The organism is Scytonema hofmannii PCC 7110 (assembly GCF_000346485.2).
GTDB lineage: Bacteria > Cyanobacteriota > Cyanobacteriia > Cyanobacteriales > Nostocaceae > Scytonema > Scytonema hofmannii.
Map to the genome: position 1 here is coordinate 8213835 of NZ_KQ976354.1, position 57671 is coordinate 8271505.

The 57671-nt window shown below is 41.5% G+C and carries 60 protein-coding genes and 3 pseudogenes (1 of these 63 only partly in view); 30 read left to right on the top strand and 33 right to left on the bottom strand.

All coding sequences use genetic code 11. The features are described 5' to 3' along the window. Positions 1 to 78: 78 nt before the first annotated feature. Positions 79 to 438, top strand: a complete 360-nt coding sequence (locus tag WA1_RS34735; RefSeq protein WP_017750197.1) for a four helix bundle protein — start codon at positions 79 to 81, stop codon at positions 436 to 438. 741 nt (positions 439 to 1179) lie between these two features. Here WA1_RS34735 and WA1_RS34740 read toward each other — a convergent pair. From WA1_RS34740 to nifH, 5 genes and pseudogenes are all read right to left on the bottom strand, one after another. Next, positions 1180 to 1461 carry a hypothetical protein gene (locus WA1_RS34740; protein WP_017743431.1) on the bottom strand — a complete coding sequence of 94 codons (282 nt, stop codon included), beginning with the start codon at positions 1459 to 1461 and terminating at the stop codon, positions 1180 to 1182. 103 nt (positions 1462 to 1564) lie between these two features. Beyond that, positions 1565 to 1825 (bottom strand): hypothetical protein, encoded by a 261-nt coding sequence (locus WA1_RS34745; RefSeq protein ID WP_017743430.1) that lies wholly within the window; start codon positions 1823 to 1825, stop codon positions 1565 to 1567. Positions 1826 to 1837: 12 nt separating this feature from the next. Next, complete coding sequence (locus WA1_RS34750; RefSeq protein ID WP_017743429.1) at positions 1838 to 2422, bottom strand: hypothetical protein; 585 nt, start codon at positions 2420 to 2422, stop codon at positions 1838 to 1840. A gap of 178 nt (positions 2423 to 2600) precedes the next feature. Then, positions 2601 to 4031: a nitrogenase molybdenum-iron protein alpha chain gene (nifD, locus tag WA1_RS34755; protein ID WP_017743428.1), complete on the bottom strand. Its 1431-nt coding sequence runs from the start codon at positions 4029 to 4031 to the stop codon at positions 2601 to 2603. A 117-nt stretch (positions 4032 to 4148) separates the two neighbouring features. Beyond that, positions 4149 to 4898 (bottom strand): annotated as a pseudogene (gene nifH / locus WA1_RS34760) (nitrogenase reductase); the annotation flags it as partial. Between the two features lie 39 nt (positions 4899 to 4937). On the opposite strand from nifH, the gene xisF reads away from it, so the two are divergent. Then, complete coding sequence (gene xisF, locus WA1_RS34765) at positions 4938 to 6308, top strand: fdxN element excision recombinase XisF (protein ID WP_017743426.1); 1371 nt, start codon at positions 4938 to 4940, stop codon at positions 6306 to 6308. On the opposite strand, the gene WA1_RS57465 is transcribed toward xisF, so the two are convergent. The 4 genes from WA1_RS57465 to WA1_RS34780 form a co-directional block, all read right to left on the bottom strand. Further along, positions 6292 to 6447, bottom strand: coding sequence for a hypothetical protein (locus WA1_RS57465; RefSeq protein WP_158516727.1), 156 nt, complete (start codon positions 6445 to 6447; stop codon positions 6292 to 6294). The two genes, xisF and WA1_RS57465, sit on opposite strands and share 17 nt — an antisense overlap. A 259-nt stretch (positions 6448 to 6706) precedes the next feature. Then, positions 6707 to 7021: a calcium-binding protein gene (locus tag WA1_RS34770; protein ID WP_272819301.1), complete on the bottom strand. Its 315-nt coding sequence runs from the start codon at positions 7019 to 7021 to the stop codon at positions 6707 to 6709. After that, a complete protein-coding gene (locus WA1_RS34775) occupies positions 6993 to 7613 on the bottom strand; it encodes a Uma2 family endonuclease (protein WP_017743423.1) in 621 nt (206 codons plus the stop codon). Before WA1_RS34775 ends, WA1_RS34770 begins: the two co-directional genes overlap by 29 nt. A 90-nt stretch (positions 7614 to 7703) precedes the next feature. Next, a complete protein-coding gene (locus WA1_RS34780; protein WP_017743422.1) occupies positions 7704 to 8183 on the bottom strand; it encodes a hypothetical protein in 480 nt (159 codons plus the stop codon). Between the two features lie 291 nt (positions 8184 to 8474). On the opposite strand from WA1_RS34780, the gene WA1_RS57470 reads away from it, so the two are divergent. The 3 genes from WA1_RS57470 (at position 8475) to WA1_RS34795 (ending at position 10690) form a co-directional block, all read left to right on the top strand. Beyond that, positions 8475 to 8702 carry a hypothetical protein gene (locus WA1_RS57470; RefSeq protein ID WP_158516728.1) on the top strand — a complete coding sequence of 76 codons (228 nt, stop codon included), beginning with the start codon at positions 8475 to 8477 and terminating at the stop codon, positions 8700 to 8702. Between the two features lie 206 nt (positions 8703 to 8908). Further along, the gene (locus WA1_RS34790) at positions 8909 to 9514 is read left to right on the top strand and encodes a flavodoxin family protein (RefSeq protein WP_026134649.1); all 606 of its coding nucleotides are present in this window, start codon (positions 8909 to 8911) and stop codon (positions 9512 to 9514) included. A 42-nt stretch (positions 9515 to 9556) separates the two neighbouring features. Then, the gene (locus tag WA1_RS34795) at positions 9557 to 10690 is read left to right on the top strand and encodes a Gfo/Idh/MocA family protein (protein WP_017743419.1); all 1134 of its coding nucleotides are present in this window, start codon (positions 9557 to 9559) and stop codon (positions 10688 to 10690) included. 227 nt (positions 10691 to 10917) lie between these two features. Here the strand turns inward: WA1_RS34795 and WA1_RS34800 are convergent. Continuing rightward, positions 10918 to 11061 (bottom strand): annotated as a pseudogene (locus WA1_RS34800) (ArsA-related P-loop ATPase); the annotation flags it as partial. Between the two features lie 150 nt (positions 11062 to 11211). On the opposite strand from WA1_RS34800, the gene WA1_RS55815 reads away from it, so the two are divergent. Next, on the top strand, positions 11212 to 11394 hold the full coding sequence (locus WA1_RS55815) for a hypothetical protein (protein ID WP_148662829.1): 183 nt from the start codon (positions 11212 to 11214) through the stop codon (positions 11392 to 11394). A 3-nt stretch (positions 11395 to 11397) separates the two neighbouring features. On the opposite strand, the gene WA1_RS34805 is transcribed toward WA1_RS55815, so the two are convergent. The 6 genes from WA1_RS34805 to WA1_RS55820 all read right to left on the bottom strand — a co-directional run bounded on the left by WA1_RS34805 (position 11398) and on the right by WA1_RS55820 (position 17076). Next, positions 11398 to 11754, bottom strand: a complete 357-nt coding sequence (locus WA1_RS34805) for a group I truncated hemoglobin (RefSeq protein WP_017743417.1) — start codon at positions 11752 to 11754, stop codon at positions 11398 to 11400. A gap of 158 nt (positions 11755 to 11912) precedes the next feature. Continuing rightward, on the bottom strand, positions 11913 to 12815 hold the full coding sequence (gene nifU / locus WA1_RS34810; protein WP_017743416.1) for a Fe-S cluster assembly protein NifU: 903 nt from the start codon (positions 12813 to 12815) through the stop codon (positions 11913 to 11915). Positions 12816 to 12941: 126 nt separating this feature from the next. Further along, entirely contained in the window at positions 12942 to 14150 is a 1209-nt protein-coding gene (nifS, locus tag WA1_RS34815) for a cysteine desulfurase NifS (RefSeq protein ID WP_017743415.1), read from the bottom strand. Between the two features lie 97 nt (positions 14151 to 14247). Next, complete coding sequence (locus WA1_RS34820; protein ID WP_026134648.1) at positions 14248 to 14583, bottom strand: 4Fe-4S binding protein; 336 nt, start codon at positions 14581 to 14583, stop codon at positions 14248 to 14250. A gap of 103 nt (positions 14584 to 14686) precedes the next feature. Further along, on the bottom strand, positions 14687 to 16138 hold the full coding sequence (nifB, locus tag WA1_RS34825; protein WP_017743413.1) for a nitrogenase cofactor biosynthesis protein NifB: 1452 nt from the start codon (positions 16136 to 16138) through the stop codon (positions 14687 to 14689). Positions 16139 to 16761: 623 nt separating this feature from the next. Next, entirely contained in the window at positions 16762 to 17076 is a 315-nt protein-coding gene (locus WA1_RS55820; RefSeq protein ID WP_148662830.1) for a hypothetical protein, read from the bottom strand. A 699-nt stretch (positions 17077 to 17775) separates the two neighbouring features. Here WA1_RS55820 and WA1_RS34830 point away from each other — a divergent pair. From WA1_RS34830 to WA1_RS34840, 3 genes are all read left to right on the top strand, one after another. Beyond that, on the top strand, positions 17776 to 18414 hold the full coding sequence (locus tag WA1_RS34830; RefSeq protein ID WP_017743412.1) for a DUF4760 domain-containing protein: 639 nt from the start codon (positions 17776 to 17778) through the stop codon (positions 18412 to 18414). Between the two features lie 727 nt (positions 18415 to 19141). Then, positions 19142 to 22627 carry a WD40 domain-containing protein gene (locus WA1_RS34835; protein WP_017743411.1) on the top strand — a complete coding sequence of 1162 codons (3486 nt, stop codon included), beginning with the start codon at positions 19142 to 19144 and terminating at the stop codon, positions 22625 to 22627. Between the two features lie 152 nt (positions 22628 to 22779). Further along, entirely contained in the window at positions 22780 to 23826 is a 1047-nt protein-coding gene (locus tag WA1_RS34840) for a CsgG/HfaB family protein (protein WP_017743410.1), read from the top strand. A 137-nt stretch (positions 23827 to 23963) separates the two neighbouring features. Here the strand turns inward: WA1_RS34840 and WA1_RS60590 are convergent, their stop codons facing one another. Continuing rightward, positions 23964 to 24113 carry a helix-turn-helix transcriptional regulator gene (locus tag WA1_RS60590; protein WP_017743409.1) on the bottom strand — a complete coding sequence of 50 codons (150 nt, stop codon included), beginning with the start codon at positions 24111 to 24113 and terminating at the stop codon, positions 23964 to 23966. Positions 24114 to 24254: 141 nt separating this feature from the next. Between WA1_RS60590 and WA1_RS34845 the strand changes: the two genes are divergently transcribed. Both WA1_RS34845 and WA1_RS34850 read left to right on the top strand, forming a co-directional pair. After that, the gene (locus WA1_RS34845; RefSeq protein ID WP_017743408.1) at positions 24255 to 25946 is read left to right on the top strand and encodes an AAA-like domain-containing protein; all 1692 of its coding nucleotides are present in this window, start codon (positions 24255 to 24257) and stop codon (positions 25944 to 25946) included. A gap of 69 nt (positions 25947 to 26015) precedes the next feature. Then, positions 26016 to 28718 (top strand): AAA-like domain-containing protein, encoded by a 2703-nt coding sequence (locus WA1_RS34850; RefSeq protein ID WP_017743407.1) that lies wholly within the window; start codon positions 26016 to 26018, stop codon positions 28716 to 28718. Here WA1_RS34850 and WA1_RS34855 read toward each other — a convergent pair. Next, on the bottom strand, positions 28686 to 29264 hold the full coding sequence (locus WA1_RS34855) for a COP23 domain-containing protein (protein WP_017743406.1): 579 nt from the start codon (positions 29262 to 29264) through the stop codon (positions 28686 to 28688). The genes WA1_RS34850 and WA1_RS34855 overlap by 33 nt on opposite strands. Before the next feature lie 209 nt (positions 29265 to 29473). Here WA1_RS34855 and WA1_RS57475 point away from each other — a divergent pair, with 209 nt between their 5' ends. After that, on the top strand, positions 29474 to 29623 hold the full coding sequence (locus tag WA1_RS57475; protein WP_158516729.1) for a hypothetical protein: 150 nt from the start codon (positions 29474 to 29476) through the stop codon (positions 29621 to 29623). A gap of 203 nt (positions 29624 to 29826) precedes the next feature. On the opposite strand, the gene WA1_RS34860 is transcribed toward WA1_RS57475, so the two are convergent. After that, positions 29827 to 30096: a type II toxin-antitoxin system RelE family toxin gene (locus WA1_RS34860; protein ID WP_017743404.1), complete on the bottom strand. Its 270-nt coding sequence runs from the start codon at positions 30094 to 30096 to the stop codon at positions 29827 to 29829. After that, positions 30093 to 30311 (bottom strand): hypothetical protein, encoded by a 219-nt coding sequence (locus tag WA1_RS34865; RefSeq protein WP_017743403.1) that lies wholly within the window; start codon positions 30309 to 30311, stop codon positions 30093 to 30095. Before WA1_RS34865 ends, WA1_RS34860 begins: the two co-directional genes overlap by 4 nt. Positions 30312 to 30584: 273 nt before the next feature. Here WA1_RS34865 and WA1_RS34870 point away from each other — a divergent pair, with 273 nt between their 5' ends. Beyond that, positions 30585 to 30908, top strand: a complete 324-nt coding sequence (locus WA1_RS34870) for a XisI protein (RefSeq protein ID WP_017743402.1) — start codon at positions 30585 to 30587, stop codon at positions 30906 to 30908. Between the two features lie 10 nt (positions 30909 to 30918). Here WA1_RS34870 and WA1_RS34875 read toward each other — a convergent pair. Beyond that, positions 30919 to 31185: pseudogene (locus WA1_RS34875) on the bottom strand (Uma2 family endonuclease); the annotation flags it as partial. 319 nt (positions 31186 to 31504) lie between these two features. Here WA1_RS34875 and WA1_RS34880 point away from each other — a divergent pair. The 6 genes from WA1_RS34880 (at position 31505) to WA1_RS34905 (ending at position 34588) form a co-directional block, all read left to right on the top strand. Next, the gene (locus WA1_RS34880) at positions 31505 to 31750 is read left to right on the top strand and encodes a ribbon-helix-helix domain-containing protein (protein ID WP_017743400.1); all 246 of its coding nucleotides are present in this window, start codon (positions 31505 to 31507) and stop codon (positions 31748 to 31750) included. After that, positions 31743 to 32036 carry a type II toxin-antitoxin system RelE/ParE family toxin gene (locus WA1_RS34885; RefSeq protein WP_017743399.1) on the top strand — a complete coding sequence of 98 codons (294 nt, stop codon included), beginning with the start codon at positions 31743 to 31745 and terminating at the stop codon, positions 32034 to 32036. Before WA1_RS34880 ends, WA1_RS34885 begins: the two co-directional genes overlap by 8 nt. A gap of 12 nt (positions 32037 to 32048) precedes the next feature. Next, positions 32049 to 32240, top strand: a complete 192-nt coding sequence (locus tag WA1_RS34890) for a WD40 repeat domain-containing protein (RefSeq protein WP_017743398.1) — start codon at positions 32049 to 32051, stop codon at positions 32238 to 32240. Positions 32241 to 32294: 54 nt separating this feature from the next. Further along, entirely contained in the window at positions 32295 to 33248 is a 954-nt protein-coding gene (locus WA1_RS34895; RefSeq protein ID WP_272819302.1) for a nucleotidyl transferase AbiEii/AbiGii toxin family protein, read from the top strand. 384 nt (positions 33249 to 33632) lie between these two features. After that, on the top strand, positions 33633 to 33926 hold the full coding sequence (locus WA1_RS34900) for a hypothetical protein (RefSeq protein WP_017743396.1): 294 nt from the start codon (positions 33633 to 33635) through the stop codon (positions 33924 to 33926). A gap of 35 nt (positions 33927 to 33961) precedes the next feature. After that, complete coding sequence (locus WA1_RS34905; protein ID WP_017743395.1) at positions 33962 to 34588, top strand: type I restriction enzyme HsdR N-terminal domain-containing protein; 627 nt, start codon at positions 33962 to 33964, stop codon at positions 34586 to 34588. A 292-nt stretch (positions 34589 to 34880) separates the two neighbouring features. Here the strand turns inward: WA1_RS34905 and WA1_RS34910 are convergent, their stop codons facing one another. Then, positions 34881 to 35342, bottom strand: a complete 462-nt coding sequence (locus WA1_RS34910) for a hypothetical protein (protein WP_017743394.1) — start codon at positions 35340 to 35342, stop codon at positions 34881 to 34883. A 319-nt stretch (positions 35343 to 35661) separates the two neighbouring features. Between WA1_RS34910 and WA1_RS34915 the strand changes: the two genes are divergently transcribed. Next, complete coding sequence (locus WA1_RS34915; RefSeq protein ID WP_017743393.1) at positions 35662 to 36609, top strand: NAD(P)-dependent alcohol dehydrogenase; 948 nt, start codon at positions 35662 to 35664, stop codon at positions 36607 to 36609. Between the two features lie 206 nt (positions 36610 to 36815). Here WA1_RS34915 and WA1_RS34920 read toward each other — a convergent pair whose 3' ends face one another. The 4 genes from WA1_RS34920 to WA1_RS34935 all read right to left on the bottom strand — a co-directional run bounded on the left by WA1_RS34920 (position 36816) and on the right by WA1_RS34935 (position 42479). Next, on the bottom strand, positions 36816 to 38138 hold the full coding sequence (locus WA1_RS34920) for a CO2 hydration protein (protein ID WP_017743392.1): 1323 nt from the start codon (positions 38136 to 38138) through the stop codon (positions 36816 to 36818). 173 nt (positions 38139 to 38311) lie between these two features. Then, positions 38312 to 39826 carry an NADH-quinone oxidoreductase subunit M gene (locus WA1_RS34925; protein WP_017743391.1) on the bottom strand — a complete coding sequence of 505 codons (1515 nt, stop codon included), beginning with the start codon at positions 39824 to 39826 and terminating at the stop codon, positions 38312 to 38314. 73 nt (positions 39827 to 39899) lie between these two features. Next, positions 39900 to 40598, bottom strand: a complete 699-nt coding sequence (locus tag WA1_RS34930; protein ID WP_017743390.1) for a carbonic anhydrase — start codon at positions 40596 to 40598, stop codon at positions 39900 to 39902. Positions 40599 to 40616: 18 nt separating this feature from the next. After that, the gene (locus WA1_RS34935; protein WP_017743389.1) at positions 40617 to 42479 is read right to left on the bottom strand and encodes an NAD(P)H-quinone oxidoreductase subunit F; all 1863 of its coding nucleotides are present in this window, start codon (positions 42477 to 42479) and stop codon (positions 40617 to 40619) included. 814 nt (positions 42480 to 43293) lie between these two features. Here WA1_RS34935 and cysE point away from each other — a divergent pair. The 6 genes from cysE (at position 43294) to nifT (ending at position 46686) form a co-directional block, all read left to right on the top strand. Next, on the top strand, positions 43294 to 44061 hold the full coding sequence (cysE, locus tag WA1_RS34945) for a serine O-acetyltransferase (RefSeq protein ID WP_017743387.1): 768 nt from the start codon (positions 43294 to 43296) through the stop codon (positions 44059 to 44061). A gap of 2 nt (positions 44062 to 44063) precedes the next feature. Continuing rightward, positions 44064 to 44309: an Asr1405/Asl0597 family protein gene (locus tag WA1_RS34950; protein WP_017743386.1), complete on the top strand. Its 246-nt coding sequence runs from the start codon at positions 44064 to 44066 to the stop codon at positions 44307 to 44309. A 123-nt stretch (positions 44310 to 44432) separates the two neighbouring features. Next, on the top strand, positions 44433 to 44639 hold the full coding sequence (locus tag WA1_RS60595; RefSeq protein ID WP_081403001.1) for a DUF2949 domain-containing protein: 207 nt from the start codon (positions 44433 to 44435) through the stop codon (positions 44637 to 44639). 372 nt (positions 44640 to 45011) lie between these two features. Next, complete coding sequence (gene nifV / locus WA1_RS34955; RefSeq protein WP_017743384.1) at positions 45012 to 46148, top strand: homocitrate synthase; 1137 nt, start codon at positions 45012 to 45014, stop codon at positions 46146 to 46148. Then, positions 46135 to 46428: a nitrogen fixation protein NifZ gene (locus WA1_RS34960; RefSeq protein ID WP_017743383.1), complete on the top strand. Its 294-nt coding sequence runs from the start codon at positions 46135 to 46137 to the stop codon at positions 46426 to 46428. Before nifV ends, WA1_RS34960 begins: the two co-directional genes overlap by 14 nt. 54 nt (positions 46429 to 46482) lie before the next feature. Further along, the gene (gene nifT / locus WA1_RS34965) at positions 46483 to 46686 is read left to right on the top strand and encodes a putative nitrogen fixation protein NifT (protein ID WP_017743382.1); all 204 of its coding nucleotides are present in this window, start codon (positions 46483 to 46485) and stop codon (positions 46684 to 46686) included. Between the two features lie 214 nt (positions 46687 to 46900). On the opposite strand, the gene WA1_RS34970 is transcribed toward nifT, so the two are convergent. Continuing rightward, on the bottom strand, positions 46901 to 47353 hold the full coding sequence (locus WA1_RS34970) for a retroviral-like aspartic protease family protein (protein ID WP_017743381.1): 453 nt from the start codon (positions 47351 to 47353) through the stop codon (positions 46901 to 46903). 271 nt (positions 47354 to 47624) lie between these two features. Between WA1_RS34970 and dps the strand changes: the two genes are divergently transcribed. Beyond that, positions 47625 to 48197, top strand: a complete 573-nt coding sequence (gene dps, locus WA1_RS34975; protein WP_017743380.1) for a DNA starvation/stationary phase protection protein Dps — start codon at positions 47625 to 47627, stop codon at positions 48195 to 48197. Between the two features lie 373 nt (positions 48198 to 48570). After that, the gene (locus WA1_RS34980) at positions 48571 to 49287 is read left to right on the top strand and encodes a pirin family protein (RefSeq protein ID WP_017743379.1); all 717 of its coding nucleotides are present in this window, start codon (positions 48571 to 48573) and stop codon (positions 49285 to 49287) included. Positions 49288 to 49421: 134 nt separating this feature from the next. On the opposite strand, the gene WA1_RS60600 is transcribed toward WA1_RS34980, so the two are convergent. Beyond that, complete coding sequence (locus WA1_RS60600) at positions 49422 to 49556, bottom strand: hypothetical protein (protein WP_017743378.1); 135 nt, start codon at positions 49554 to 49556, stop codon at positions 49422 to 49424. Positions 49557 to 49712: 156 nt separating this feature from the next. Beyond that, positions 49713 to 51491, bottom strand: a complete 1779-nt coding sequence (locus WA1_RS34985; RefSeq protein WP_017743376.1) for a serine hydrolase — start codon at positions 51489 to 51491, stop codon at positions 49713 to 49715. Positions 51492 to 51705: 214 nt separating this feature from the next. Here WA1_RS34985 and WA1_RS34990 point away from each other — a divergent pair, with 214 nt between their 5' ends. Beyond that, positions 51706 to 52824 (top strand): sensor histidine kinase, encoded by a 1119-nt coding sequence (locus WA1_RS34990; RefSeq protein ID WP_066613115.1) that lies wholly within the window; start codon positions 51706 to 51708, stop codon positions 52822 to 52824. Between the two features lie 66 nt (positions 52825 to 52890). Here WA1_RS34990 and WA1_RS34995 read toward each other — a convergent pair whose 3' ends face one another. Beyond that, entirely contained in the window at positions 52891 to 54366 is a 1476-nt protein-coding gene (locus WA1_RS34995; RefSeq protein ID WP_026135401.1) for an IS5 family transposase, read from the bottom strand. Positions 54367 to 54556: 190 nt separating this feature from the next. Between WA1_RS34995 and WA1_RS35000 the strand changes: the two genes are divergently transcribed. Further along, complete coding sequence (locus WA1_RS35000) at positions 54557 to 54910, top strand: sensor histidine kinase (protein ID WP_272819458.1); 354 nt, start codon at positions 54557 to 54559, stop codon at positions 54908 to 54910. On the opposite strand, the gene WA1_RS35005 is transcribed toward WA1_RS35000, so the two are convergent. The 3 genes from WA1_RS35005 to WA1_RS35015 form a co-directional block, all read right to left on the bottom strand. Continuing rightward, positions 54890 to 55558: a response regulator gene (locus tag WA1_RS35005; protein WP_033336838.1), complete on the bottom strand. Its 669-nt coding sequence runs from the start codon at positions 55556 to 55558 to the stop codon at positions 54890 to 54892. The two genes, WA1_RS35000 and WA1_RS35005, sit on opposite strands and share 21 nt — an antisense overlap. Before the next feature lie 161 nt (positions 55559 to 55719). Next, positions 55720 to 56529, bottom strand: a complete 810-nt coding sequence (gene murI, locus WA1_RS35010) for a glutamate racemase (protein ID WP_201789139.1) — start codon at positions 56527 to 56529, stop codon at positions 55720 to 55722. Between the two features lie 345 nt (positions 56530 to 56874). Then, positions 56875 to 57671 carry the 3' portion of an NAD(P)H-dependent glycerol-3-phosphate dehydrogenase gene (locus tag WA1_RS35015; protein WP_017750174.1) on the bottom strand. Its footprint extends 301 nt past the window's final position, so the window shows 797 of its 1098 coding nt (coding positions 302–1098); the start codon falls outside the window, past its right edge; the stop codon is at positions 56875 to 56877.

Consider the following 57671-nt stretch of genomic DNA (forward strand, 5'->3'; position numbering starts at 1 on the left):
ATCATCTCGGTGCCTATTAACTTGGCATTTCAATTGCTAACTAAACATTGATGAATTTTGATAATCTTGAGGGTTTTCATGGCAGAGATTAATGATTTTAAAGACTTAAAAATCTGGCAAAAAGGTATGGATATAGCCGAAAAGTGCTATTTTTTGACTAAACCTTTTCCCAAAGACGAGTTATATGGCATGGTACAACAAATTAGGAAATCCGCTGTCTCTATTCCAGCCAATATAGCCGAGGGATATGGAAGAAGATCGACACTTGAATACATTAGATTTCTGAATATTGCTCAAGGCTCGGTTAATGAATTAGAAACACACGTTATTCTATCGCATCGGGTAGGTCTATCTAAACAAGAAGATATAGAACCAATTATTTCTTTGCTACGAGAAGAGAGTCGAATGATTATTGCCCTCATTAAGAAGCTAGAATAACGCTCTCTTCCCTTTTTTCCTTTTTCCTTTTTCCTTTCTTCACTGTTCCCTGTTCCCTGTTCCCTGTTCCCTCTTCAGTACTTGTTATTTTAGCATAACAAGTACTGAAGAACCAAAAATGCTAGAAGCACCATGAGGTTTACGCGGTGTTGTCAGTATTATTAATACATTACTAATTCTGGAAAAAACTACTTCGCTCTAATGGACTAATCTCTAAGTTAGATATTAACATTATTGCCATTGATATTTGTACTCTCTGATTCTCGCTCTGTATAAAGTAGAGCATTTTTTCTGGCGCAACGAAAACACCACGCTCTGCGATACGGTTTGATCCGTTAAGCCTTTGGTTGATCGCCAATCCTAAGTACAGTTAGTCCGTGGGCTGTAAGTAAGCTACCCTCTCAGAAAATTAGAGTATTAATAATCACACAAAAGCTTCATATTATATATGCCTAATGGTCGTATAAAATTTATCGTCACTAAGTAAAACTGGGATAAAGCTCGTAATCTAAATTCAATTTCAGCCCTGCACCTGCACCTATTTTTGACCGCGTACCTCTTGTTGTAGGGCTTTTTTTTGTTTAATGTTATCAAAACAGATTGTAGTACGCTTCAAGGAGCACCCAACACTTGATTTAGAATCACTTCTTTACGCAATGCAAAATATTAAGTTTAAGTGTCGCCTCCTATACAATTATTAGCTTCTTACCATCGCTTTGCGTTCTCTCGTTCTGCCGTAAATCATTCGACTGTACGCACCATAGGAGCATTACCGAAGGTGACAGCGACATCGTAACCGATTCGCATGGTAAATAATCTGGCGTTGGGGTTTTTCTGTTTCAACTTTAATCCCGACTCCACACCAATTTTATCGATCGCATATTCGCCGGTTTCGGCATCGATGACAATCATCTTGCCAATATTATCTCCATGTTCGACAGAGGAACGGATGCCATTTTCGTAAAAATCTCTGGCTCTGCGGGCAACTTCCTCGACAGTCCAAAAAAGTGCTTCCGTATTCATAACACCTCACTTTGCCCTAACTATTTTTGCCTATTCTCATTATAGGCGCGTAATTATTGAATAATCCTTCTAAAAGAGCTACAGCCTTGTTATTAGGAAATTCTTACTCCTCTCCTAAAGTTTCTTGAATATGGTTTTCCAACCATTTTTCATACTCTTCAAGTTCAGCTACCTCCTTCATTAATTGTTGTCGGCGCTCTTTAATTTCTGCTAGATGCTTAAGTAAATTGCTACCATCTAGTACAGACTGTACTAGTGAAATAAATTCTTGTTGGGAAATTTCTCGACCAGCAAAAGCTGTAGCTTCTAATTCATCTAGTTTTGCCCAACGTTGGAGTTGTTCGGGAGTGGGATAATGAGTCATTGGTGTTTCTGGCTAATCAAGTGGTTGTAGTTGACGGCGCTGTTTTATTTCTGACAAAACTGTATTGGCTGTATACTCGGTTACTATTAACTCTCTTGAATAATCGGTTTCTCTGAATCCAATATTTTGATAGAACTCCTTGGCTCTTTCAATTGTAAGTACTTTTACAATACCACCAAACCCTCTTGATTGACTTTCTCCTATGATACCTTCGATTAGCGAGGTAGCAGCGCCTTTGTGCTTGTAGATGATATCTTGACCTGGTTGTTCAATTACATTCCAGGGAGCGTTAGTCAGGCTTTCAATTATAATACCTTGTTTTAATTCTGCTTCAATTTCGATTTGTTCAATTGATACGATCGCTGCAGCTTGTAATATACCTGAATTATCAGTAACTCCTCGATAACTACTACTATTGACTCCAGAAAAAGCTAGTGCTTCCACTTTGGCAACACAATCTCCAAATCTTGTTCCAAATATTCTATGTATGTCTCCACCATAAAAAGTATTAATGTATTCTCTACATTTATTGTTCCATCTAATTAACTGGATACGAAAGTCTGTTGATGTGCCAATGATATAATTAAAAATATTCATGTTTAGTCTAATAAAGTAGCAGTTGAAAAAGTTTTGAATTTTACAGTTTTTCTTTAATATAAATTTAATTGACTCCTAGAAAGTGGATGAAAGCAGCATTTTATCTGACTGATTATCCAAAAAATACTATCATCAAACTACTGAAAAAGTTCAATTTAGGCTAAAGTTAGGCTGAATTTTATTCTTCCTTCAAAACATATTGTCCCATCTGACTTTGAGGTGCGATCGCAAAATCGGAGTAATCCCAGGAGTGCATTTGACGGAAAGGCAGACCCATCTTCTGGAATACGTACTTCTCTTTAATACCAGAAGCAATTAAATCGGGCTTCATGTGCTTGACGAACTCTTCAAACTCGAAAGCTGTTACGTCATCATAAATGATAGTCGCGCCATCAATGTAGTCGGTGGTACGCTTGTAGTCGTCGTTGTGAGCGAACTCGTAGCCAGTACCGACAACTTTGATGCCAAGATCTTCAAACGCGGGAACAACGTGACGGGGACGCAAGCCACCAACGTAAAGCATCACTGTCTTGCCTTCGAGGCGAGGACGATACTTATCGAGCACGGCATTCATCACCGGAGTATACTTAGCGATGACTTTCTCAGCGTTTTCTTGGATCTTCTCATCAAAGCGAGCTGCGATTTCGCGTATAGATGCAGCAATCTTGTTAGGACCGAAGAAGTTAAATTCCATCCAAGGCATACCGTATGTTTCTTCCAAACTACGGCAGATGTAGTTCATCGAGCGGTAGCAGTGGATAAGTACTAACTTGGACGCAGGACCGTTAACCAACTCGTTAACAGTACCATCACCAGACCACTGAGCAACAACGCGCAAACCCATTTCTTCAAGGATCATGCGGCTAGCCCAAGCATCACCACCGATGTTGTAGTCACCGATAAGTGCTACATCATAAGGACCGGGTTCGATAGACAGAGTATTTTCTTTCTTAGCCTTATCGAATCTGGGGAACATATGGTCGCGGAGAGCATCGTTAGCGATGTGGTGTCCGAGAGATTGAGAAACACCCCGGAAACCTTCGCAACGAACAGGTACGACTGGCTTGTTAATTTGTTTAGCAGCTTTCTTAGAAACAGCTTCGATGTCATCTCCGATCAGACCGATGGGACATTCAGACTGAACCGAGATACCACGATTGAGGGGGAAGAGTACTTCAATTTCCTCAATGATTTTGGTAAGCTTTTTGTCACCACCGAACACGATGTCACGCTCTTGGAAGTCGGAGGTGAAGTGCATGGTACCGAAGGAATCGACACCAGTTTTACCAATATAGTAGTTACGACGACCAGACCAAGACCAGTAACCGCAACCAACTGGACCGTGGCTAATGTGGATCATGTCCTTAATAGGACCCCAAACCACACCTTTAGAACCTGCATAAGCACATCCACGAGCAGTCATTACACCAGGAACTGATTTGATGTTAGACTTAACACCGCAATCAGACTTACCGTCTTCGTGAACGTTCAGGTGCTTTTCGCGCTTTTTGCGAGATTTTTCTGGGTAAGCAGAAAGAACTTCTTTAATCAGCTCTTTATGTTCTTCTACCTTATTTTCTGCGTTATTTTTGTCTTCTGTGTATGTCATGGTGTTCCCTGTGGCTTAGTAACTGGTAAGACGCGGTATTCAGTGGGTCGTGTGAAAGGATCGGGTGGGCAAATAAATGCCCACCGAGCAAGCATTCTCTACTTCTTTTGTAGTCGCTTATGCAGGAACTTCGGAAGCTGGCTTGCCAACAATGTTTGCGTGCTTGGTATCGTCGTCGAGGATACCGAACTCTACGAGTAGAGCTTCTAGCTCGTCCATTTCCAAAGGTGTGGGGATTGTTAGTTTGTCGTTCTTAATGATCTTCTGAGCTAATGCGCGGTATTCATTGCTTTGGTTGCTGTCGGGTGCGTACTCGTTAACAGTCATCCGGCGCAATTCAGCGTGCTGAACGATGTTGTCGCGAGGTACGAAGTGAATCATTTGGGTGTTCAAACGTTCTGCCAAGGTTTCGATGAGTTCGATTTCCCGGTCAACTTTACGGCTGTTACAAATCAGACCACCCAAACGTACACCACCAGAGTGAGCGTACTTGAGAATACCACGAGCGATGTTGTTAGCAGCGTACATCGCCATCATTTCACCAGAGGTAACGATGTAAATTTCTTGAGCTTTGCCTTCACGAATGGGCATTGCGAAACCACCACAGACAACGTCACCCAATACGTCGTAGGAGACGAAATCTAGGTTTTGGTAAGCACCGTTTTCTTCCAAGAAGTTGATGGCAGTGATAATACCACGTCCAGCACAACCTACTCCAGGCTCAGGACCACCAGATTCTACGCAACGAACACCACGGAAGCCAGTGAGCATTACTTCTTCAATTTCTAAATCTTCTACTGCGCCGCGCTCAGCAGCAAGGTGTAATACGGTGGTTTGAGCTTTGCTGTGTAGCATCAAACGGGTGGTGTATGATTAACAAAGAAAACAGTTTATTGACGATCGTTTATGCGAGTAGGTTACGTCCGAGTTAGTACGAGAGAACAGGATGAGGGAAATGCTCTGGAACAACAGACAGCCCGTGTTGAGAAGTCAGGTGCTGTTTTAATATTTTCAGATATTGAGAGTGGACGGTCAGACAAGCGTAAGGAATTTAACAAAATGCTTGCTATGTGCAAGCAAGGAAAAATAAGTGAGGTTGTTATCACTCGTATTGACAGATTGGCAAGAAGCGTAATTACCATTCATCGAACGCTTGTAACCCTTGAAGAGTATAAAGTTAAATTGGTTGTCTTGGATGCTCCAGTTGACCCAACATCGCCTTTTGGGTGGTTCAGTGTTAATCAAATGGCAGGTTTGGCAGAATTTGAATCGAGGTTACTTTCGGATCGAATTAGGCACGGGTTGAACTATTTCCGCGAACAAAAGAAAGCAGCCCCGCGTCCCCCTTTTGGGTATAAGCGGGTTGACGAAAAATATGCACCAGACATGACGCTGCATGAGTCTGGTAAAACTAACTGGGCGATCGCATCTGAGATCGTTAACTATTTTTTATCTGGCAACGCCACATTAAGAAGTACCGCACAATATGTACTAGAAACTTACGGAATTTCATGGACAGCAGCGGGGTTGAGGTATTGGATAACTAGTCCAGTGTTACGAGGACATACTGCTTACAATATGCGAGGCAATCTCAGCAACCCTGAAAAGTGGGAGGTACATCAAGATACTCATGAGCCGCTACTTTCTAACGATAAATTTAAATTTATACAGAAAAAATTGGAAGACAATCGACACAAGTATAGTTATGGCAACAATAAAAATAGTAATCAAGAGCCACTACCCTTGGTAGGGCAAATTATTTGTGATGACTGCGGATATAAATGTTATTGCTTGAAGCGTAAATGGAAAACTTACAGAATTCGGTGTAAAAAACATGATAATCTAGGAAATGCTTTCTGTAGCAACAACATTAGTACCTACCTGCCAGATATTATTTCAGCCGTAGACGCTACACTAGCGGCAAGGTATGAAGAAATCAAAAAATATACAGTAGCAAATTTATCATCAAAGGAAGAGGAGAATCCAGAGACGATCGCTAGGCAAGAGCAATTAAAAGCGCTGAAGCTATTGCCACAAAATCCAATTATTCAAAATGCAATTGAACAAACTTTGCTAGAGATACAAGTACTGAAGCAAAAAGAGGTTACAGCAAAGCAGGTAAGCATTGAATTGGTAAAAACGCTAACTACCTGCTTTGAAAACATTGGCTATTGGAACGAATTATCTTGGGTAGATAAACAACCAATCTACAAAGAATTAGTTGATTGCGTAAAAATTTTCAATGGCAAGATACTAGAAATCAAGCTACTGGTTTAGCTAACTTCTCAAATTCGGCTTCAAACTCTTCTTTCGTCATCGCCATAAGTCGTTTTCTTGTGGCTGAGTCTAAGTGGCGAATTGTGTACCATCTTTGAGCAGTGCGGAGTAATATCTGTGCTGCTGTTTCTTGCTGCATAATCATGAAGCGTTTATATTTGTCTTTAGTTTCTGCTTGGAACAGCCCAGGTGGATTGTAGTAGTTTGTTTATGTTATCCTATTAACTAAGTTTCCTATGCCATAAACTTCACCGAACCTTACTTTGAGAATAGCAAAGACTAAAGAATTGTTTGTTCATCGCAAGCCAACTGTGTGTATTAACGCGATCGCTATATAATCATCATTCGTCTAGTGAAGCGATCGCACATCCTCTCAAACTAGAACTGGTTTCTGCTTCTTATAAGGTATTCACTGAAGCGAAACTTACCTGGGTTCCTAAAGCAGAAAATGTTGTTTTTTCGAGAATAATTTTGTCATCAGCGGCATTAAAATCAAGAATGGTGTCCAATCCAATCACAGAATCAAAGGGTTTGCCAATACCAAAAATAAACTGGTCTTTTCCTAACCCACCTTCCAGATAACCATTACCCTGTAACCCGGTAATAACGTCATCACTTTGGCCACCCCTGATAATATCATCCAATGAAGAACCCAGCAGATTGTTACTGTTATTGTTAGAACCTTTAATGCAGGCGTGAGTCCCCAGATGCAAAGACTTGTTGTGCTGTTAGTTGCAAATTAGGAAAGATTGAGGAAATTAGTTTATCGTTGTTTTGAAACAACTGTTTTTGATACTCATCTCCTACTAATGTACAAATTGTCACAGTTGGTTGTTTGGACTTGCCAATGTATTCTCTACCACCAATTCCCAAATAATCTACAATCCAATATTCAGGAATACCTAACAGGGCGTAATCTTCAACCTTTCGAGCATAGTCATTCTGCCAGTTTGTACTGACGATTTCAGCAATTAATTTAACTGAGTTGCCTGATGTAATCACGGGTTCTTGTTGCCATAATGGCTCATTGCTCAAGCGAGTTCGATCTAACACAATCACATCGGGACGAAAAGCTGTTTCTGTGCCTAACAGCTTAAACAGACATCGATGGGGAATAAAGTAGGGTAGATCCTGACGATCAATTTCCACATTCAATTTTCGCCCAATAAAAGCCAACACTTGCTCGTGTGGACCAGTCGGTTCCATGTCAATTAATTCTCCATCAATGAGTTCATAGCGATCGCTGTCACCGTAGTGATTAATAAATTCATCAACAGTTAGAAGTTTTGGGGCTGATTGAACCATTGTGATTGTTCCTCCTACCGCTTTTCTCTATCTACGCTCATCGTCTTGCCTACATCCTCGCTTTCACCGTTCACACTCTTTGTCCTTACGCTACTGCATTAGCTGCATGATAGCAATAGGATTTGACACTCCGCAGCCAGCAACGGTTACTGTATCAATTCCCGTTGGAATTGCACCAACTAGTAATAATCTCATTCCGCACAATGCTACAGACTCCAATAGGGTCTTCTGCTTTCGATTTTGTACAGTTGATTGCTCATTCTCCTCCCACCAAGCTTGATGGATTTTCCTCACTGCTTGCTGTCGCGTTGATTGCCATTCTTCGTCAGTTAACACTGGTTCTAACAACGGTTCTAAAATTGTTGTCACTTGGTAATTAGCTGGCTGGTTGAGGTGAGTGGTGGCAGATTCAACTAAGCTAAGGCTACTGAACTTGCCCAAGACTGTCAATTCGTTGGTGGTAGAAATTGCCCGCACAATCTCCTCTCTCACGGGCAAACGAAACACACTCAACCGTGCAAGAAATTTTTGTTCTTCCAGTTCCAAAGCATCGAGCAGGGTTTGTGCCAATATATTCTCTCCTCAATATTAACTGTGGGGATGTTTTGCTCAAAGTCATCCAGCAAGCAGAGGATTGGTTAGCAAGGGTTTTGGAAATAGCGCAAATACAGTCTCACTCAATTACTGTATAAATCATCAATTGAAGAGGCAAGACGCAAGAGGCAGCTGTACGGTGTATCCAATGATGATTTGCTAGCACCGCACCAGACAAAGGCATTGCAAGATCACCAAAAATTATGCGAAATCTTGAGCACTTGCTTTGGGATTACGCTATCACTTGACGATTTTATAATTGGGGACGTGGCAGAGGAAGAGGGGCTTGGCTCGATATTCCCACTACAAGCTGTCACGATCAAAGACAATACGAAACTGATGGTGATTACCTGTGCGTATATGCTGCTCCACGATCGGGATGAAGCAAAAAAGCTGCAGTTTACGATCGCTCCCGACAGCGTTGCGTTCCACCTCATAGAGGCGGATACCGATCGTTCGTTAAAATCGCTCGCTAGAATAACCCCTATTTGTTGAATTTTAATCACACTCTGGCGTAACAATAAATGTGCCATGCATTTAAGAATGAATCTTTCATGAGTAAGAGGAAAGAAATAATCTTGCTGGTTAAAGTAGGTTTGAATCCGTGGTCATGCTCATTTTTGTCTTGCTCATGTTGTTTATTTTAGGGTCAAATCTATGCATAAAAACGTTACTAAATGGCAATTAGTAAGGGGATTTTTATGAAGGCATTAGTCCTCAACTGTACGCTAAAACCCTCACCACAAGAATCCAATACCGAAGCTCTGGCACGAGTCATGATAGCAGCGTTAAAAAAATACGGAGTCGATACGGAACTGATCCGGGTGCTAGATTACAACGTCAAACCAGGAGTCTCTTCGGATGAAGGAGACGGAGATGAGTGGTCAGTCATTCGAGCGAAAATTGTCGCTTCTGAGATCTTGATTATGGCAAGTCCGACTTGGTTAGGGCAGATGTCGAGTGTTGCAAAGCGAGTGCTGGAACGGATGGACGCAATGCTGTCTGAAAAAGATGAGCAGGGACAATGGGTGGCGTACAACCGCGTCGCTGGATTTGTAGTGACGGGTAATGAGGACGGTGCTCATCACGTGATTAATGAAATGTCCGGCGCACTGTTAGATATCGGATTTACGATTCCTGGACAGGCGTGGACATATTGGAACAAAGGTCCAGGTCCGGGAGAGTCATATTTGCAAACCGATTACAAGCACGACTGGTCACAAAAAACAGGAGAAGTTGCTGCTGCCAATCTCGTTGCGGTTGCCTCAGCACTGTGCGATCGCCCGATTCCTGTTCAATCCAGTTAAATTCGTCATCGCTGTTAACCCTTTAGTTTTGGAGCTAATTCTATGACTACTACTCAAGCCTCAAATGGTCAACGTAAGATTCGTTATGCCGTTGTTGGACTCGGTTGGTTTGCTCAATCAACTGCCTTGCCAGCTTTTGCTCATGCGGAAAATTCTGAACTAGTTGCGTTGGTTTCCGACGATCCAACGAAGTTAGCGGAAATTAGCCAGCAATACAGTGGTGTGCAACGCACCTTTTCCTATGCTGAATATGATGATTGCTTGAGGAGCGGTCTCATTGATGCCGTTTATATTGCATTGCCCAACCATTTGCACTGTGACTACACGGTACGAGCAGCCAATGCCAAAGTGCATGTGCTGTGTGAAAAACCGATGGCAGTTACTGAAGATGAATGTCAACAGATGATCGAAGCGTGCGATCGCAATCAGGTAAAACTCATGATTGCCTACCGATTGCACTTAGAAGCAGCCAATTTGCAAGCAGTGGAAATTCTAAAATCTGGGCAGATTGGTGAACCACGTATTTTCAACTCTGTGTTTACTCAACAAGTAGAGGAAGGTAACATCCGCGTTGAGAAAGAAGTGGGTGGTGGTACTCTAGATGACATCGGTATCTACTGCATTAACGCTGCTCGTTATTTGTTTCAAGATGAGCCGATTGAAGTCTTTGCTACTAGTGCCAGCAAAAATCAACCTCGCTTTCGTGAAGTGGCAGAAATGACCAGTGCAATTCTGCGCTTTTCCAACGATCGACTAGCAGCATTTACATTGAGCTTTGGTGCTGCAAAAGTCTCTACCTATCAAGTGGTGGGAACGAAAGGCGATTTGCGAGTCAATCCTGCTTACGCTGGAGACGGTGAAATTAAGCATTATTTGACGATTAACGGTAAAACCCAGGAGCAATCATTTGCCGGACGAGATCAGCTTGCGGCTGAGTTTGTTTACTTTTCAAATTGCATTTTGCAGAACAAACAGCCGGAACCATCAGGTCAAGAAGGCTTGATTGATGTTCGCATTATTCAAGCGCTGTATAAGTCAATCGAGACTGGTGGCTTTGTGAAACTTCAACCTATTCAGCGCGATCGACGCCCTGATATGAATCAGTCTATCAAACGTCCACCTGTTGAACAAGAGCCAGAACTAATTCACGCTGCCGATCCATCAGGCAAGTCTTGATAAGTAGAGCGGGTAAGATTTGAGGGTTTTTTCTTAAAACTGCAGGACTTACGCAAAAATTGCCAGAAACCCTAATTTATTGAACCGCCAAGACGCCAAGACGCCAAGAGCGCCAAGATTTCGTAGAGCGTGCGTAAGTCCTAAACTGTTGTAAATAAATGTTATTGATGTCGGGCGATCTGAAGCATGGGCATTCACAATTATGTGTTTTTTTTGTAAAAACTACAGGAGTCAGCTTTGGGGTCACAACCTACAATCATAATGCGCTGACCCATTTCTGCCATAGCGGCAAGGGTATTTTGAGAAGTTGTAGACTTACCGATACCGCCTTTTCCGTAGAATGCTATTTGTCTAATTTTTTCGTCAGACATGATGAGTTTTCTCCTGCAATTGATTGATTGGTTGGTTGTTGGGTGGGTCTGTTTTGATTGAGGGATTGGGGATTAGGGACTTGGGATTGGGAATCAAAGATGAGAAATGGGTATATTCCTAGTCCCCAATCGCCAGTCCCTAGTTTCCCTATGAATAGAACGTCACCGGAGGCGATCGCCCTACCACTAAAACCATTGAAAGCATCATCTATTCCTCACTTCTTTTCTAAATTCTTTCAAACTCAAGTACTTTACAAATACACCATAATGTGCATTCGCCTGAAACACCAAGTAGGGCTTGACATAACTATGCGTCAAAAATCAATGCGTTAGACATTACTTGTTCAAGATAGCGCCTTGTAACTTGGAGACGCGATCGAGAGCAGCGTTAGTGTCTTCTGCGGAAGCTCCACAAGCAGTTAATGAATCACGAAGATGCTTTGAAACAGCATCAAAGTGTTGGGACTGTAGATTCATACCCTTGTGGGTTTGGTCCATTGAACGACCGTTGTAGACTTTAGGACCGTCAAAGATTTGAGCAAAGTAAGCAACTTGTTGAGCGTGTTGCTTAGCCATGTCTGTGTTAGCAAAGAAGTGATTGAGGGTGCTGTCAGCCATGACGCGCTTGTAAAATTCAGTAACTACCTTCTCAACACCTTGCTGTCCACCGAGTTTGTCGAATAATGCGCTCATATTCTTGTCCTTTGAAGCGAGTTGGATACCGAAATTTACACTCTTCTGATTCTTGGATCGCAGCGCTTTAGAGGTAACTGTTCACCATTTACGGACTCAATAGGATTGCGTGCATTGATTCCTACTTGATGTTTCAGGCGAATGCAAATTACTGAGTTCTAAATCAATGGGTCAACTGCCTCTACTACAAGATCTTTGCTAACCCGATCACGCAATCTAGCTTCAATCGCAATCTTTAAAGTTGCCGTACTGCTAGAACACGAACCGCAAGCACCTTGAAGCAGAACCTTCACGCGATCGCCTTCTACGTCATACAGTTCTACATCTCCCCCGTCGGCGATCAAAACGGGTCGAACTTCTTCATCCAGGACTTTTTGAATGAGTGCAATCTTTTGCACCGAAGTCAGTGGCTTTTGGGCTAACTGACTTGCAGTCCTTGGTTGTAGGAAATTATTTACAGGGGATGCGGTTTCCTTATGTACTAATGAAATTATATCATCAATCGCTGCCAAACAAGATCCGCATCCGCCACCAGCTTTTACATAATTTGTTACCTGTTCGGCTGTTGTTAAATTATTCTCTACAATAACCCGCCGAATTTTTGTATCACTGATGCCAAAGCAAGTGCAAATTAGAGTTCCTTCATCATCATCGTCATGGGCTGTGAGGGGGATACCTCGATAATTATAGATAGCAGCTTCTAGCGCTTCTTGTCCCATAACCGAACAATGCATTTTTGCTTCTGGCAATCCACCAAGATAGCTAGCAATTTCTTTATTACTAATGTTAAGTGCTTCGTCTAAAGTTTTTCCTTGAACCAGGTCAACCAAAGCCTCAGAAGAAGCAATAGCACTAGTACAACCAAATGTTTGATAACGAGCTTCGAGAATTTTTTCGGTTTCTTCCTCTATTTTTAGATGCAATCTGAGAGCATCTCCACAAGCAATACTGCCTACTTCACCAACGGTCACTTTAACACCAGGCTCACCAGTTTCTTCTAAAATCCCTTGATTTTTAGGGTTGTAGAAGAGATCCATTACTTTATCCGTGTAGTCCCACATAGCCGATTTTAGATTTTAGATTTTGGATTTTGGATTCTGTGGATTAAGGAGTGGTAAGTATTCAATAGGAGAGTTAATTTTCTTCTTACCCCTACTCCCTACTCCCTATTCCCTACTCCCTATTAATTAGCGATGAGCCAAACTTTTTTCTTGTTCTTGCAGCCAACTTGCATTGTCACTCTTGAAAGGCGAAAGTGTACGCAGATGTTCCACAATACCGGGCATTACTGCCAGAACTGCATCAATTTCAGCTTCTGTGGTGTAGCGGCAAAGACTAAAGCGAATGGAACCGTGCAAAATTGTGTAGGGTAAACCCATTGCTCGCAAAACGTGGGAGGGTTCCAAAGAGCCAGAACTACAAGCAGAACCAGATGAGGCACAAATACCGTATTTGTTTAGAGAGAGCAGAATCGCTTCACCTTCGATAAACTTGAAGCCAATATTGGTTGTGTTTGGCAATCTTTGGCTCGTATCGCCATTGACTTCACAATCTGGAATTTGAGCGAGAAGAGTTTGTTCGAGGCGATCGCGCAACCGCTTTTCTCTAGTTGTTGCTTCTTCTAGATGTAATAATTCTAGTTCAGCTGCTTTGCCTAATGCAACAACTCCTGGAACATTTTCCGTTCCTCCCCGTCTTCCGCGCTGCTGTCCTCCACCGACAATCATGGGACGGAATCTAACTCCACGACGCACATACAAAGCGCCAATGCCCTTGGGTGCGTGAATTTTATGACCCGACATAGTCAATATATCAATGGTGCTAGTCTTCATATTCAGGGGAATTTTGCCCACAGCTTGCACCGCATCCACATGGAACAGAGCACCGTACTCCTTCGCCCGCAGCCCAATTTGTTCAATTGGGAAAATCGTGCCCGTTTCATTATTAGCATACATGATTGTCACGAGAGCAGTGTTTCCTGTAAGCGAAGCTTCCAGTTCATTTAAATCCAACTGTCCCTGACGATTAACTGACAAATAAGTAACCGAGTAACCTTGAGATTCTAGTTGTTTGCAGACATTCAGTATTGCAGGATGTTCTACTTGCGTTGTGATAATGTGTCGCTTGTCAGGTTGCGCCAACAATGCAGCACGGATAGCAGCATTATCACCCTCAGTACCGCCACTGGTAAAGACAATCTCAGATTCATCAGCACCTAACAGAGCAGCAACTTGTTCGCGTCCTTGTTTAACTGCTTTACCAACCTGCCCACCAAAAGAGTGCATACTAGAAGGATTACCGTAATAATCAGTCAAGTAAGGCAACATCGCCTCTACAACTTCTGGATCTACTTTTGTGGTGGCATTATTATCCAGATAAATACAATCTTTTAGCATTTCTTCCAACTTTGTAAGATAAGGAATTATTGATGGTTAGTTGTTGGTTGTTAGTTGTTAGTTGTTAGTTGAACAATTAACCACTAACCACTAACCACTAACAACTAACATTTTTTTCTAATTGTCTGGAAAACTGTTGTGAATAATAGTCAAACCAGTTTTCCCAATAATCTTGTTTTTTTGTTAATTTTGCGAGGAGTTTATTGTAAGTAGCAAACCAGCACTCCCAGTAATCTAATGGTTCTTTAACACAACCATCACAGGTTGGACAACCTGCCACACACTGAGGAACAGTATATGCAGTATCAACACAATTAGTGCAGAGATTGGGATCGATCCAGTGCTGACCATCAATTATCTTGATTGCATTCATGGGACACGCAGATATACACAGTTTGCAGGAAATGCACTTGCTGGTTATCTTGTAAGACATAACTTTTCTCCGTATAGGGGCATTGAGCATTGGGCATTGGGTATTGGGCATTGGGTATTGGAGATTAGGAATTACCTAATCCCTAACCCCTACCCCCTACTCCCTACTCCCTACTCCCTACTCCCTCCAAATATTGTTTGTAAAACTCTAGAGCAGCGACTTCAATGGAGTCGTAAGCTTCGTAAACTTGAACTCCGAGGTTTTGCAACTTTTCTTTAGGACCGTCACCAATTTTGGAAACCATGACTGCTTTGCAATCAGCGATGGATTGGATGATATTTTCCAGAGTGGCTTTCTCTCCGTAACCGCCTTGGCAGTAGTGGTCAACTTTGCGATGTCCTACATAGCGAACTGCATGACCATCAACTTCGTAAACCTGGAATTCTTTGGCATGACCGAAGTGTTGGTTAACTAATCCACCACCCTTAGTTGCAACAGCCACGAGGATTTTTGGATTGTTTTGCGGCAAAGAAGCGCTATCGATTGTCTCGACCTTGGCTTTCGCTGCTTTCAGTTTTGATTTAAACTTGTCAATACCTGCAAGAACTTCTTGGCGCTTTTGTGGATCGTATTCAGGAGTCATCTCCATGAATTTATCCTTGGTAAATTCCAGACTGCGGTCTTCACCTAATAGACCCACTGCATCTGCACGGCACTGACGGCAATGACGCATCATTTTCATATTACCAGCACAATTATCTTGCACTGCTTTTAATTCTTTGGGTGTAGGACCGCGCTGACCTGTTAAACCAAAGTGAGTGCCGTGTTCTGGTGCAGAAATCAACGGCATAATATTGTGCAGAAATGCACCTTTTTCACGAATAACTTTATTAACTTCTAATAGGTGCTCATCATTAATACCCGGAATCATCACCGAGTTAACTTTACACAAAATATCAGCTTCTTTGAGGGCTTGCAGACCTTCCATCTGCTTTTCGTGTAAAATTTTGACCCCTTCGATGCCTCTATAACGCTTACGCTTGTAGTGAACCCAAGGATAAATTTTTGCTCCAATTTCAGGGTCCACCATATTAATGGTGATAGTAACGTGGTCTACATTTAATTGTTTGATACGGTCAATATATTCAGGAAGCATCAAACCATTGGTTGACAGACAAAGCTTAATTTCTGGTGCTTTCTCTGCAATCAACTCAAAGGTACGGAACGTTTTTTCTGGATTTGCAAGTGGATCGCCAGGACCTGCAATTCCCAGCACGGTCAATTGAGGAATCTTACCTGCAATGACCAGAACTTTGTGTGCTGCTTCCTCTGGGGTGAGTAGTTCGCTCACAACACCGGGGCGGCTTTCGTTTGCACAATCATATTTGCGATTGCAGTAGTTGCACTGAATGTTGCAACCTGGAGCAACTGCAACGTGCATTCTTGCATAATGGTGATGAGCTTCCTCGCTGTAACAAGGATGGGTTTCGATCCGTTGTTTGAGCTTTTCATCTATTTCCGGAGTTGCGCTGGTACTACCGCATCCACTACTACAACTACTGGATTTAGATTGCTGCTGTGTAATGGGGGTAACGAGTCCTGTTGACTGTGTCATTGAATTTCGCAATCTTTCACGTAAAGTCAGGAGTCAAAAGTCAAAAGTCAAAAGTCAAAAGGCAGCCTTTTTACTTTTCATTTTTAACTTTTAACAGTGTTGCCTGTGGCAGATGTTGTCACAACCTATGTGTTAAGGAATGGAAGCCGCGTATTGGACTTGCGCCACAAACCCTTGTTTCTTAGCTGGTGTATGTCAGAAGCTCTGAGACTTGGGTAAATTGCGGGTCAATCCGCGACTTCGGTTCACAGGGGCATGGTGCTATCTCATCCCTCCACTCACTCTGATACGCTGTTGTTAGCGCATTAAGTGTTGGCGATACTTGATTTATATCAGTCGTTCTCAAGAGGGGAGTGAGTGTACCTCGGATAGAATTTATTGGATTGATTGGTTTTGTACTCAAAACTGGAAACCCAGATCAACACAGCATTTCGGGGTTCAACAAAATTTTTTTCGAGTAGGGGTACTAGAATTTTGGTGTAGGGGTTCTAGTATTTATGGAAATGGGGACAAGTATTTCTGTACTCACCCAAAGTCCATTCCCAGCAAACCTTTCAGGGAAATTATAACTTTTTTAGAGCTACTTTATCTTGTACTCAAAGGCTGATGCGATCGCGTAAGCGCTAACGGCTAAAGCCGTACCGCGAAAGCAAAAGCCGTACCCGGCTTATCGCACTAGGAGCATCGCCAAAGGGTAGATTCAGAGCTTGGAAATCTGGAGCAACGTGGATGTGTTTACTCCAGAGATTTGCGAAATTCAATTCTGTATCTAACCTATCATTTTTTTCCCTATAAAAATGCCGTTCATATTTTTTTAATCCTCGTAAATTTTTGTATCCTCTTAAAAAACAGGGGAGTGGGGAGTGGGGGAAAGAGCGTTTCTTCCGTGCATGACAAGTTAGAACCACTGCTTGTGGAAAGCTCTTATCAAATAGCATCCTTTCTTAGAGAATTTAGATTTAGCAAAGGCTTCCAACTCTTACTAGATTTTGGTTTTACCTCGATCGCTGTCTATTACTATTGAGATTTTATCCTAATTAACCAGTTTTGAAAAGTGAAAAAATGCTTTTGGACACAGACTCGCATACAACAGCAACAACAGAAATAATAGGAGCATCTCAATTTTGTAAAAATACTTAGCGAATAGAATTCGCGGCTATACAAACGAAGTCCGCAAAGCAAGGACTAATTACACAGCCTGCATAGTGTCTTATTTGCTGTCTTCTTGCACTATCCTTAAATCTAGAGAATTATGTGATTGAAATCACTTGCCTTCCAAGTAAAACGTTTGTATAATCTTAGCTACAATTACAACTAATACTGTTTATTACACTCTCACTCATCAGGGCATCAACAAATATCTGTAATTGTAAAGATTAGTTACAAATAGATATTGAGAAGTGAGCAGACTAAGTATGAACAAAGCTTGTCTTTAAGTACGTAGGTTTTTATCTGAGACGCAAGCAGTTAATATGTGAGTTTGTAAACTCAGTCATCATCAGTAAAATGATGTATGTATAGGGTGTTTAATCTCACTAGCCTGAATACCTATAAAATTTGATAACAATTATAATCATGATTGGGTTATCATTCTGCTGCAATTATACTTTGCAGAAATGTTGTCATTTAATATAAAGATGAAGCATCAAAGTGATTCTGATAAAATCGGTCAATTCAATATCAGTATTCCTATCAGAGTAGGATTTTTATCAGCAATTCTTGCGGGGTTACTAACATTTTTGTTCTATTTTGCCAAGCAAATAGATAAAAATGGTCACTATAAGGAAACTCTCAATTTTTTTGTCACTGCACTTACCGCAAGCGCAGGAGTGACTAGCGCATTTTATGCTTTTAAAAGCATAGAGCAAAGTAAGGAATCTCAGAAAATAGAAAGCACATCAGTATACATCAGTCGTTGGAATGATGTGCAATACTTACCTGTGAGAAAAACAACAACTGACATCATTAATTTAATTAAAGAACAGCCAGATAATCAAAGAGAAAAACTTTTACTTGAATACTTAGAAACTCATCCAGACAAGAGACAAGATATTACCAATGTATTAAATTTTTTAGAAGAAATGGCTCTTTGTATTGAAAAAGGAATTATTAAAGAAGAAATATTATATGATTTTTACAGATTTATAGTGATTGAATACTGTGAAATATTTGGAGTTCATATAGCACAAAGACGTCGGGAAAGGAAAAACGAAAGAATATTTAGAGCTTTAACAGATTTATGTGATAGATGGCACAAAAGATGGAAGACTTTTTAAAAGTATTTATTGCATAAAAAATAAGCAATAAAAATATCTATTATTCCAATACTACTCTCCTAAGCGGAAATTAGAACCCCGGTTTCTTTAAGAAACCGGGGTTCTGACACCTCAATTATCGTATCCCTTGCAGTACTGAATTCTCTTCATATATGTCTTCCTGATACCTCAAAATTCTACTGAAAAGAGACAGTAAAGGGGCAAAACTCTACAATAGTCAATATGGCTCTGACCATTGTGGGTTTTACCCGTTTACATGACAGAACTTCACATTACTGTAAGGATGATAACGCTATGATGAACAAGATGACAACCAGCAAAAAGTATTCATGTTATGAAGGCGATACAGGGTTCTAAATCTGAACATCAAGCCTAAGATTTAGAATTTATGCACAAAAGCGCCTACTGTTAACAGGACGAAAGGGTGTATCTCCCTTCAGACAGTGATACTTTTTATGCCAGTCAAATTTAAACAACATTAACTCTACCTATTGTAATAGTTAATAAATATATAGGAATCCTAAATGATTTATGAAAAACTTTAAGTACCGTAGGTAGGGCTAAAGCCCACCGCAAGCTTTAGTTGGTGGGGTAGTCAAATTTCACGGTAATGAGGTGATGCCATTATGTGACTTATATAAACAGTATTTTTGCGATCGCTTAGGACTCAAAACCTAATCCCAAAATCCCTTAATCCAAAATCCAAAATCTAAAATCCAAAATTGGTATGACACAATACCAGTATCAAGTGGGAGGAAGCCTTCCTCAAGACGCATCCACCTATGTGACTCGCCAAGCAGATCGAGAGATTTACGAAAGTTTAAAGGCGGGAGAGTTTTGTTACGTACTCAACTCGCGACAAATGGGCAAATCCAGCTTGCGAGTCCGGGTGATGGATCGATTGCAAAAAGAAGGTATTGCCTGTGCTGCTATTGATATGAGTGTTGTGGATGCAACACCAGAGCAATGGTATGCAGGAGTGATTGATAGTATTGCGAGCAGTTTTTATTTATCCGAATTTGATATAGATGATTGGTGGGAGAGTTATCACTTACTCCCCCTACCGCAACGCTTCAGTAAGTTTCTTCAAGAAATATTATTAGAATCGATTGATACAAGTATTGTTATATTTATTGATGAAATTGACAGTATCCTGAGTTTAGAGTTTAATACCGATGACTTCTTTGCCATCATTCGTGAATGTTACAATCGACGAGCAGACCAACATGACTATCGCCGCCTTACGTTTGCAATCTTAGGTGTGACAACACCAAGAGATTTGATAAAAGATAGACAGCGAACTCCCTTCAACATCGGACGAGCAATTGATTTAACGGGATTTCAACCACAAGAAGCAGAACCCCTAGCACGAAGACTAGCTACAGTAGGCGATCCTCAAGCGTTGATGCAGTCAATACTCGATTGGACAGGCGGACAGCCCTTCCTCACCCAAAAGGTTTGTAGACTGGTAGTGCAATCTGTCCCTCACTCCCTACTCCCTACTCCCCACTCCCTACTCCCCCAATACATAGAACAACTTGTACGAAAGCACATCATTGAGAATTGGGAAGCACAGGATGAACCGGAACACCTGAAAACAATTCGCGATCGCTTGCTGCGGGCTGGAGAAAAACGCAGTGGAAGATTGCTAGGGCTGTGTCAACAAATTTTACAGCATCAAGAAGTCGTAGCCGATGATAGCCCAGAACAAACAGAACTGCGGTTAACAGGATTGGTGGTGAAACGTGATGGAAAACTGCGAATTTATAACCGCATTTATCAACAGGTGTTTAACCAAGAATGGAGCGAACAGCAATTAGAAAAACTGCGCCCCTATGCTGAAGCCCTCAACGCCTGGGTTGCATCCGAAAAGCAAAATGAATCGCGCCTCTTGCGGGGACAAACTCTGCGAGATGCCCAAAAATGGGCAACTGGTAAAAGCTTGAGTGATGTAGATTATCAATTTTTAGCTGCGAGTCAGGAGTTAGAACAGCGAGATGTGCAGAAGCGCTTGGAAGTAGAAGCACAGGCAAAAAAAGTTTTAGCAGAAGCTAACCGCAAAGCATATCAACGAATTCGGATTGGTTCGATAGTACTGGGATTAACTATAGTAGGAGTAGCCGGCTCTTTATGGTTTGCTCGATATCAATTGCAGCAAGCACAAAATATTACTCAATTAGAACGTGAAGGAACTAATGCATTAAGACAGTTTTCTGAATCGAGAGAAATCGATGCTTTGTTGTTAGCAATGCAGACTACTCAAAAGTTGAACAGTTTAGTTAAAAAAGAGAATAAAGTGTTTTTAGCAGAATATCCCACTTCTATTCCTTTATTTAGTTTACAAAGTATTCTACTCAAGATGCGAGAACGAAATCGGTTTGAAGGTCATAGCGGATGGATCAGGTGTGTCAGTTTTAGTCTGGATGGTAAAACTTTAGCGTCTGCTAGTGATGACAAAACCATCAAACTATGGGAATCTACTACAGGTAAAGAAATTACAACCCTCAGAGGGCATACTGAAAGAGTCAGGAGTATCAGTTTCAGCCCAGATGGCAAAACTTTAGCGTCTGCGAGTGATGACAAAACTATTAAACTGTGGAATTTGACTACAAACCAAGAAATCACCACCCTCCGTAGACATACTACAGAGGTTAGGAGTATCAGTTTCAGTCCGGATGGTAAAACTTTAGCTTCTGCGAGTGCTGACAAAACCATCAAATTATGGGATCTGGCTACAAACCAAGAGATCGCTACCCTTACTGGTCATAGTAATTCTGTCAAAAGTATTACTTTTAGTCCGGATGGCAACACTTTAGCTTCTGCGAGTGCTGACAAAACTATCAAACTCTGGAATTTGATTACAAACAAAGCGATCGCTACCCTCAGTAGTCATACAGGGGAAGTTAGGAGTATCAGTTTCAGTCCGGATGGTAAAACTTTAGCTTCCGCTAGTGATGACAAAACTATTAAACTGTGGAATTTGACTACAAACAAAGCGATCGCTATCCTTCGTGGACACAGTGATTTTGTCAAAAGTGTGAGTTTCAGTCCAGATGGCAAAACTTTAGCTTCCGCCAGTGCTGACAGAACTGTCAAACTGTGGAGCCTTACTACACATGAACCAATCACTACCTTCAATGGACATAAAGAATGGGTGAGAAGCGTCAGTTTCAGCCCAGATGGTAAAACTTTAGCATCTGCCAGTGATGACAAAACTATTAAACTGTGGAATCTAGATACAAACAACCAAGAAATCATTACCCTCAGTGGACATATTCAAGAGGTGTTGAGTGTTAGTATTAGCCCAGATGGCAGAACTTTAGCTTCCGCCAGTGCTGACAAAACTATCAAACTATGGAATTTGACTACAAATAAAGAAATCTCTACCCTTGCTGGTCATGGCAATTGGGTCTGGAGTATCAGTTTCAGTCCAGATGGGAAAACTTTAGCTTCCGCCAGTGCTGACAAAACTATCAAACTGTGGAACCTTACTACAAATCAAGAAATCTTTACCCTCCGTGGACATAGTGATTCTGTTAGAAGCGTGAGTTTCAGTCCAGATGGGAAAACTTTAGCTTCCGCTAGTGCTGACAAAACTATCAAACTGTGGAACCGGGCTACAAATCAAGAAATCTCTACCCTCCGTGGACATGATGCTGAGGTCTTAAGTGTGAGTTTCAGCCCAGATGGTAAAACTTTAGCTTCCGCAAGTGTTGACAGAAGCATCAAAATATGGATATTCGGTACAGATCAAGAATTTATCACACTTAAACAACATAACGATGAAGTCTTAAATGTGAGTTTCAGTGCAGATGGCAGAACTTTAGCTTCCAGCAGTTCTGACAAGACTATCAAACTCTGGAATCTCAACATTAACAAAGAAATCGCCACTCTCAGTGGTCATAGTGCTTCGGTCAGGAGCATGAGTTTCAGTCCGGATGGCAAAACTTTAGCTTCCACCAGTGATGACAGAACTATCAAACTGTGGAACCTTACTACAAATCAAGAAATTGCCACTCTCAGTGGTCATAATGATTGGGTTAACAGTGTCAGTTTCAGTCCAGATGGACAAAGCCTTGCTTCTGCTAGTAGCGACAAAGCAATTATTGTGTGGAGTATGAATCCAGACACTTTACTAGCAAAGGGTTGCAATTGGCTCAAGGGTTACTTGGTAAGCCGCCCCGATAAACGTCGTGAGTTATGTCCTCACTAATAGCCGTGTGTTTCACTAAAATTTTTATAAAAATTTGTAAAAAACTTTCTGATTGCTGCGTAAAAGTAGCGATCGCAACAGTATAAGTACAAAGCTGAAAGCTGTTTTTCAATCTCTATATAATGAATAACTTCAATACTTACGGCAAAATAATGTATCTTTTTTTACGTAAATCAGTTAATATTCGTTATCGGCAAAATCGAGTCGCTTTACCTCTGCTTGCGTCAACTTTACTAGTTAGTCTTAACTTAGGAAATATTCCCCAAGCAGGAGCAAAAGAAAAAGCGCTCTTTTTCAATTCGCCCAATAATTCTGTAGTTCATCTCAAGTCTAACGTTAAAGCAAAACCTCGCATTGCTGTACTTGATTTTGAATACAGCAGTGTAGCTGATGAATGGAGATGGTGGTTAGACAGCAATGCTAGAGGAGTCAGTGATATCTTAATTAATAAATTAGTAGAAGGTGGTAATTTCACTGTCGTTGAGCGTAGCAAAATTGAAGAGATTCTCAGAGAACAAAATTTTGGCGCATCTGGTAGAGTTGATGCTACAACTGCCGCTCAAATTGGGAAAATATTAGGTGTAGATACAGTAGTCATTGGTTCAATTACAGGCTTTAATCTTGAGCAAGAAGGCGCTGGTGTCCGCGTACCTTTAGTTGGTAGAGTTGGTGGTGGAAAAGCAACAGCTAATGTAAAATTAAATATTCGATTAGTAAATACCACGACTGGCGAAATTTTGATGACTGCCGAAGGAAATGGTAAATCTAACCGAGGAGATGGTTCAATTAATATACGTGGATATGCTGTAGATACAAGTTCCCGTAAGGAAGCAAAATTATTGACAACTGCAACTGTAGATGCAATTAACCAGGTAGTCGAAAAAATTAACGCAAGTTCCACAAAATTAGCAGCTTCACCAAAATCCATACCATCAATTAATGCTTTAGTTGCTGATGTTTCTGTTAACACAGTTATCCTTAACAAAGGTACATCAGATGGTTTTCAAGCAGGAATGAAGCTATCTATTGAACGAATTACCAAAGAAGTAAAAGACCCCACAACAGGTAAGGTTATCCGTCAAGTCACTCAATCGATTGGTACTATCGAAATTACAGAAGTTGATGCTCAATCAAGTGTGGCTAAAATTATTGCAGGTCGAGGATTTAAAATTGGGGATGTAGCGAAACCTGCTCAGTAACAAACACACTAACACTTCCTCTTTCCTCTGCGTACTCTGTGCCTCTGCGGTTAAATAAATTACTTTTTAACCGCAGAGGCGCAGAGAGCACAGAGAGAAGAGTAGAGATGCGAGCGCAATGACGCACCCTACAAGATTTAAAATTCTACATTTTCTTCAAGAGCTTGGCGTAGATCGTATTGCGTTTGTAAATTCAACCAAAACTGAGCGCTGTTACCAAAATAGCGACAAACATAATCTTTATAGAGTTTCCTCCCCTGCCAAGGTATAAATTTATCAGCGTCCATCCGCGTTCATCTGCGGTTAATTATTTCTTCCCATACCTCACAAAGGTGAAAATTGCGATAAAAACTGAACTAGAAGCTAGGTACAAAATAAGACAGGCATAATATTATTGTTATCTAATTCCCAGTCCCCCACCCAGCAATGTGAAAAAAATCCTGATTTTATCAGCCAATCCAACAGACACATCCAAGCTGCGCTTAGATGAGGAAGTGCGGGAAATTCAAGCAGGGCTAGAAAGAGCCAAGAGACGCGAGCAATTTGAAATTATCTGTAAATGGGCAATTCGCCCAGATGACTTGCGGCGTGCATTACTAGACCACGAACCACAAATCGTTCATTTTTCCGGTCATGGTACGGGAACAGATGGCTTAGCCCTTGAGAATAACTTAGGAGAAACGCAACTAGTCAGCACCGATGCACTAGCACGATTGTTTAAGTTGTTTAAAGGAAAAATTGAGTGTGTGTTGCTGAACGCCTGCTATTCCGAACTGCAAGCCAAGGCGATTTATCAACACGTAGACTATGTAGTAGGTATGACTCAAGCGCTAGGAGATAGAGCAGCAATTGAATTTGCCATCGGGTTTTATGATGCTCTGGGTGCAGGTAGAACCATAGAAGATGCTTACGAGTTTGGCTGTACCTCCATCGATTTGGAAGGAATTTCAGAATCATCAACCCCTGTTTTAAAAACTCGGAAGAAAACCAGGGCTTCATCCACAAGCAAAAAGAAAGTTCCTCAAAATAACTTATCACAACACACAACAGACACCCATGAATCTCAGCAGTCATCTACAAAAGTCACTCCAGCCCTATCTTTAGAAGAACCACAAGGTCAAGTTCCCCTAGAATCTGCCTTTTACGTTGAACGTCCACCCATTGAAGCCGACTGTTACGAAACAATTCTCAGACCAGGTGCATTGATTCGCGTTAAAGCACCAAGGCAAATGGGTAAATCTTCCTTAATGACACGAATTTTACACCACGCAACAGAGCAAGGCTATCAAGCAGCATCTTTAAATTTCCAAGAAGCAGATACAGAGTTTCTTGGCGATACAGACCAATTCTTACGATGGTTTTGTGCCAGTATCAGCGATCGCTTAAATTTACCAGACAAACTTGAAGATTATTGGAAGGGCGTTTTAGGCACTAAAAACAAATGTACTAAATACTTCCAAGGATATTTGTTATCTGCATTAAATAACCCTATTGTCTTGGGATTAGATGAAGTCGATGAAGTATTTAAACATCCACAGATTGCAGCAGATTTTTTTGGGTTACTGCGTTCTTGGCATGAGCGCTCAAAAAACGAGCCTGCTTGGAAACAACTGCGGTTAATTATTGTACATTCAAAGGAAGTTTACATCCCACTCAATATCAATCAATCACCTTTCAATGTAGGATTGCCCATAGAACTACCAGCTTTAACACAGGAACAAGTGAAAGATTTGATAAATCGTCACGGGCTGAATTGGACTGCACAAGAAATCACTCAACTGATGCGACTTGTGGGAGGTCATCCCTACTTAGTACGTGTTGCATTGTATCAAATTGCTCGTGACAGAATGACTTTAGAAAAGCTTCAGCAAGTAGCGCCCACTGAAGAAGGACCATACAGCGACCACCTGCGTCGTCATCTACTAAATTTACAAGAAGATGAACAATTACTCCAAGCAGCTAAACAAGTGTTTGCCGCAGATGATTATGTCAACATTGGTACAACGGAGGCGTTTAAACTCCGCAGTATGGGGGTAGTCAAATTTTACGGTAATGAGGTAATGCCATTATGTGACTTATATAAACAGTATTTTTGCGATCGCTTAGGACTCAAAACCTAATCCCAAAATCAAAATCTAAAACCCAAAACCCCTTAATCCAAAATCCAAAATCTAAAATCCAAAATTGGTATGACACAATACCAGTATCAAGTTGGAGGAAGCCTCCCTCAAGACGCACCCACCTACGTCACTCGCCAAGCAGATCGGGACATTTACGAAAGTTTAAAGGCGGGAGAATTTTGTTACGTACTCAACTCGCGACAAATGGGCAAATCCAGCTTGCGAGTACGAGTAATGGATAGATTGCAGAAAGAAGGTATTGCCTGTGCTGCTATTGATATGAGTGTTGTAGATACAACTCCAGAGCAATGGTATGCAGGAGTGATTGATAGCATTGCGAGCAGTTTTTATTTATATGAATTTGATATAGATAATTGGTGGGAGAGTCATCACTTACTACCCCTACCGCAACGCTTTAGTAAATTTATTCAAGAAATCTTATTGGCATCGATTGATACTAGTATTGTCGTTTTTATTGATGAAATTGATAGTATCCTCAGTTTAAAGTTCAATACCGATGACTTCTTTGCCGTCATTCGTGAATGTTACAATCGACGAGCAGACCAACATGACTATCGCCGCCTTACGTTTGCAATCTTAGGTGTGACAACACCAAGAGATTTGATAAAAGATAGACAGCGAACTCCCTTCAACATCGGACGAGCAATTGATTTAGCCGGATTTCAACCACAAGAAGCAGAACCCCTAGCACGGGGACTTGCAACCGTAGGCGATCCCCAAGCCTTGATGCTATCGATACTTAATTGGACGGGCGGACAACCCTTCCTCACCCAAAAGGTTTGTAAACTAGTAGTACAATCTGTCCCTCACTCCCTACTCCCTACTCCCCACTCCCTACTCCCCCAATACATAGAACAACTAGTACAAAAGCACATCATTGAGAATTGGGAAGCACAAGATGAACCAGAACACCTGAAAACAATTCGTGATCGCTTGCTGCTAACTGGAGAAAAGCGTAGTGGAAGATTGCTAGGGTTGTGTCAACAAATTTTACAGCATGAAGAAGTCACAGCCGATGATAGCCCAGAACAAACAGAACTGCGGTTAACAGGATTAGTGGTGAAACGGGATGGAAAACTGCGAATTTATAACCGCATTTATCAAGAGGTGTTTAACCAAGAATGGTGCGAACAGCAATTAGGAAAACTACGCCCCTATGCTGAAGCACTTAACGCCTGGGTTGCTTCTGAAAGACAAGATGAATCGCGCCTCTTGCGGGGACAAACTCTGCGAGATGCTCAAGCTTGGGCGACAGGTAAAAGCTTGAGTGATGTAGATTATCAATTTTTAGCTGCGAGTCAGGAGTTAGAACAGCGAGATGTGCAGAAGCGCTTAGAAGTAGAAGCAGAAGCAAAAAAAGTTTTAGCAGAAGCTAACCGCAAAGCATATCAACGAATTCTTATTGCTTCTATTGTATTAGGGGCTACTTTGATAGGAGCAGTAGCTTCGTTGATAGTGGTGAGAGCAGAACTTATGGCAGCTAACAAAAATTTGGTAACAGCACAGAAAGGTACATATTTAGAGCAATCAGGAGCAGTTGCTTTACGACAATTTCAATCTACAGAGTCTGTAGACAAAGTAGAAGCTCTACTATCAGCAATGCAGGTTAGTCAAGAATTAGAGTCTTTAGTAAAGGATCTTCCATTAGAAAAGTATCCAGCAACTAGTCCAATGTTAGCTTTACAGATTATTCTTGAAAGCATTGAAAAGCATAAGCAAGTGAGTGACTCGAACTTGGATATGTTAAGGAAAAAAACTTCTCAAGGAGCTTTAGACGCATTTGCAAGTGTAAATTTTAGCTCTGTTAGACAACCTTTGGTTACAGCAGGAGTTGATGGTAATGTTAAAGTCTGGGGTTTATCGGAAAAATTATTAGGTGAAATACAAGCGCATCCAGGTAGAGTGACAAGCATCAGCTTGAGCAGTGATGGGAATTTAGCAATAGCAAGACAAAACGGCAATGTTGATATTTGGAGTAAGTCAGGAAAGCTACTGGCAGAGTGGCAAGGACATCAAGGCGTAATTACTGACATAATCAGATTGGATGAACAACGGATAGTTACAGCAGGACAAAACGGTAGAATTTACATCTGGAACCAGTTGGGGCATAAACTGAGGGAATTTCAAGGGCATCAGAGTGTAGTTGCAAGCCTTAGTCTTAGCCCAAACGGAAACCTTATTGCTACTCTTGGTGGAGATGGTGTAGTTAAATTATGGAACTGGTCGGGACAACAATTGCAAGAACTAAAGGTTGATGGCTGGATAACAAATATGAGTTTTAGTTCAGACAGTCAACGCTTAGCAACAGCAGAATTAGATGGTACAGTTAGGATTTGGAATCACTTAGGAAAAGAGTTATCCAAATTTAGCACCTACCAAGATCAGCTCCGACAGGTTAGCTTCAGCCCAGATGGACAGAGAATCGCTACTGTTGGATCGGACGGCTCATTACGAATCTGGAATTTAGCAGGACGGCAAATTGCTCAATTTGGTAACAATCAAGGAAAAGTTATAAATATAAGCTTCAGTTCTGATGGCAAACAAGTTGCTGCGATGGGAAGCACAAGTAAAATATCACTATATCTTATTAAAGATTTGGATGAACTACTTGCACAAGGCTGTCACTATCTCAAGAATTATCTGAAAATTTATCCTGAAGCTTCAAAAATCTGCCAAAACAGACATTTTAAGAAAATGATTAAGCTAACCTGGAATATTTCACCTACCACCACCAGTGCGAGTAGAATTTGATGGTGGTTTTAGTCCTCTTGGCGGAGCATAACCACCACGACTACGAATCTTTTCAGACTCACTTGGATGCTTTAAAACTTCGCGCAGTACCTTTAACTCTAATTTAGGATTCTCTCCTGGCTCAAGTATATATAGCAATCTACTACACTTTTTGTCCACTTGATTAATAGCACAAACAACACGTTTTCCTTGTATTTTCCCTATGTTAATATAGTCTAGAATTCCCTGTTGGTGGTAAGTATGAATTATTCCTGATACACGCACACATCGAATTAAAGGGTCTTCCTCTGTTTCAGAATAATACTTTTTTTTCCATTTAATAATTGGGTATGTTCCCTTAAAGGTACGAGCAAGCGTAGCTGGTACTCCTTCTTTCTCTCCGCAAAAGAAGGTAATGTTAGAGTTTCTAGAATCAGCAGTGAGTGTAGGTGATGGGGAAAAATGAGAACCTATGGTTTGAAAATTGGTACTACGGCTAATGACTATTGTGTAAATAAATGTAATTAGGAATGATGTAATAGCTGAGATTAGTGTTTGAATTTTCATCAGCACTGCTCTAGTTCTTTTAAATACAAGTTAATAATTTTTTATGAATAGTATAAAAGGTTATCAGGTGCAAAACTTTACCAAAAAAGCGATTTTTACCTCCTAATCATAAGATTATCTGAAGCAGACAACACTTGCTGCACTGTTAGAGTTAGTTCTTAATACGCGATCGCATTGTAGCAGAATTAGCTAGACAGCAAGATCGGATAGTGGGTGTTGTGCCGATTCGGGAGATGGAGGCTTGGGCATTGGTGGATGGAGATGCTTTGCGCGGTGCATTCGGTACAGTTTTAGACGACTCTGCTTTGGGTATATCGACAAGACTACGTGAAGTGGAAGGGATTTTCGAGCCGAAGTAAGCTCTGGTTCTGGCTTACGGTAGGATTGTCGGTAGTAGACGACGTCTTGGGCGGCAGATTTTTTTGATACTATTGGTGAGCGGGTACGACTGGAACGGCTACAAGAAGTTCCTACTTATCAGTTTTTTGAAAACGTAAAAAATACTTACCCCACAAGATATAGGTTATTAGTCTGAAAATTGCTGCAATTAAACATAAAACGCTTATAACTGAGATAGTAATCTGTTATATTCTGCATGAGAGCCAACCCAAAACCAAATGATAGTATCTCCATCTATCTGACCAACTGCTCGATAGTTTTTGCTAATTCGAGCGGAATAAATATTTAAGATTGGATGCACCTGTTTAAACCTCAAGCTTGGATGAGCAGGGTTTTGCTTGAAGAGGCGATATGCAGAGCGTATTTGCTCTTGAACCTGTTCGGGCAAATCGGCGAAGGCTCTACGAAACCGAACTGTTGTACGTGACTTCACAGTTTTTCTGGATCTAGCTCTTGTGTTTTACCTGCACGATGTTCAGCCATGGCTTCGGCTGCAAGTTGAGCCAATGCATCTTGTGAACTACCGAACACTCGATCCCATCGTACCTCGTCTTCAAGTTCTTCTAAAATCATCACCGCAATAGAATCTTGCTCGCTTGCAGGTAGGGTTTTTAGTTTGGCGATCGCTTTTTCGAGTAACTCTGTCATTGCTACCTCTTACCATTTTAAATTTTGAATTGAGAAAACTTTCCCTAGACGCTTTTACCAATTTATCAGCCATCACTCCGAATGCTTCCGTCTGACATAATAGTTTCTCAAAAGATAGCTTCGTCCAAGATGAAGTTCAGCATAACACGACTAAGGTCAGCGTGACTGAAGGATGAGTACAAAGACTCATAGCAGGACAAAAAACAATGCAAACCATGAAACCTAAGTATCTACAATGATTATTGTAAATTTACAAAGGGTTGAGATCACAAAATGGATAAAACAAATCAATACCGTCAAATAGTCAAGCAAGTAATAACCCAGTACTCACACCTCAAACCGTCCCATGGCAACATAAGGCTAGACACTATATTTGATGAAGCCCAAGATAGATATGGTTTGATGCAAGTAGGTTGGGATCGAGGAAAACGAGTCAGGGGTAATCTAATTTATATAACGCTGTCAGGTGAAAAAGTTATTGTTGAGTACGATGGAATGGACTCAGGGATTACTCAAGATTTAATAGATAACGGTATTCCCGAAGCAGATATTATTCTAGCTTTTGTACCTCAGCAAGATAGTCAGCTTTCAGCATAAAATTATCCTGTTAAGCCCACACCTTATTTAAACTTAACTCAAATCCAGGTAACACATCTTCTCCTGAAAGCAGTGTTGGCGATCGCAACACTTCAACAGATTGTCCTACACGGTATACTTCTACGTGTTGCTGTTGCGGATTAATCAGCCAGCCTAGCTGTACCCCATTGTCCATATATTCCTGCATCTTAGTTTGCAGTGTTTCTAACACATCACTACTCGATCGCAATTCCACCACAAAATCTGGTCTTATGGGCGAGAATTCGTAACGTTGCTTGAAACTGAGTTATAGCATATCGAAGCACTCGTAAGCTACCAGTAAAACTTAAATGTAAAGAAATTTTACCACCATCGTAGGCTTTGAAACATTTGAGAGAACCAGGATAACCAAAGACTCAGGCATTTTCTTGAGTGTCAGGGACATCAAAAACTGTCCCGTCTAGAGCCATAATCTTACTGAGACGATCGCTGTGAAATTCCTAAAACAAAAGCGTTGCCAGAATTTACAATGTAGTGCTCACTTATTTTTAGATTTTATCTCTTTCTTGTGGTGTAATTATGGTGTATAATTGCATCACAAGTTGAAGGAAAAGATTATGCCCCGTCAAAGCATTTCACTTACACCCCCGAATGATGCCTGGTTAAAAGCACAAGTGGAGAGTCAGGAATATGCCAGTAAAAGCGATGTGGTGAACGACCTGATACGTAAGGCTCGTGCCAAACAAGAGAAAGTTGAAGAAATCCGCCTCAAGCTAATTCAAGCAGAGCAAAGCGGCTTTATCACCCCTAACCGTCAGGAAATTCTGGCAGAATTTAAGAAAGTATTGGATTCTAATGGCTAATTACAGATTGACGCAAGCGGCTAAGGAAGACTTGCGGCAAATTTATTTTTATGGCTTAGAGACATGGGGCGAAGCAGCCGCAGACCAGTACTATAATGACCTTTTTGACCGCTTTGAGCAGATAGCTGCACAGCCCTATTTATACCCCTCTGTTGATTTTATCCGCAAAGGCTATCGCCGCAGCGTATGTGGTGTGAATAGCATCTATTACCGTATTGAAAACGATGTGGTTGAAATCATGGCAATCCTTAGAAGCCAAGATACTGACACAGAGCTTGAATTTTAAAATAGTTTAAGTGTGAGTTTCAGTCCCGATGGCAAAACTTTAGCTTCCGCCAGTTTAGACAAGACCATCAAACTGTGGAATTTCCACACCAAAACCGAAATCACCACTCTCAGCGATCATAGCGATTCGGTCTTCACAATTCTTCTTAGCCCTGATGGACAAACTCTTGCTTCTACTGGTGGAGATAAAGCAGTTATTCTATAGAGTCTAAACCCAGATGATCTGTTAGCAAAGGGTTGCCATTGGCTAAAGGGTTATTTGGCAAGCCGTCCCGATAAACGTCGTGAGTTATGTCCCGATCATATGCTCAATCCACAAAAGCTACCATTTCTAGAGTCTATTGGTTGGCAGCTAAAAAATGTATATCAAATGAGTGAGAAAGAAATTGTTCAATTGTATCAACGCAATTGGCATCATCAAACTACCTTCAACAATTTAAAACAAGAAGAAAAGGATTTTGTTCATTATTTAGCAAAAAAATATAACTCTTGGATATTACCGGATTTTGAAATGTTTAATCTCGCTCATCACAATAATATACTTAAAATCCTTAATGCTTTCAATCCAGAAGTTTTCAAAAAAGCTTCTGCATACTTTGGTGGTGGTACACTCTTGGCGTTAGAGTATGATGAATACAGGCTTAGTAAAGATATTGATTTTCTCTTCCCTTATGCAACTGAAAATTACAGGTATTTAAGAAATTTGATTTACGATGAAGGAATTGTAGCATTATTTCAAAGTACAACAGATATCGAATTAGGTGACACTACAATAAATCAATATGGTATTCGTTTCCCTGTTGTAGTCAATGAAACAACTATTAAAGTAGAAATTGTAGCCAATGGTATTTTTACTTTAGACCCTCCTGTTTATCCTGAATGGACAAAAATTCCTTGTCTGAGTATAAGCGATCGCTTTACGTCAAAACTAATGGCTAATGCTGACCGATGGAACGATTCAAGTACACAATCTAGAGATTTGATTGACTTAGCAATATTGCGTGTAAATAACGAAATACCCGCACGTGCAATCGCTAAAGCTGAAGAAAGTTACGAAGTAAAAAAGCCATTAGTTAAAGCCATCACTAATTTTACTGAAAAAGAAAGATATAGAGATAAATGTTTTCAGGAGTTAAACATACCAGAAGAAAAATTTCCAATAATAATGGATGGAATAAATTTGCTTCTTGTTGACTTTGAATCTATGAATTAAAGGAATTTCAAATGCAATCCTCACTACCAAACGAGCATTCGTGGTAGTGTTTGGGTCATAAAATTATTATTTGTTATCCGACAGCTACGTAAAGTCACTTCAAAATAATCCAACATCCGAAAAGGAATCCATGGAGTAGACTTTGTTAGTATAAAATTATTCTGTTAAGCCCATACCTTTGAAATCGCGGCTATACAAACGCTCGTCCGCAAGACAAGGACTTAAATATTAAGTTCACGTAGGTGAACTTTGTTTGTGTAGCCTCAGAATTCTATTCTGAAGGCATATTTGCCAAAACGGGATGCTCCCGGTATCTTGGCGATCGCATGGTCTTACAAGTGGTTGAAAAGTTATCTTAAGTACATATAACGAATCATAAAAACCATGTTGCATTCAGTAGAAGGAATTTACCGCAACGGTAAGATTGAGTTACCAGAGATTCCAGAAGGTATAGATGAAGTACGAGTTATTGTTACTTTTCTTCCAACTCCGATTGGCGCTGTAGACTTACAAGTTCGCGGCATCAATCCAGAGCAAGCAGCAAACCTACGTACCAGATTGCAAAGTTTTGCAGAAGATTGGGAACGACCTGACATGGATGTCTACGATGCCATCGGTATTTGGTCAGATATGTTGTCTGTAGATGTCGCACTTCGACATACACTCGACCTTCAGTAACAAACCTCAATAGCAAACAAGATTCATCACAAAATATGGTTCAAATTATCCAAGGCAAAGAAGTTACCCTAGTCGATCTCGTAGAGAAATTTAATTTACAACGTTCACAAGATGAACAATTCTTCCGAGAGTGGCAAGATAATCTACCAGAATTAAGCGAATCCGACAAGCAAACCCTCATTGAAGTCAAAGCAGAATATCTCCATCTTTCCCAATACACCATATTAGAACCTGTCGTCAAAATGGTAGTACTATCACCACTCTTGCGGCTTGCAGGTTTTTACAAATCCCCTTTCTACATTGCTTCAGAGCGAGAAGTTGAAATTTCTTCAGAAGACGAAGAAACAATTATCAGAGGACGTATCGATATCTTGGTTTTTCAACCTCCATTCTGGGTTCTTGTTATTGAAGCAAAACGAGCAGAATATTCCTTAGTTCCAGCGATTCCACAAGCATTGACTTATATGTTAACTAATTTAACTCCAGAAAAACCTGCTTTTGGATTTGTAACAAATGGCAGTGAGTTTAGATTTATTAAACTTGTGCTAGCACAAACCCCTCAATATGCTCTATCTGATTTGTTCGCCTTAGATAGCCGTGATGATATAGATAATGTCGTAAAAATCTTAAAGCGTTTAGCTCAATTTGTCTCTCAACAATAAATTTTTAAATATTATTTGTAAGTTGGGGAGCTACATTCAACCCAACCCAATACTAGTTGTATAAAGGACTTCCAAATAAAAAAATATCCAACTTTCTCTTGTGGTGCGGGCTTCTAGCCCGCCCCTGATATAGAACGGGCGAGGACGCCCGTCCCACAAGATGGATAATTTATTTCTTGGACATCCCTAAGCGGAACTTAGAAACCCGGTTTCTTCAAGAAACCGGGTTTCTGATACCTCAATGATCGTAATCCCTTGCAGTATTGTAACCCAACCTACACATACAAAAGCCCTACTGTTGATATCTAGTCAAAGTTACAGTACTAGAGCGCGGTCTTGTCACTTTCACATCAGGCTGTACATGAATCTTAAGAGTGATAGATGAGAGTTGAGGGTACTTAACAAGTAACATTTTAGCTAGTTCCTTGTTGATAATTTCCCAAAAATCTGTTTCATTGGGATAATTTACTAAAAACTGTTTTATGTCTTGCTCCAGTTTGAGAAAATCTGGATACTGCCCATTCTCTATCCCCTTAACATATTGATATTGAACATTAATATTTATATTATGGGTAAATCCATGATGAAAAATTGTATAATTTTCTAATTGAAAGTCAAAATCTTCTGTCATCTCTCTAAGCTCAGCATTAATTTCTACCTTTGGTTGAGATTTAGTTTCTTGTAAATATTCTTTTGTAAAGTTAGAGAAAATTATAATATTTGGTAAAAAACTAACTATTCCAAAATCTAACATTCTTCTTCCCCCAAAAGTAGTAATAAGTCTTTTACATTAAATTCACATGGATATAAATTGGGACTAGCAATACAAATTTTGGATTTTGAAGTAGGATTGAAAAGCTTTGCATTTGAACTTTTGAACTATTTAAGCCCTTGCAAGCGATCTCATCTTATCTATTATGTATAATAATAAACAAGTATTTTTTCCTGCATAACTTTTCTTATAATTATCTAATATTGAAATAAAATCAATACGCGTTTATTAAAAAATGTAAGTTCTCAAAAGAATTTCATATTCGTTCTAACTTTAAAAAACACTCATCAAGAGGTATCCCATGAAAGCAGCAGTTATCCGCCAATACGGTTCCCCGGAAGTTTTGCAGTATGAAGAAGTGGAACCACCAAAGATTCAACCTACAGAATTGCTCGTTAAAGTCCGCGCCTCTTGCATCAATCCTGTTGATTGGAAAATCCGCAAGGGAATGTTGAAATTTATTACGGGAAATAAATTCCCCATAATTTTGGGATTTGATTTGTCAGGAGATGTTGTAGAAGTCGGTTCCCAAGTTAAACAATTTAAGCCGGGAGATGCAATTTACGCCAACGTTGGTGTAAAGGGAGGGGCTTACGCCGAATTTACAGCCGTTCCTGAAACAAGTGCTGCACTCAAACCCACAAATATGACATATGAGGAAGCCGCTTCCGTACCTGTCGCAGGGCTGACGGCTTTGCAATCGTTACGGGACTTGGGTAATATTCAACCAGGACACGCTGTTCTCGTTAATGGTGCTTCTGGTGGTGTCGGAACCTACGCCGTACAAATTGCTAAAGCTTTAGGAGCAGAAGTGACAGCCATCTGCAGTACAAAAAACGTGGATTTGGTAAAATCTTTGGGAGCAGACCGAATCGTTGACTATACGCAACAAGACTTTACCGAGGAGACCCTACAGTACGATATTATCTTAGACGCGGTTGCCAAGCAGTCATTTTCTAGCTGTCAAAAAGTTCTTAAACCAAATGGAACTTATGTAACTACACTCCCTAGCTTTGAAAGTGTAGTAAAAAATATCTTGACAGTCATCCTTCCTGGGAAAAAAGCTAGGAATGTTTTAGCAGTACCCAGAACTCAAGACTTGGCTTACCTCAAAGAATTGAGCGAGGTGGGTAAACTAAGAACTATTATTGACCGCACATATCCCTTACAAGAAATCGTCGCCGCTCATACTTATAGTGAGAGCGAACGCGCCGTGGGCAAAATTGCGATACGGCTGTCTTCCGTTTAAGCCTTTGGCTTATCGCGCTCGCATAGGTAGGTTGGCAAGAAAAAATAAAGCCCCTGTTTGAAGGGGGAGCATCCCAAAGGTGTAAATTGCCCTCACTCTGGAAGAGTGAGGCTACAAAAACAAAGCCTGCCTCCACAGGCTGCAATTAGTCCGCGTAGGCGGACTTCGTTTGTATAGCCGCGAATTCTATTCGCCAGGTCTTTTTCCTAACGATAATCCTGTCGCTGAATATCTCGCAAACGAGCTGCATTACGCATACCATATTCAGGACGACAAAATCGATTGAGTTGTGCTTCAAAAAATTCCCGATTAGCTTGTAAATGCTCTGGATTTGGATCGTCTAAAGGGTGTGAAAGTGCAGTTCGCAAAGCTTGAATAACCGCAGACGTAACATTGTACATTGATCGTTGAAAACTAATTCCCAACTGAATCAACATATCATCTTCACCTCGGCAATATTTTTTGTAATACTCAACAAGATACTGAGGCAAGAAATGCAACATATCTTGCATTAATAGTGTTGGTGGAATACCTGCTGTACCAACAGGAAATACATCGGCATAAAGAATACCATAATGGAAATCCTCCTGCTTATCAGGAACTTGACCCGCCTGAGCATTGTAAGATTTTGTACCACGGAAAGGAGCAGTACGATAAAACACAGCTTCGACGTAGGGTAATGCTGCTTCGTAAAGCCAGGTAAAGCCTTTAGATTTGGGGATAATTTCGTAGCATTCACCTCGAATATAAACATGGTGGTAAATTGGACGATTTGCGACCGCAAAAATTCCATTCACCAAAAAATTCATTGCATCTGGGACACCTTTAAATCCACCTTCATCATAGATGTCTGACATCTCAAAGAAAACGGGTGCCATAACTTCCCAGAACAAACCCAGATTAGCATAGTAAGACATCTGACGGCACTGTTCTAAAAACATATCTGGAAACAGCTTGTACAGTCCCATCATGACGGGATTACCTTGGAAATATGCCCTAATAGCCCTGTCTGCATTGGCTTTATACTCTTCACTATCCAAATAACCATCAAATTTATTCATTGGCTCGTACATATGACGATGCCAAAGCATAGCCCGCATACAAGCTTCCGCAAATTCCATGTTGATGCGATCGTGAAACAAGTGATGGAATAACTTTGGCATTTTGAAGGTTTCACCCTTTTCCATAAATGCCAAAAGTTCGGGATGAGCAATTGCTTCACCACGCCAAACTCGCAAATCAGCACCATCACCAGCATAGTGATTGTGACGCTCTAAATACTCTTTAGGCAAGAAGTATTTAAAAAAAGGAAACGGGTTTAGAAAAACACGTTCGGCAATATAAAGCAAGTCCCGCCAGTAAAAATCCATCGGTACTGCATAAGCTTTATAAATACCAATAATTTGCATCAGGTTTTCTGGTGTATCCGGTAACATAGAACCACCAGCTTCCAAACGATGAACGACTTCTGCAAATTCATGAGTAGAAGGAGGTAACTTATTTACAGATCTATCTGATGTTTGTACCATTTTAATTTCCTCTGATTAAAAAATGGGGAGTGGGGAGTAGGGAGTAGGGAGTAGGGGTAAGAAATTTTCATTCCCTCGTTGTTGACCACATTGATTTTGATAGGCTAAACGATGTTCAGACTCATCTTCTTTTCCCCTTCCTTCGCGCTCTTTGCGTCTTTGCGGTTTTTAAATCACCCATCAGAATTAAGACGGTGGACTACTAATTGCGGAGTGACAGTTTTTTCCAAAGCAGGTATTGCTGCAACCATTGCTGTTGTCGGTTCTATCCAACGCACTAACCAGGCGGGTTGTACTCCTAAGAACACGATTAGAGCTGCTAAAATAAGAGCTGGCATTTTCTCATGCCATTGAACTTGAGGGTAATAAGCAAGATTGCTGTCGAGTCTGCCGAAACAGGTACGATTGATGAGGATGACAAAGTAGACAGCAGTTAAACCCGTTGCGACTACACACAATAATGTAGGAATCGGAAAAACAGAGAAACTGCCCTGGAAGACAATAAATTCAGCAATAAATCCTGTCATACCTGGAATCCCTGCGCTAGCCATTCCGCCTAAAACAAGTAGGGCGCTGGTGAGGGGTAAACCGCGTATGGGACTCATCAAACCATTGAGTTTATCTAACTCGCGGGTTCCCACCTTAGCTTCTACGACTCCCACCAAATGGAAGAGGATAGCGAGGATAATACCGTGGCTCACCATTTGGGCAACCGCACCGACGAGTGCTAAGTTGGTGCTAGCAGCAACAGCGAGGAAAATGTAACCCATATGCCCAATAGAACTATATGCCACCATGCGCTTGATATCTTTTTGAGCGATCGCGACTACAGCTCCGTAAATAGCACTGACTGCTCCCCAAATTGCCAAAGATGGGGCGAGAATACTCCAAGCGTGGGGAAACAGCGCCATCCCAAACCTCAAAATCCCGTAGGTTCCTAGCTTTGCTAACACACCACCAAGAAGAATGGCGATTGGGGCGGAAGCTTCAACGTAAGCATCTGGTAACCAAGTGTGTAAGGGAATCAGAGGAATTTTGATACCAAAACCTAGTATGATTCCCAGTAACAGAGTCACTTGCAGTGCCGTTGATAGGGCTTGGGTGGAAAGTGCATCATAATTAAAGCTAGAGGAGCCACTGAGCCAAACTACACCTAAGAAAGTTGCCAGAATTATAGCTCCGGAAACAGCAGTATATATCAGGAATTTCATTCCAGCGTAGCCTCGTTTTTGACCGCCCCAAATGGAAATCAGTAGATAAAAGGGTATCAGTTCGAGTTCATAGAACAGGAAAAACAGCAGTAAATTCTCTGCCAAAAATGCGCCCGCAACTCCACCGCTCACGAATAAAATCAGGGAATAGAAAAGCCGGGGGCGTTCAATCTGCTGACTGCTACTGTAAATTGCAATCCAGGTGAGCAAACTATTTAAAATCAGCATCAAAATGGAAATTCCATCAACCCCAAGTTGATAATTTAAGCCGAGGACTTCATTCCAGGGTAAATACTCTCGTAGTTGCATTCCTGGATTGTTAATGTCAAATTTCAGGAGGATGAAAAGATTCCAGAGAAGAACTATTCCAGAAAGGGTTAATGCTCCTAAACGAATACGATTGGCAGGAATATTTAGAGGCAAGTATGCTATAAAAGCAGCCGCAACAATTGGGAGCCAAATTAAAACACTGAGCATGGTGTATTTAAGTTTGATTTGATTAATGGTGAATTGAAAAGTCTCTACTCTTCTATTTTGGATTCATCAAATGCTAACTAAGTAGGATAACACGACCAGTATCTAAATCATAATAACCGCCCACAATGATTAGTTTTTTATCAAGAACTAATTGTGAGAGAAGTGAAGATGTTTTTAACTTTTCTATTTGTGTCAAAATGTTGGCTTTACAGGCATTTTCTAACTTATCTCCAGGTTGATTCTTGGATAATTCTATGCCCGGTTTAATAGCAGCTAGTAAAGTAGCAATTTGACCTGGAACTTGAGCACCTTTGATTGTGGCTTCTACCGCACCACATCTTTTATGCCCCAGCACCATAATGACTTTTGAACCTAATACTAAAGTGCCAAATTCCAGACTACCAGTTTCTTCTGGCGTTGCAATATTACCAGCCACACGACAGACAAACAAATCTCCAAATCCTTGGTCAAAAATAATCTCTGAAGGAACCCGTGAATCTGCACAACCGAGAATAGCAGCAAACGGTTTCTGACCTTTGGCAACTTCTACCAGACGCGTAAAAGTTTGATTGGGGTTTTTTCGTTTTCTTGTGACAAATCGGTCATTCCCCTCTATAAGTAGTTGCAGCGCTTGCTCGGGAGTCGTATCATCGTTGGCAACTGCTTTTTGCGGAAAAACTAAATCAGAGCCGACTCCTGCTGTGACTACTCCCGTACCTACTGCTCCTGCACCTAACTTCAGTAAATTTCTTCTGGAAACAATTCTGTTCATTGTATTCTCTCCTTATACTTAAAACATCATGTTTAACAACTGAGTTCCCCAATGTGGCCAAGTGACGAGCATTCCAAAAACACCAACACCTAGTAGGACTGTAAAAGCATAAAACTGAGTTTGTCCGGAGGTGATGTACTTGAGTCTTTCGCCACTACCAATAGAAGCTAAACCTACTAAGTTAACAAAGCCATCGACTACAAAACGGTCAACAAGATCTGCCAATTTAGAAAGCAGGTCAACACTCAAAATTATGCTCATGCGATAAAGTTTTGGTGTGTAAAAGTCGTAGGCAATTAAGTCTTGCAAAGGTTTCCAAGGAAGGCGAACGGGTTTGGGAATGATATTGCTTAGATAAACAACGCTACTAATGCTGCAACCAAAAACACTTGACCACATCAGTAGTAAGGCGGCATTTTTATTAAGACTTGCCCAACTCGGTAGAAGTGATAAGCTTTGCAACACTAAAGGCAGATGTAGAACAAAACCTAGCAAAATCATCATTGGTAGAACCATAGGCCAGTGAACTTCTGGAGATCGCTCGCTCATTGGCTTGGGTTTACCACCAAAAATCAGACAGAATTCTCTTGTTAAACTGAAAGCTGTGAAAGCATTAACTGCTATTATCACTCCTACCAGCCAAGGTTTAATTTCCCAGAGTCCTGAAGCTAATTTCAGTAATGCCCAAAAGCTTCCCAAGGGAGGAAAACCAATTAATCCCAAGGTTCCAATAATATAGGCAAGCCCTGACATCGGACGACGCGACCACAATCCACCCAATTGGGTAACGTTTTGTGTAATACTGTTCCATATAATCCCACCAGTACTCATGACCAACAATGCTGCACACAGGGCGTGGGTGAGTACCAACAATAGTGCGGCTTCGTCTTGCTGCGTACCTACTGCAATAAACACCAAACCCATATAAGTGCTGACTGAATAAGATAAGCAGCGTTTGATATCAATTTGGGCGATCGCAATGATTGAAGCACCAAACACCGTCACCACACCAATAGCTACCATTGCTGAAGAAACTATGGGCGACAAACTCAAAACAGGTTGCAGTTTAATGAGTACCCAAGCGCCGCTCGCGACGACTACCGAGTTCCGTAAAATGGTGCTGGGAACAGGTCCTTCCATTGCCTCATCCAACCATAGATGCAGGGGAAATTGAGCACATTTGCCCATCGGTCCTGCAACAAGTGCCAAACCTACCAGTGCGATCGATGTTGGGTTGACGTTGGTAGTCGCCGCCCAATTAGCTAATTCGGTGTAATTCCAAGTTCCGGCTATAGGCCAAATTGCCAGCACTCCCATCAGCAGAAATAAGTCTCCCACCCGCTTAGTCAAGAAAGCATCTCTAGCACCCGTGACAACCAGTGGTTGGCTAAACCAGAACCCAACTAGCAAGTAGGTTCCTAAAGTCAGCATTTCCAGAATTACATAGCTAAAGAATAAGTTGTTGCAAAGGGCTAGAGCGCAAAGTCCCGCTTCAAACAAGCCCAATAAAGAATAAAAGCGCGCCCAGCCCCATTCCATCTCCATGTAGCCAAGGGCGAAAATCTGCGCCAGCAAATTCAAGCCAGCAATCACCACCATTGCACCTACACTCACTGAAGAAATTTCTAAATCAATGGAGAGGTTTAAACCAGCAGTACTCAACCAAGGTATGGATATTTCATAAGATGGCTGATTCCAAATTGCTCTTAATGCCAAAGCAGCATGGACAAACGCGAAAAATGTCATAATTAAATTGACATAGCCCGCAGGTCTTGGTCCGGTACGTCGAACAATTCCCGGCGACCAAGGGACGGCTAAAAGCCCACCAATTAAGGCGTAGCAAGGAACTAACCAAACCGTTTCAAGCAGAAATTGAGCCATTAATTCACTCACCTCAAAAAAATTTGCAGCACAACAAAGCGCGGTTGTAAAAAGATAACCGTTCCTTTCAGGAAATGTCAGTATGGAAATTAAGACCAATTCATTTTTGCTTAATCTTGTTAGAACATAGATTAACTTTTATCTATGTCAAAAGGAAATAAGTTAGCTAGATAATTAAACAATGCTTACTCTAATAAATTCTTATGTTTTTATTCTCTAATGGTAGATATTGATTTAAATCTATGATGATCCATAGTCGCAAGTTGATAATGGATAAGTTGACTCAGATCGCTCAGATCCCCGACTTCTCCCTTGAAGTCGGGGATCTTGCAGCGTCGCAAGTTGATAATAAAAATTTTTCTACTCCCCACTCCCCACTCCCCACTCCCCATCAGATAGAGAGGGGCTTGTTTTTTTTCATAGAAAAGAATACAATAAGAAAAAGTAATATGGTATACAGAATCTCTACATTTAACTCTATTTGACTCACTTGAGTACAAGCAAGTTCCTGTTAATTTATGCAAATTTATCTTGCCTCAAAGCAACGTAAGCCTACAGGTAAGAAGATTTATATCGAGTACAAAAATACTTATTCCCCTCCCCCATAAATACTAGTCCCCCCGCCCTGAAAATACTAGTACCCCTACCCCAACAACAATTTTCAGACTGCACGAGCTAGGGGTTTGGGGCGAGTGAGTACAACCTTAATCAATCCAATAAATACAATCAGCATCGACGGGACAAGGATTTTTAGAGCCATCTGGTATAAGCAGAGAACATAACCGCATACGGCTCTTTTCACTAAACAGTACCGATGCAACAGTCCCTCGACCATATCCAAAATTCCAAACCTACAAAAATGCCAGAATTTGCCACCATTAACTTACTGAGAGCAATACTGACTGGCGTTTTTTTTGAACCACTCTTAACGGATTTTCGCATCATATTTGAGCGAGATCCAGCCGCACGTAACTGGTTAGAGGTGCTTTTTTGCTACCCTGGGTTGCATGCACTTTGCTTGCATCGTATTGCCCACTGGTTACACCGTCAGAAAGTGACTTTTCTCCCCCGCTTTATTTCTTATTTGGGGCGGTTTTTCACTGGAATTGAGATTCATCCTGGTGCAGAAATAGGCAAAGGTGTATTTATCGACCACGGTGTGGGAGTTGTCATTGGAGAAACCGCCATAGTCGGAGACTACAGTTTGATTTACCAAGGTGTTACCCTTGGAGGAACAGGCAAAGAAAGCGGTAAGCGCCATCCCACCTTGGGTAAAAATGTTGTTGTTGGCGCTGGCGCAAAAGTCTTAGGCAATATTCACATCGAGGATCGCGTCCGTATAGGTGCAGGTTCAGTTGTTTTGCGGGATGTCCCTTCAGATTCCACTGTCGTAGGAATTCCAGGTCGCATTATTTCCCACAAGCAAGACGAACGCCTTTCTCCCCTAGAGCATGGAAAGCTACCTGATATAGAAGCTCGTATGATTCGCTCATTGGTAGAGCGTATTGAGCTACTCGAACAAAGGCTGCAAACTTTTCACTCATCAGCAAAGGAAAAACAATTGGTAACTAAGGAACATTAACTATGTTGCAACCTTGTAGAGAGCAAAATTCAAGCGAGCATATTCTTGAGATTCCTGTATGCGATCGCTGGCGGATCTATCACCGCTTGCAAGAATTGACGATTCCGTGTTGGTGTCCCTCCGATGGTTCTCTGCGGGTACAAATTGATGGATGTCTGACAGCATTTCTCGTTCGCAGCACTGTCTTGCAATTGAGCGCAACTCGCCAAGAATTAATTGATTGGTTGGAGCGATGCTGGCAACCTTAAATGGTGGTATATACGTGTGTTGCTGATAACTTGTAAGTTTTTGAGATTGAGTTATGAATTATTACAGTAATACACAATTCATCAGTTTTTTACAAAAGGAGCTTTCACTAACTGCAGGAGATATTGCGTTCGCGAAGCGGCTGCTTTGCAGCATCGCTCTTAGCGCAAGCCGTACCCGGCTTATCGCGAAGCGCAAGCTGTACCCAGCTTATCGCACTGAGAAAACACGAGTTAGATAACGGACCATTAGCGATGCTGCTCTGGCAGTACGGATTAGTTGACATAGAACAATTAGAACGAATTTTCGATTGGTTGGAGACCAATCAGTGACCAGTGACCAGTGACCAGTGACCAGTGACCAGTGAACAGTGACCAATGACCAATAAATGATTTCTCGTTGCAAATTGTAGTGAGAATAACTGCAAGTGAGTGAACAAAACGATTAAAAAGAGAGAGGTACATTATGATTTCGAGTTTAATTGCTGGACTAAGCTTATTAATTTTATCAGGAGTTGCTAATACCTATATTAGCTATTTGCTGTTTGGTGAAGAAAAAGCACCAACAGATAAAAAGAATGTGTAATTGATTATGCTTATACATTACATACTTCTGAGGGTTGTTAGTAGTTAGTAGTTGGTAGTTAGTAGCTATTAACAACTAATCACTAACAACTAACCACTCATCCATTCGTAATTCAACTCATGAATCAAATTTTAATTAATGACACTACACTGCGGGATGGCGAACAAGCAGCTGGCGTCGCCTTTAACTTACAAGAGAAAGTCGCGATCGCACAATTTCTTGATGCCATTGGGGTTCACGAGATAGAAGTTGGCATCCCTGCAATGGGAGAGCAAGAAACACGAGCGATATCGGCAATTCATAACTTAGATTTGCAAGCCAAACTTCTAGGCTGGAACCGTGCTGTCATATCAGATATTAAAGCATCTATAGCTTGCGGATTGAAGCGAGTGCATATTTCCGTACCTGTATCGGGAATTCAAATCACTGCAAAATTTCAAGGTCAATGGCGGGTTACACTACAACAACTCAGAGACAGCATTAGCTTCGCCGTTGATAAAGGGCTTTGGGTAGCCGTTGGGGGAGAAGACTCTTCTAGATCTGATGAGAGTTTCCTCCTAGATGTAGCCAACTATGCCCAAGAATGGGGTGCATCGCGATTTCGGTTTTGTGACACTGTTGGCGTTCTCGACCCCTTCACCACATACGTTAAGGTAAGGCGATTGGTAACAGCATTATTGATTCCTGTAGAAATACACACCCATAATGATTTTGGATTGGCTACCGCCAATGCTCTCGCAGGAATTAAAGCTGGAGCCACATCCGCAAATACAACAGTCAACGGACTTGGTGAAAGGGCTGGAAATGCGGCATTAGAAGAAGTTGTCATGTCACTCAAACGCATCTACGGTGTAAATTTAGGCATTGACACTCCTCGTCTGTTAGAACTATCCCGACTTGTTGCCCGAGCATCAGGTTCTACCGTACCGCCTTGGAAAGCTATTGTCGGTGAAAATACCTTTGCTCACGAAGCAGGTATTCACGCTCATGGCGTTTTGCAAAACCCCTCAACTTACGAGCCTTTTGCTCCGGAAGAGGTAGGGTGGGAGCGGCGATTGGTTGTGGGCAAACATTCTGGCAGACACTTAGTATCGAACGTTTTGCAGCAACACGGTATCTTCTTAAACTCAGAAGAAACCAAATCTGTGTTAGAAGCAGTGCGACAAGAGTCGGTAGAGAAAAAACGCAGCTTAACCGTGCAAGAACTGTTGAATTTAGCAAAAGAGCAACAGAGGTACTCTCATGCAATTGGATGAACTAGAGCTAGGTCTAGAACCATTCTTTGATATAGGAGATAAAGTCCGACTTCGCAAATTAATCAAAAACGATGGCACTTTTCCCGGACTCGAAATAGGAACAATCCTCGCCAAGAAAGGAGATGTTGGCTACGTCGTTAGTGTAGGCACTTTTTTACAAAGGTCTTACATCTACGCAGTTCATTTTCTTCAAACTACGGGGTATGTCGTAGGTTGTCGCAAAAGCGAACTAGAACTTGTTGAGGAAAGCCAAGAAAACGCCTCTCCTGACGGGGAATGAGGACGATTTATATATAGTACATCCATAATACCACTAGAAAGCGGGAAAAATTTCATGAAAGTCATGCTGCGTCAAAATAATGCTGGAAATTTAGTTGTTTACGTTGCTAAGAAAGATTTAGAGGAAGAAGTTGTCAAGCAAACAGACGGAGCAGACGGCAAGATTTTCACCCTAGCAAATGGCTGGGAACTCTCATTTCCCAATTTGCCAGACCCATTAAAGCTACCTCAAACTGTAGAAGCTAAGCGCATTGCGTAAATTGTCATTTGTCATTGGTCATTGGTCATTTGTCCTTTGTCCTTTGTAGTGGCAAAAAACTAAGGACTTAGGACTAAAGACGACCTTTCCGAATAATAAGTTAAGTCGCGAGGCGGAAATAAACAAAACTATGTTACTAAATGTAAAAACGCCTGAAACTCTTACTAATGACGAATGACTAATGACAAAGGACAAATGACTAATAACAATTTACTTATATCCTGAATATTGGATATTCAGGATGTTTTGGATTAGGAATTAAACATTGATTCTTGCAATCTACAAGTAAATCTAACGTTTCCAATACAGTCTGACCAATTAACACTTCATCACCTGCAACTAAAGCAGCTTCGGTTGTTTCTCTTCCTTCGAGTTGAATAATTACAGGTCCAGTCAAGCCAACCTCTTCCTGTCTACCATCAGCGTACTTGGCTATTTGTTGACCTCGAATTCTTAAACCAAGCTTTTCTACGATCTCCCTTGACAGAACAGTGCGTACTGCGCCAGTATCTATAAGTGCTTGAGTCTCATATACGCGCAATTGATTTGGGTTAAGCAATCCTCGATTGACTAACTCTTCATCAACTGCGTTGATCAGCTTGACTTGCACTCTAACTTCGCCCATGCTTTTATTAGCTATATAATCGGAACGATTAAAACTTAACATTATTCATGTGCCTCGCAAATTTATCTTACCTGCGTATCTATAATTTTGTCTTGAGTAGGCTTTAGCTGACTTCAGCTATAAGCTTGACTTTTAAGTCAGGGCTACCTAAAGCTAGAAACTATACATTTTACCTATGTATCAAGACAAATTAATTAACAATCATTATAAATCCTTCGGATAAAAATCCATCTATCAGGAGAAGGTTTCCGAAATCAGACAAATATTTGTAAACTTAGTTGTGTCACGCCGATGAAAGAGAGAGTCGCTTACTATGACTGACAACAAACTTGCATCACGTCTTTATCCAACGCGTATTGATCTTCCCGCAGACGCACGCTCCAAGATAGTTACAATTCTCAACCAAACCCTAGCAGCCACTTCAGATTTAAAATCTCAAACAAAGCAAGCACATTGGAATGTCAAAGGGACTGACTTCTATCAATTGCATGAATTGTTTGATGAAATCGCAGGTGAGTTAGAAGAGTTCATCGATCTAGTTGCTGAACGGATCACTGCTCTAGGTGGCTATGCTTGCGGAACTGTACGCATGGCAGCTGCTAGCTCCATTCTACCAGAGTATCCCACAGAAATTATTGCCGGAATGGAGCACGTCACTGCTTTGGCGGATCGCTTTGGACCTTATGCTAAGCATTTGCGCGAAGCGATCGACAAAACCGACGATCTAGGCGATGCTGATACTGCTGACCTTTACACTGAAGTTTCCCGCACTATCGACAAACGCCTCTGGTTCCTTGACGCTCATTTACAAGCAGCTGCAAATACTTCAGGAAATGGTGTTCCAGCTACTGCTCAGAATCTGGACAAAGCCACGGCTAAAGTATGAAGTGTAAAGGATGAAGGATAAAATTAATTCCCAATTTTTGATTTCTCTGTGCTCTCTGTGTCTCTGCGGTTCAATAAATTCTTTTTAACCGCAGAGGGCGCACCAGAGCGCAGAGGAAAGAGAGTTTTTTTGTCTAAAAATTTGGTTCATTTTTACAAAGCTAGGTGGGTATTGCCCACCTTTTCTATATTTTGAATGATTTAGTATCTTTTTGGTAAGTACGGCACTTTAAAGTGCGTACTTTTCATTTTAAATATACATAGTCTAAGATTAAGATAGTTAAAAAAGAGTTGCAAGAAGACTATTTGTAATACTTGATGTTTCAAGAAACTTGCAAACATTAATTGTGAATTTTTAAGCGGAGGAAAAACTTATGGCTGTCAATTCTAAAACACACCTTATTCACGATCGCAACGCACGGGGTCAAAGCAAAACAGGTTGGTTGGATAGCCGTCACACATTTTCTTTTGGTGGTTTTTACGATCCAAACCGCATGGGCTTTCGTTCTCTGAGAGTGATTAATGACGATCGCGTCGTTCCCGGTGCAGGTTTCCCAACCCACGGACACAAAGATATGGAAATCCTGACCTATGTTTTGGAGGGAGCGGTAGAGCATAAAGATAGTTTGGGAAATGGCTCAATCATACTTCCGGGTGAAGCGCAAATCATGAGCGCTGGTACTGGTATTACGCACAGCGAATATAATCCTTCTGAAACAGAGCCAGTCCATTTTCTCCAAATTTGGATTCTTCCTAACAAGCAAGGGTTGCAACCAAGATACGAACAAAAAAGTTTTCCTATTGAAGAAAAACGTGGAAAGTTGCGTTTGATTGGTGCAAAAGATGGACGTGATGGTGCAGTGACTATTTATCAAGATGTTGATTTATACACATCTATTTTAGAGGCAGGTGATGTTATTAACTATCACGTTCAACCCAATCGTTATGCTTGGTTGCAATTGGCTCAAGGCGTAGCAACTTTGAACGGAGAAGAACTTAGAGCAGGCGATGGGGTACAGATTAGCGGAGAAGAACAACTTGAAATTAGCACAGATGTGGGTGCGGAAATCTTGCTCTTCGATCTAGGCTAATGTGTTTGATTGAGATAGTCTATCTATCTCACAAAACTAAATTAACTCTTGTGGGACGGGCAAAATGCCCGTCCTAACTTTTGAACTTTGCGAACAGATATTATCAAGCTTAAACGATTTAATCAACCATATCTTCAGTTGCGGTGTTGTTGCTCTTTGTTTTGATTAAAATGGTGTTGATCTAATTTCTCAGATTGCTCTTGCTGAGGCAATTTCACAAGTCCTATTCTAATCAAAATATCAATTGTCAGTAACCAAGCTCGCAGCATTTTACCTCTTTTACTCCCTTTCCGCCCGAAGATTACTTATTTAAATGAACCGCAAAGACGCAAAGAGCGCAAAGAAAGAGGAAAAGCAGATCAGTAATCTTATAGCACCGAAGGGAGTAGATATACCTTGGGAGTCTGCTCTTGCATCAGGTTAGTTCATCGTTCTTCAAAGCTAAGGATCGCTTCAACTACCTCATTCCCGAACTGGAGACCAACGCCATCTCTAAAACTGATGTTATTCATTGTCACTGCCGTAAATTGTTGATTTGGAGAGTAGAACATTTGTGTGGTACTCCCATCTGTACCGCCAGTATGCCCCCACAGTTCGATATCCTCTGTCAGCTTGATTTGTTGAAGTCCAAGACCATAGTTAAAGTTAGCCTGCGGATCTGAACCTGGGTAGCGGTCTTGCACCATCTGCTTGAAGGTGGTGGGTGCCAGCAACTCCCCATTGACTAGAGCTTGGATAAAGCGAGACAAATCAGCAGCCGTAGAAACTACGCCGCCATCTCCGAAGCCCCGTGCTGTGGGAGAAACAGAAGAAATTTCCAGGGTACCATCTGTTGAGAAAAAGGTAGTATATCCGGGCTGGAAGCTTCCTGGTACAACCTCCTGTGGAGCATAAAAAGAATCGTTCATACTTAGTGGCTCAAAAATGCGTTCTCGGAGTTGGCTGGCAAGGCTTTCACCTGTCACGGCTTCTACCACCAATCCCAGCAGAACATAATTCGTATTGCTATAGCTAAAGCCGTCTCCGGGTTGAAAATTGGTCGGCTTTCCGTCGATGTACTTCAGAAACTCTTGGGGGCTACCACTTTGTGTCGGATTGACCTTAAGAGCCTCGTTATACTCACCCAAGTAATCAGGAATACCACTACTGTGGTTCAGCAAATTACGTAGGGTGATAGTTTCGCTGTTTTCAATATGACTGCTAACCTCGGGCAGCCACTGGCTAAGGGAGTTGTCCAGACTTAACTGACCTTCTTGCATTAGTTGGAGTACGATCGCCGATACCATCGGCTTGGTCACACTCGCCACATCCAGGCGATCGCTCGTTTGCATGGGAGTTTGGTTTTTTAAATTACCGACTCCGCCTGCACCCGTCCAAACAAAGCCGTCAGGCGTTACAACTGCAAGTGTTGCACCGGGACTTTCTTGTTCGCTAACCCGATCCAAGGCGATTTGTAAATCCTCCATCAAGCTCGCATCTCCGAACAGAAAATCTCTGGGCGTTAGATCGTCTGAGTTGACACCGTGCAGTACTGCTAGTTGTTGTCCCTGGTAGAAAATGCTGGTACCAAAATCGTTCTCGCAAAAGCTGAGTTGGTCAAATGTCACCCCAAGTTTGAGAAATTTAATCGAGTCAATCCCAATTTGAAAGTCTTTAATTTGAGTTGCGCCCATAGTACCCTCACCAATGCAAAACTGATCGCTATCATGCCCGCCGCTGAAGATGTCGCCACCGTCACGATCAATCAGGATGTCACTACCATCACCTGCTAATAAGCGATCGCACCCAGTACCTCCGTCTAAAGAATCATTACCCTGATTCCCAAAAATTAGATCGTCTCCGGCTTGCCCAAATAACAGGTCATTGCCGCGATCGCCTACCAACAAATCCTTTGCACTACCACCAATAAGCCAATCCTGTCCAGAGCCACCTCTGAGGAAATCGCAACCCGCTCCCCCATGGAGATAGTCATCACCGTCGCCTCCCCTGAGTAGATCGTGGGCATCTCCCCCTATCAATATGTCGTTTCCACTTTTGTTCAGTAAAATATCGTGACTATAGTCTCCAGAGAGAGAATGAAGGGCTAATTCAGCAGAATGAGATTCCAAGTCTAGAAGATCTGCCCCTACAGTAAAAAAAATCTGGGGATGGTTCAACCCAACAGTGTCTGGGACTGTCCAAGTAGCCGTATCAGCACTTAGCATATGATCGTATTCAACTCCAAAAAACTTCAAGGGTGCAAATCCAATCCCAACACAAAAGATTGAATCCCGACATTCAAACTTTAGCTGTTATTCCCTTTGACAAACATCGACCGTGTAGACTGGCTATTCGGCGAGTTTTACACCTATCCGATCGGTCAATTTCAAATCTGAAGATTATGGTGTAGCATCGTGGAGTTGAATATCCCTAAAATTTATGCGACAATCGCTCTGGTTAGCTCAATGGTCGCAATTTATTCAAGTGATTTGGAACTGGCTAAGTCGATCTGCTCAATATTGGCTGGCACGCTTTAAGTCACCTCAAGAATCGACAGACTACTTGACCTGGAAACATCAATTTTTACAAAAGCGGTTACGTCTGGGACTATGGCTAGCGTTATTTTGGCATTTGATCGTATCGGCTGATGGTCTTCATTCTGTTTTGTTTGAGTTTGAGAGATTAAGAGCAATTGCCCTCAATTCCTATGGAGATGCAGGGATCGCCGCTCAATGGAGAGGGGCATCTATAGTCTACTATGTAGTCGCTAATGTCTTGATATTGGCTTGTTTGATTGGGCAAAAAACGACCTGGGGACGACGGTATCCTGAAGCACTATTTCTGCTTTTTGCCTGTTCCTTGAGCAATCTTGTACATATTATTTTCACTTTCTTCAGTCTTCCTGAAACACCAAACCCCCTGTTATTTCTCATTATTGCAATTCTGGTTCCAGTGCATTGGAGGTTACATCTCATCTATCAAGCCCTATCCATTGCCTATTATGCGATTTTCTATCCCATAACTGGCGTGGCTACCCTTGAGTACGCGAAGATCTACGATCTTTACTCAGGGGAAATTATTATCCAACTCGCTTGCGCTTGCTCGGTCAGCATTCTATCAGTATACCTATACGAACGCTTGAAACGCTCAGAGTTTGAAGCTAATCGCCAACTACGGATATTTCTGCATTCTGTGTCGCATGATTTACAGACTCCAGTTGTTGGTAGCTCAATCGTGTTGAAAAGCTTGTTGGATAAAGCTACAAATGAAGATGATAAGCTTGTAATAAAGCGATCGACAATCGAACGGTTACTGCAAGGGAGCAATCACCAGCTTGCCTTGATTAATTCTCTTCTCGAAGCTTACACTGCTGAAACACAAGGTATTATTCTCCATTGTCAACCAACTCGACTAAAGCCGTTGGTAGATTCAGTCTTAATCGATTTAAGCCACAGTTTAACCAAAAAACGCATTCAACTCATTAATCACATCACGGACGATCTCCCTATTGTGAACGCCGATGCAAACCAGCTTTGGCGGGTATTTAGGGCTTGCTGAAAAAGTCAGAAAACAGCAAGATAAGAATTGATTAGTTACTCAACAAGGGTCTAATATAAGCAGATGCTATCTATGATTTAAGGACTGATTATTTTCAATAATAGTAAATGGGGAAAAAGGTGTAGTTTTAAAAAATAGACATAAAAAAGCATAAAATAGCCGCGAGAGCTGAGTAGAAAGATTCATCACTAAAAAAGTAATAGCAATTGCAGTTTCAGAAGTATGAGCAAGTTTCGTCATCACGCGATTGAGGCTAAATCTTCTTTTCCCCTGTCCAAATTTTCCCTCAATACAATTACGAATTCTCTCAGATTCTAAATCTTGTTTCTTTTTTTCTTTACTAACATTAGCTGGGGGTCTTCCTAAAGGAGGTCCGCTCATTATAATACCTCTTTCTTTACACCAAGCTCGGTTCTCTCTTGTGCGATAAATTTTATCAACATGAACAGATTCTGGATAGTACCCTGTGTAATTTTTAAAGGCTTCTACTTGAGCTTTTAAGTCTCCTGATTCATTAAAATTATCCCAACTTATATGGTCTAAAAATATATATCCTTCAAAGCAACTAGCAGACAATTTTGCCCCAAATTCTACCGATTTACCAGCTTTCCCTCGGACAATTGGACGGATATGTGGTTGGGTTAAACTGACAATGCGGTCGTCAATACTCTGTTTTTTATTTTCATACAACCAGAGTTGTTGACGGTAGACTTCTGCAACTACAAGCAACATCTTATATTGTCTGTGACTTAAATCTTCCAGAGAGGCTCCTGAAATAATTAGCTGTTCAATATGAGATAAGTTTCTTTTGATATATTGAAGTTGTTTTCTAATTGCTTTTCTCCTGTCTTTTTGGGAAACGCGACGTTTTTTAGCGACTGCTAGATAATCCTTTCTAGCCCTCTCTCTATAGGTTCTTGGTTTTTTCTCTAATTGACCCAAAGTCTGTTCGTAAAGTAAGTCTATAATTTTCTCTGTCTGTTTTCTTGCTTGATTGAGTAGCTCTAAATCTGTCGGATAGCTGATATCACCCGGAGCACAAGTTGCATCTATTATTAATTTTCCCCGATTTTTGGGTGTCTCACCTTCTTCTTCTGGTGATTCTGTTTTTTTTTCAGATAGTTTAGAAGATGTTGCTTCTAGCATCTTCTTCACCATTTCTTGATTCACTTTGTTAACAAGCTCCACACTAATTCTTTCCCGAAAATGTACCAACATTGATGCATCAAATGGAGCTTCATTACTATAATATGACATTCCTATAAAGTACTGTAGATAAGGATTTTCTTTAATTTGCTCTACTGTTTCTCTATCGCTTATCCCCAACTTTTCTTTGATTATTAATGCCCCTAATGCCATCCGAAAAGATTTGGCAGGTGCTCCCATCTCTACTGAGAAAAATGAAGAATATTCTTCTTCAAATTCTGTCCAAGGAATGAAAGCAGCCATCATTACCCAACGATTATCTTCTGATAACTTGCCCTCGAACGGGAGTTCAAAGTTTTCAGTTGGGATTGAAGTTTGTCCCTGTTTTCGGTACATGGTTACTAACAGCATACTTGATGCTGCCGCTCGCAGTGATGCAAGCATTTTTGGCTATTCTACCCTCCTCTCTTGCACCTGAATATACTTCTATAGTCTGAGAATTTAGAGACTGTCTCCTTTTTTTCTTTTTCAGCAAGCCCTATTTAGTAACCTCATCGGGAATGCACTCAAGCACAATCCTCATGGAATTCAGCTAACGTTGGATGCGAATGTGGTAGAATCTGGGCAGATCTGCAAGCAGGTAAGAGTATGGGAACACAACGGAGTGGAAAGCGTGAAACAACTCGTTCAGCCTCAAGCTCCAATGCTGCTCTGTATGGTACGAGATAGCGGCATCGGTATTGCTCCAGAGCAATGCCAGCACTTATTTGAACTCTACGCACGTGGGACAAAGGCACGGTACACGCCGGGATTAGGATTAGGGCTGTATCTTTGCAAGCAAATTGTTGAGGCGCATGGTGGTAAAATTAGCCTTGTTAGTTGTGTGGGCGAAGGATCGACGTTTTGGTTCACCTTGCCCTTAGACCCAACCCGATCTTAGCGCCGCAACAGCTACTTGTACCCGGTCATCAACTGCTAACTTGCTCATAATGCTGCGGATATGGACTTTTACGGTGCTGAGGCTAATGTGCAGCATTAGTGCAATTTCGGGGTTACTGTGCCCTTCAACAATTAGCTCTAGCACCATACGCTCTCTTTCACTTAGTGGATTCGCTGCTTTAGCACGAACGGCGGGCTGTAGGTGTTTAACGACGCACTGAGCAATTTGAGGATCGAGATAGGCGGCTCCATCTTGAATGCAGGCGATCGCCATCACCAACTTTTCTAATCCTAAGCCTTTCACACAATATCCATCTGCCCCGCTTGATAGAGCCGCAATAATTTCCTGTTCTGATTTATGCGAAGTGAGCATCATTACCCGTACCATTGGCAAGCTAGCTTTAATTTTCTGAGTAGCAGCAATGCCATCCAGCTCCGGCAAACCAATATCCATAATCACCAAATCTGGCTTAAGTTCAAGCGCTGCCTCAATGCCAGAGTAACCATCCTCCACTTGACCGATAATTTGCAATTGAGGATATTCTTCCAAAAGATGCTCTAAACCCAAACGCATCACTGGGTCATCTTCCACAATTAGGATGCGCGAATCGGAAAATTGAAGGCTAAAAGTATCTGTTAAAGAGGGCATGAGCAAGAAGCAACTATCACCTATAATCATAATACTTGCTTTATTACCTCAAATAACCTGTAGGGAAGTAACGCATATATGCATCTTTCTGTCAACCCCGATTTGTTTTTAGTTGCCTACGGTAAAATCTATCGCAACACGGGTGCAATGACACTAGGCATTCACGCAACCGTTTGAGGCAGCCGTTGCACGGTTACTGCGTGACCCCATAGAGTAGAAATGACACCTTGCGTTGTCTGCATCTTACCACTCGTCCAAAAATGCTCACTACCAGGTATCAGATCTACATTCAATAGATTCTGCGCTGCAAGTACCCGCGACAGCTGACGCGTGACAGCCACGCCCGTATCGATTATGGTCACACTAGGTCCCACTACATCGTCAATGAGTGGACCGAGGAAGGGATAATGCGTGCAGCCTAGCACAAGTGTATCTGCGCCAGCCGTCAACAGTGGTGCCGTATACTGCTCAATCAATATACGCGTCATCGGACTGGTGAGGTCACCAGCCTCGACTTGCGTAACAAGTTGCGGACACGCTTGTGTAAGGATCGTAACGCTTGCTCCAAAGCGTTTTCGCAATGATTCAAACTGAGCACTCGCGGACGTCGCAGCAGTTGCAAGTACACCCACGATACCCGTTTTAGTTAACGCTACTGCTGGCTTCACAGCAGGCTCTACCGCAATAATAGGTACGGAAAACGTTGCGCGGAGGTTTGCCACTGCGGCAACAGTTGCAGTGTTGCAAGCAATCACCAGTGCCTTTGCACCCTGTACAAGCAGAAAACGGGTAAGCTCCAGCGCACGCTGTTGGAGATACTCTGGCGTTTTGGTGCCATATGGAACGTGACCGGAGTCTGCTATATAGCACAAGTGTTCGTGGGGTAGCTCCGTGCGAATAGCACGTAACACCGACAAGCCACCTACCCCAGAGTCAAAAACGCCAATTGGTGCGGAAGGGTTCATACACATAGTGCGCCGCTTAACTGTTCCAAGCGCTTGCGATTATATCCTATCTAACCCACATTCCGCACTCCAATTTAGACTAAACTAAAGTTGTGGAAGTGTGTTAAAATCTGAGCACATAAGTATCGATGCTTGCACCATCCCTACCCTGAAAGACCAGAGGATCGATTAGGGTCGAGACGTACAAGTTCGGTCGCCAGATTGGTTCTGGTCAAAAATAGGCACAGACTAACTGTCTGTTATAGGGGCAAGAAGACAGCAAACACCATCTTCTAAGAGGATTGAGAAGACCTTATAGGTACAGAATCCCCCTAATATTTATCTAAAAACGAGCGCTGTTAGTTCACCTATCTATTTAATCATTAATCGATAAGTTTGTAATGGTGTTTTCGCAGCGCCAGTAGCAAAGAACCTATCCCAAGGAATAATTGCCGGAGCATCATGACAGACTATGTCGATCATGGTGCGTAATAAAGGTAGGGCGATATCATCCAAATCACCTTTGTGGAGCATATTTTCTACCGTTTGCCCAATTGCTAAAGCTAAGGAAGCACCTTCAACAGTATCATTTGGCATATATTCAGCTTTCGCTTGGCTGTAGGGGATACCCAAACCTAGCAAACGACCCATACGGCTGTTACGTCCACCCTGACAGGTAACGTACAGATCTCCGGAACCGGGAAGAGTGTAAACGCTTTCGGGTTTACCTCCCATCTTGTTTACCAAGTAAGCTGTCTCCCACATACCTTGAGCAAAGATAGCCGCAGCCAAATTGTGCATTTCTGCATCATTGACAGCTTTACCTGCTTTTTCCAAAAAGCCGATAACTAAGCCAACAGCAAGGGCGTAGACATTTTTCAGAGCGACACACACTTCAGTGCCGATTGTATCGGTACTTGTCCAAATGTGATAGTAAGGAGTCCGCGCTAACTCTGCCAAGTGTGACAACAAAGCTTGATTTGTACTGGTAAACATCACGCAAGTATGGCGGCGGACTGCTAATTCTTGGGCAATGGAAGGACCGCCAATAGCTGCAATTTGGATGCGATCGCTAATAGTATTTGGCAAATTAGCGCATATAACATCAGGCAAAATTGATAGTTTTTCGCCATCACCTGCCAATCCCTTCGTAACCATTAATATGGGAA

Bases quoted from the DNA above. Each gene is read 5' to 3' on its own strand.
- WA1_RS34735 (WP_017750197.1), top strand. From the start codon at position 79: ATGGCAGAGATTAATGATTTTAAAGACTTAAAAATCTGGCAAAAAGGT.
- WA1_RS34740 (WP_017743431.1), bottom strand. From the start codon at position 1,461: ATGAATACGGAAGCACTTTTTTGGACTGTCGAGGAAGTTGCCCGCAGA.
- WA1_RS34745 (WP_017743430.1), bottom strand. From the start codon at position 1,825: ATGACTCATTATCCCACTCCCGAACAACTCCAACGTTGGGCAAAACTA.
- WA1_RS34750 (WP_017743429.1), bottom strand. From the start codon at position 2,422: ATGAATATTTTTAATTATATCATTGGCACATCAACAGACTTTCGTATC.
- nifD (WP_017743428.1), bottom strand. From the start codon at position 4,031: ATGACATACACAGAAGACAAAAATAACGCAGAAAATAAGGTAGAAGAA.
- xisF (WP_017743426.1), top strand. From the start codon at position 4,938: ATGCGAGTAGGTTACGTCCGAGTTAGTACGAGAGAACAGGATGAGGGA.
- WA1_RS57465 (WP_158516727.1), bottom strand. From the start codon at position 6,447: ATGCAGCAAGAAACAGCAGCACAGATATTACTCCGCACTGCTCAAAGA.
- WA1_RS34775 (WP_017743423.1), bottom strand. From the start codon at position 7,613: ATGGTTCAATCAGCCCCAAAACTTCTAACTGTTGATGAATTTATTAAT.
- WA1_RS34790 (WP_026134649.1), top strand. From the start codon at position 8,909: ATGAAGGCATTAGTCCTCAACTGTACGCTAAAACCCTCACCACAAGAA.
- WA1_RS34795 (WP_017743419.1), top strand. From the start codon at position 9,557: ATGACTACTACTCAAGCCTCAAATGGTCAACGTAAGATTCGTTATGCC.
- WA1_RS55815 (WP_148662829.1), top strand. From the start codon at position 11,212: ATGAATAGAACGTCACCGGAGGCGATCGCCCTACCACTAAAACCATTG.
- WA1_RS34805 (WP_017743417.1), bottom strand. From the start codon at position 11,754: ATGAGCGCATTATTCGACAAACTCGGTGGACAGCAAGGTGTTGAGAAG.
- nifU (WP_017743416.1), bottom strand. From the start codon at position 12,815: ATGTGGGACTACACGGATAAAGTAATGGATCTCTTCTACAACCCTAAA.
- nifS (WP_017743415.1), bottom strand. From the start codon at position 14,150: ATGCTAAAAGATTGTATTTATCTGGATAATAATGCCACCACAAAAGTA.
- WA1_RS34820 (WP_026134648.1), bottom strand. From the start codon at position 14,583: ATGTCTTACAAGATAACCAGCAAGTGCATTTCCTGCAAACTGTGTATA.
- nifB (WP_017743413.1), bottom strand. From the start codon at position 16,138: ATGACACAGTCAACAGGACTCGTTACCCCCATTACACAGCAGCAATCT.
- WA1_RS55820 (WP_148662830.1), bottom strand. From the start codon at position 17,076: ATGCTATTTGATAAGAGCTTTCCACAAGCAGTGGTTCTAACTTGTCAT.
- WA1_RS34830 (WP_017743412.1), top strand. From the start codon at position 17,776: ATGAAGCATCAAAGTGATTCTGATAAAATCGGTCAATTCAATATCAGT.
- WA1_RS34835 (WP_017743411.1), top strand. From the start codon at position 19,142: ATGACACAATACCAGTATCAAGTGGGAGGAAGCCTTCCTCAAGACGCA.
- WA1_RS34840 (WP_017743410.1), top strand. From the start codon at position 22,780: ATGTATCTTTTTTTACGTAAATCAGTTAATATTCGTTATCGGCAAAAT.
- WA1_RS60590 (WP_017743409.1), bottom strand. From the start codon at position 24,113: ATGGACGCTGATAAATTTATACCTTGGCAGGGGAGGAAACTCTATAAA.
- WA1_RS34850 (WP_017743407.1), top strand. From the start codon at position 26,016: ATGACACAATACCAGTATCAAGTTGGAGGAAGCCTCCCTCAAGACGCA.
- WA1_RS34855 (WP_017743406.1), bottom strand. From the start codon at position 29,264: ATGAAAATTCAAACACTAATCTCAGCTATTACATCATTCCTAATTACA.
- WA1_RS34865 (WP_017743403.1), bottom strand. From the start codon at position 30,311: ATGACAGAGTTACTCGAAAAAGCGATCGCCAAACTAAAAACCCTACCT.
- WA1_RS34870 (WP_017743402.1), top strand. From the start codon at position 30,585: ATGGATAAAACAAATCAATACCGTCAAATAGTCAAGCAAGTAATAACC.
- WA1_RS34880 (WP_017743400.1), top strand. From the start codon at position 31,505: ATGCCCCGTCAAAGCATTTCACTTACACCCCCGAATGATGCCTGGTTA.
- WA1_RS34885 (WP_017743399.1), top strand. From the start codon at position 31,743: ATGGCTAATTACAGATTGACGCAAGCGGCTAAGGAAGACTTGCGGCAA.
- WA1_RS34900 (WP_017743396.1), top strand. From the start codon at position 33,633: ATGTTGCATTCAGTAGAAGGAATTTACCGCAACGGTAAGATTGAGTTA.
- WA1_RS34905 (WP_017743395.1), top strand. From the start codon at position 33,962: ATGGTTCAAATTATCCAAGGCAAAGAAGTTACCCTAGTCGATCTCGTA.
- WA1_RS34910 (WP_017743394.1), bottom strand. From the start codon at position 35,342: ATGTTAGATTTTGGAATAGTTAGTTTTTTACCAAATATTATAATTTTC.
- WA1_RS34915 (WP_017743393.1), top strand. From the start codon at position 35,662: ATGAAAGCAGCAGTTATCCGCCAATACGGTTCCCCGGAAGTTTTGCAG.
- WA1_RS34920 (WP_017743392.1), bottom strand. From the start codon at position 38,138: ATGGTACAAACATCAGATAGATCTGTAAATAAGTTACCTCCTTCTACT.
- WA1_RS34925 (WP_017743391.1), bottom strand. From the start codon at position 39,826: ATGCTCAGTGTTTTAATTTGGCTCCCAATTGTTGCGGCTGCTTTTATA.
- WA1_RS34930 (WP_017743390.1), bottom strand. From the start codon at position 40,598: ATGAACAGAATTGTTTCCAGAAGAAATTTACTGAAGTTAGGTGCAGGA.
- WA1_RS34935 (WP_017743389.1), bottom strand. From the start codon at position 42,479: ATGGCTCAATTTCTGCTTGAAACGGTTTGGTTAGTTCCTTGCTACGCC.
- cysE (WP_017743387.1), top strand. From the start codon at position 43,294: ATGCAACAGTCCCTCGACCATATCCAAAATTCCAAACCTACAAAAATG.
- WA1_RS34950 (WP_017743386.1), top strand. From the start codon at position 44,064: ATGTTGCAACCTTGTAGAGAGCAAAATTCAAGCGAGCATATTCTTGAG.
- nifV (WP_017743384.1), top strand. From the start codon at position 45,012: ATGAATCAAATTTTAATTAATGACACTACACTGCGGGATGGCGAACAA.
- WA1_RS34960 (WP_017743383.1), top strand. From the start codon at position 46,135: ATGCAATTGGATGAACTAGAGCTAGGTCTAGAACCATTCTTTGATATA.
- nifT (WP_017743382.1), top strand. From the start codon at position 46,483: ATGAAAGTCATGCTGCGTCAAAATAATGCTGGAAATTTAGTTGTTTAC.
- WA1_RS34970 (WP_017743381.1), bottom strand. From the start codon at position 47,353: ATGTTAAGTTTTAATCGTTCCGATTATATAGCTAATAAAAGCATGGGC.
- dps (WP_017743380.1), top strand. From the start codon at position 47,625: ATGACTGACAACAAACTTGCATCACGTCTTTATCCAACGCGTATTGAT.
- WA1_RS34980 (WP_017743379.1), top strand. From the start codon at position 48,571: ATGGCTGTCAATTCTAAAACACACCTTATTCACGATCGCAACGCACGG.
- WA1_RS60600 (WP_017743378.1), bottom strand. From the start codon at position 49,556: ATGCTGCGAGCTTGGTTACTGACAATTGATATTTTGATTAGAATAGGA.
- WA1_RS34985 (WP_017743376.1), bottom strand. From the start codon at position 51,491: ATGCTAAGTGCTGATACGGCTACTTGGACAGTCCCAGACACTGTTGGG.
- WA1_RS34990 (WP_066613115.1), top strand. From the start codon at position 51,706: ATGCGACAATCGCTCTGGTTAGCTCAATGGTCGCAATTTATTCAAGTG.
- WA1_RS34995 (WP_026135401.1), bottom strand. From the start codon at position 54,366: ATGTACCGAAAACAGGGACAAACTTCAATCCCAACTGAAAACTTTGAA.
- WA1_RS35005 (WP_033336838.1), bottom strand. From the start codon at position 55,558: ATGCCCTCTTTAACAGATACTTTTAGCCTTCAATTTTCCGATTCGCGC.
- murI (WP_201789139.1), bottom strand. From the start codon at position 56,529: ATGTGTATGAACCCTTCCGCACCAATTGGCGTTTTTGACTCTGGGGTA.